Here is a 57,671-nt window from a genome sequence, read left to right as displayed (position 1 = left end):
GCAATCCGATGAGGTAGGCCACAATGACCAGCGGAGCGATCACCAGGGCAATCTTCAGACTTCGTACCTGTAGGCCTGCCGAATACAGCAGCCACGCAAGGGGATTGATAATGCCGAATACCAAGATAGTCGGCGTCAACAAGCGGAAAATGACCACTGTATCTCTCCACTTCGGCCCGAGTATCACCTCGACGATGTCATCCACGAATACCGCACAGAAGACCGTAATGGGCAGCGTCATCGACAGGACGATGGTATAGCCCTTCAGGAAGTAACTTTTCAGTCGAGGCAAATCGTTCTGGATCCGCGATAATCCCGAAAACGCGACGCCTCCAATCGCTGCGTTGAGCTCTGCCGTCGGCAGGTTGACAAGCCGATATCCTCGTTCGTAGATTCCAAGAGCATCGGCTCCCCAGTACCGGCCAAGAAGCAACTTCTCGAAGTTGTAGGCAACGTACACCACGAGAGAATTCAGGGTAACCATCCCACCAAAGCGCAACATGCCGCGGACTCCGGCGGTCCGGCGTGGTGGGCCAGGACTCCACCCCGTGGCTACCCATACGCACACGGTGTAAACTACGGTCGAAGTCAGCGTCATTCCCAGGATGGCCCAATATGCCAAGCCGCCGAAGGCCATGACGACTCCGGCAGCAAGGCTCACCATCTGTGAGAGCACCTCAATGACCGTCAACGTCGTATACCGCAGCTGACGCTGAAGCAGCGCTGAATGCTGCACCGCTAACGCGCTCAGGAAAAATCCCAAGCCTGCTACGACGGTCAGCCAGAACAGTCGAGGCTCATGGTAGAACGCCACGAGAGCAGGCGCGGTTGCCGCGCAAAGGAGCGCAAGCGTCACTCCGATCGCTACATTGACCCAGAACAATGTCGACATCTGCTCGTTGGTGACGGTCTCTTGCTGAACTGTGGCCGACGACAGTCCTGCCGCTGTGAAGAGTTGAAAAACTCCGCTGACGGCGGTTGTCATCGCAACCAATCCGAAATCCTCCGGGTCCAGTAGACGCGCGAGTGCGGCCATGACACTAAGCCGAAGAGCGAAATTCGCCGCCTGGCCGCCAAGCCGCACCACGCCGCCGCGAATTATCATCCCCTTGAGATTGTCCATTCCAATCCCCGTAGAAGAGAATTCGGCATCGGCTTGCTTCCGGGTACGCATCCTCCAACGGCTTGTCATGACAGTGCGAGTTTATTCGCCAGAAACGCTTCAGCGTATTTTTCCGGCGCCCGACATTCCATGCCCCGCAGCCGCGCCAAACCGCGGAAGACTTCCGGATCGAACCATTGCTTGGAGCGCTGACTTCCAAAATGCGACATCAGCAGGTCGATCTTTCGCTGCAATGCCTGAGCTGAAACGGCCGAATATAGATTTGGTCGACCGACGTCTCCGTCCCACTTGGGAATCTCGTATTCCAGAATCAGATTATCTCTGAATGTATTCCACGTTAGACGTGACACCTGACGATGATCCTGATGGGCATCATCTCCGCGATGCGTCAAGATCAGATCCGGCTCGACGCGCCGCTTCAACGACTCGAACCACTTCTTGATCTCGTCACCCTGTTCTGGAAAGAAGCCGTCTCGAAAGGACATCGCTTCGATTTGAGAACGAGCCGCGTCGGACACGAATTCGGCCGCCGACGCCCTCGCCTCGCTCTCGCGTTCACCCGACGCGCTGAGTACACACCAATGCACGTCGAGCCGGACGCCACGCGCAATCAGATTCAGAATCGTCGCACCAACACCTATTTCGATGTCATCCGAGTGCGCACCGAGACAAAGGATCGAGAGCCGCTCTCCGGACGCGGCGAGTTGAAACGCCTTCATGAAGCCGCCTGCGTGCGCGCTTCGGGAACAACCTTCCAAGGCATCTCGCCCCGTTCAATCATCTCCTCGAGAACCTGCCGGTCCCGCAACGTATCCATCGCGCGCCAGAAACCCTCGTACTTGTAAGCCATGAGCTTTCCAGCTTCGATCAGGCGATTGAACGGCTCCAGTACGAGTTCCTCGCCCTCACGTATGTAATCGAAGATCTCCTTCCGGAAAATAAAGTAGCCCCCATTGATCCAGATCTCGGACTGCTGACTGGAGCGTAGGCGCTTGACGGCGTCTCCGCCGTTGAATTCAGCAAGGTGAAAATTGAACGGCGGATGCACGGCAACGAAGCATCCGACCATCTTGCTCCTCTTGAACCGCTCGATTATTTCGGGCAACGGCGCGTCCGTCAGACCATCACTGTAGTTCGCGAGAAAGATATCCTCGTTCTCGACGAGCGGGCGCACCGCCATCAAACGCTGACCGATGTTTCGCCAAATGCCGGTGTCGACCAGCGCCACCTGCCAGTCCGGCGGCTGCTCGCCGATGACCTCGACCTTCCTGCCGAAGTTGGAAACGACGCAATCGCTGTGAGCCCAGAGATCCGAGTTCAGGAAATACTCCTTGATCGCATTGGCCTTGTACCCGAGACACAGTACGAAATCTCGATGACCATACTGACTGTAATATTGCATGACATGCCACAGCATCGGGTGTTGGCCGACGGGCACCATGGGCTTCGGAATGCTTTCAGAATATTCCCGGATGCGGGTTCCGAGTCCCCCACAGAACAAGACAACCTTCATGGCCAGCGCTTCCCATCTTTCCGGCCGACCGTTTCGGTCGCCACAGATCGCCTAAAGCAGCTACTACAAGTCTCGCGGTTTAAATACATAAATCAAAATATTCAATAGCGCGCATTTTATATCGCGGGTATTATTTATCAATGATTTTTTGAAAACCGTTTTGAATTTATTCTCTTGCACGCTATCATTGCTGATATTGCAGCATATTCGAACGCCGGCGGCACGATTATGGAGGAACCCGGGTGATTATAACCGAAACCAGGCTTAAAGGAGCCTACATTATCGATATTGAACGCCGGGAGGATTCGCGCGGCTTTTTTGCGCGAGCTTTTTGCCAGCGAGAGTTCAGGGCCCTCGGCCTCAATCCAGTCATTGCGCAGGCGAATATCGCGTCAAATGTCCGGCACGGAACCCTGCGCGGCATGCACTTTCAGTTTCCGCCGGCCGCGGAGACGAAGCTGGTTCGTTGCACGCGGGGCGCGATCGTCGACATCATCGTCGACCTGCGACCGGAAAGCCCGACCTACCTGCAACATGTCGCCGTCGAACTGAACGAGACCAATCAGCGGGCACTCTACGTGCCGGAACGTTTTGCTCACGGTTATCAGACTCTCGTCGACAACACCGATACCAGCTACCAGGTGGGTGAGTTCTATGCTCCCGAGGCGGAGAGCGGGCTGATGTACAATGATCCCAGGCTTGGCCTGACCTGGCCGCTTCCGGTTTCCGTGATTTCGGAGAAGGATCAGCACTTCCGCTTGCTCAACGAGGTCGAACCCGAACTGAAAGGGCGGATGGAGCTCGCCGGCATCGAAGGTTGACGCCGACAGCGCGCTGCTCGCAGCCGTTTACCGATCCCCTCCAGTTGAAAGACGCCACGATGATACTTGTCGATCACGCACTGCAAGCCCGTCATGCAGCCGGAAGGCCGATCCGTGTCGGCCTGCTCGGCTCGGGCTTCATGGCTCAAGGGCTCACCAATCAGATCAACAACAGTGTTCCAGGAATGCGGGTGGTGGCTATCTACAGCCGAAAGCCTCGGCGCGGACATGACGTGTTCGGCTATTCCGGCCAGACCGGCGTGGTTGACGCGGACAGCCAGGGGCGGCTCGACAGAGCTATTGCCGCCGGCGCTCCGGCGGTCACCGAGGACGCGTTTCTGATCGCCAGATCGGATCTGATCGACGTGATCGTCGACGTAACCGGATCGGTTGAGCTCGGGGCCCGGGTCGCGCTGGAGGCCTTCAAGCACCAGAAAACCGTCGTACTCATGAACGCGGAGATCGACGCTACGATCGGACCGATCCTGCAGGTCTATGCAAAGAAGTACGGCGGCTCCCTGTCCGCATGCGATGGCGACGAGCCCGGCGTGCAGATGAACCTGGTTCGATGGGTCAAGGGGCTCGGCCTGATCCCGCGCGTTGTCGGCAACATCAAGGGACTGCAGGATCCGTATCGTAACCCCACCACGCAGAAAGGATTTGCCGAGCAATGGGGACAGAACCCGGCCATGGTGACCAGTTTCGCCGACGGATCCAAGATCAGCTTCGAGCAGACGATCGTGGCCAATGCCACTGGCTTCAAGGTGAGATCACGCGGCATGTCGCGCGGGCGGGAGTATCGCGGCGACATCATGAAGATCGGCACACTCTACGACATAGACGAGGTCCGCGCCCTGGGCGGAATCATCGACTATCTCGTCGGTACACCGCTGACCAAGGTCTACGTGCTGGCCGAGCACACCGATCCAAAGCAACAGAAGTATTTGAACCTGTACAAAATGGGCGAAGGCCCCCTGTATTCGTTCTTCACACCATATCACCTGGTTCATTTCGAAGTGCCGAACTCGATTGCCCGTGCGTTCCTGTTCAAGGATTTGGTCGCCCCTCCGATCGCCGGTCCGGTTGTCGAGGTCTGTGCAGTCGCCAAACGTGATTTGGAGGCGGGCGAGGTGCTCGATGACTATGGAATGTACATGACCTATGGCGAAGCCGTGAACTCCGAGGAAATGAGCCAAATGCAATACCTGCCTGAAGGTCTCGTGGAGGGTTGCAGGTTGCGGCACGCCATCAAGAAGGATGCAGTCCTCACCTACGCGGATGTGGATCTGCCGCCAGGCCGCGTGGCCGACAAGCTGCGTGCAGAACAATACAAGCACTTCAACGGACACACGTGGCTTGAGCAACGGATCACCCGGGACGCCTCGCTCGCTCTCACGGCGTGAAGAGCTGGATGACGACCACGTTCGTCGAGCCGTGCCACGCGGGAACTGCGTACGCACCGCGAGGAGATCCGCTCGCCCGCCCTAAGCGTTGATCCCGAGCGACCGGGTCTCTCCACTAATGTTCATTGCGCTCCCCTCACCTGACGCGATCGGCGGCTGCATCCAGGCCATTGCGCGTCTTCCCAGCTTGATCCCAGGCAGTTCAATGTGCCGAGCAGGTATGCTCAGGCATGAAAGCGGCAACATCTCTGGAGCAGCTCTGAAGATCGAGCAGGCGCGCGACCGCGAAATATTGGCACCAGGGGATTTGTGAGCGCGCGTCGGTCAGTCGGCCCACAATTCCTGCCATGAAGTAGCCCGTTGCAAGCCGCAGAACTCCGAGGCCCGCCGCGCTTGCCGAAGCTCGGCCCGAATCCGGCCAGCCAGCGCGGCGCCTGCCTCAGCGAAACGCAGAGCTCAACCGCAGCATGAGCGCGACGATTTCCCGCTCACCGGCTTTTCGCCGCCAGGGAGCCGGCCGCTCACGACACCGCTGCAAGCTGCAGTCTCGATTGGCGCAGGTCGCCACCGAGAATTCTCTCCGCCAGCAGCTTCCGAATATGGCCGATCCGTTGATATCGCGGCCCTTCGAACTCCTCCAATGTCAGCTTTGACGAACGATAGACCCTGTAGAGCTGCTCGGCGCCCATTCGCGCGTCCCAGCGCGGCTGGAATCCCGGCAACTTGCGCCGGATCTTTTCGAAGCTCACTCGGTAGGATCGCTCATCTGGACTCGCGTCCTTCGCAAACTCCACCGCGGAATTCGGCACCACACTCGCGACGATCTCGGCAAGATCCCGAATTCGATAATTGTGAGCAGTCTGGCCGACATTGAATGCCTCATTGAAAACGGATTCGGCTGGCGCCTCCAGTGCGGCAATGAAAGCTCGAGAAATGTCCTCGATGTGGACGATCGGCCGCCAGGGCGAGCCATCCGATTTGAGGTGAATTCGTCCTGTCGTGAACGCCCATGCGACCAGGTTGTTCAGGACAATGTCGAAGCGCAGCCGCGGCGAGACTCCGTATGCCGTCGCCGGCCTCAGATACACCGGGCAAAACCCGCCGTCGGCCAACGCCGAAATATCGCGTTCGGAGGCAACCTTGGATTCTCCGTAGGCCGTCACCGGATTGAGCGGGGCTGTCTCATCGATCATTTCCTCGCCGGCTTTTCCATAGTTGCTGCAGGACGAGGCAAACACGAAGCGACCCACGCCAGCGTGTTTCGCAATCGAGGCCATCCGAACGCTTGCGCGATGATTGATCTCATCCGTCAGTTCCGGCCTCAGATTGCCGAGCGGATCGTTGGAGAGCGCGGCGAGATGCAGCACTGCGTCGAAGCCAACGAGATCCGCAACCTCCGCGTCTCTGACGTCCTTCCGGATGGTCGGGACCTCGAGAATGCTACCGCCGGCGGCGTATGTGCACCGCGAGTAGATATCGCTGTCCATTCCAGTCACCTCGTGACCGGCATTCACCAGCATCGGCGTCAAGACCGTGCCGATGTAGCCAAGATGACCTGTTACAAGAACTCGCATTGCCATTCTCCATCGCACTCAGTTTCACGGACGAAACATTGCCCGGCTTCCGTGTTTCGGTAGCGTTCTCTCGATTCCGGCGCCTCGCCCTATCGAAGGACGGCCTCGAGCACGCAAAGTACGGTGCCGGGATGGCTGCCCGTACAGCTTCGGCTTCTTCGCGGGAGCTTGCGGCCCAGAAAGGGACGTCATGAAGCCAGAGCCTGTCGTTGCCGCGTGCTCGCAAGTCCTCGTTCGGAGCGCCACCATTTCACGAACTCCGTCAGTCCGAGCTCGAGCGGCACTGTGGCTTGGAAACCCAGCAGACGTTCCGCTTTGCCTGTCGACGCCACTCGGCGCGGGACAGGGTTGATCGAGTGCTCGGGCGCGATGTGCGGGAGCACGCCGTTGTGACCCATCACTGAAGCCAGGGCCGAAGCGAGCTGCACAAGGCTTGTTTCGATGCCGCTCCCCACGTTGAACACCTCGTCGCTGACCTTTGCCCTCGCAGCAAGGATGGTTGCGCGTGCCGCGTCGCGGACATGAACCAAGTCCAAGGTCTGCTGGTCATGCGCAACTATCACCGGCGGCGTTCCAGCCTCTACTTCCTCCATCCAGCGGATCAACATCTCCGCATATCGATCGTGTACGTCCATTCGGCTGCCATACACGTCAAAGTATCTCAAAGCGATATAATCGAGCCCGTGCATATCGTTATAGGCGCGGAGCAAGCCTTCATTGCAGAGCTTCGCCGTTCCACAGACCGTACGGTTTCCATAGGGGCTCTGATGCTCCGTTGTCGGAAACTCCTCCGCCGCGCCGTAAACCGAAGCCGAAGACGCGGCGACGAACTTCTCGATGTCATACTTCACGCAAAGTTCGAGCAGTTCGAAGGTGCCGTTCACCATGACTTCCATGGCAAGACGCGGTTCGGCCAAACAATGGTCACTGCACGGTGCGGCGTGGTGAAAGATGATGTTGGCTCCCTTCACCAGAGCTTCCACCAACTTGGTGTCGCGCAAGTCGCCGCGGACCAATCGTACCGGTCCTCGGTTAAGCGACTTCCTGAGGTTCTCCGGTCTGCCGGTCATCATATTGTCGAGCGCGACGATCTCGATGCAGCCTTCGTCGCACAACAGGTCAACGATATGCGAACCGATGAATCCGGCACCCCCGGTAACGAGAACGCGCTTGCCCTTGAGATCCATCATGACCGCTCTCCTGGTTCTAGGCTAATCGGCCATGTCGAGCCATCACATCCTGAAATGTCGCGATCGCAAAGCGTTGCTCGAAAGCGCCCGCGTCGGGCCCCGATGCAGGCTGCTCGTCTCGAATCGCACGCGCGGTCGCAACGTCGACTTGCGATCCCACCGTCTGGGCTTTCACCTTCAAGTCCAGGAAAGGTATCAAATCGGCAACCTCGCTTCTGGAGGGTCGGCAGCTTCACGTCCGCGCAGGCATATCTTGCCATATACCCCGAGTGTCGATGACGTCGAGATGACGGCGTTCGGCCAGCGGAACCATCTTGAATTCGTCGTGATCGACCAGGAGAAGGGCGATCTCGCACGTGCGCAGCGCTTCGTCTATGTTCAAGAAGCCGGGCCGGTAGTCGGCAAGTTCCGGCGGCAACCGCCGCAGATTCGGCTCGACGAACTTGATACGCTCCCCGTACTTCTTCGCGAGGTGCAGTGCGATCTCCATCGCAGGGCTTTCACGCAGATCGTCGACATTCGCCTTGAATGTCAGCCCGCAGCAAGCCACGCTGGCGTAAGGATGATCGTCGATCAGGGCCTCGGCGCGTTCAATAATGCTTTCCGTCTTTGCAATGTTGACCTCGCGGCTCGCCCGCATGAGGCGCGCCAGATCCGGCGCCGAGTCGATAATGAACCACGGATCGACGGCGATGCAATGACCGCCCACACCTGGTCCCGGCCGCAACACGGTCACGCGCGGATGACGGTTGGCGATATCGATGACCTCCCAGACATTGATGTCGAACCTGTCGCAGATCAATGAGAGCTCATTGGCAAATGCAATGTTGGTGTCCCGGAACGCGTTCTCCGTGAGCTTAACCAACTCGGCCGTGCGCGCGGTGGTTGCAACGCAAGCACCCCGAACGAACATCTTGTAGAAGCGCTGAGCCCGCCGGGTGCAGGCAGGAGTCACTCCCCCGATGCATCGGTCATTGTTGATGAGTTCACTCAAGATCCGCCCGGGCAATACGCGCTCCGGACAATAAGCGACGTAGACGGCACCATCCTCATGACCGTTGACGCCAATTCTCAGATCGGGCCTGTGTTCGCTGATCCGCCTGGCGATTCCTTCAGTGGTTCCGATGGGCGAGGTCGATTCGAGAATGACGAGGTTACCCGGTTGAAGCAGATTCAATATGGTCTCGACCGCGGCATTCACGTTCGACAGATCCGGACGATTGCTTTCGTCAATCGGTGTGGGCACCGCGATGATGAAGACGTCGGCGGGTTGCGGTTCACTTGATGTCGTCAACGCCCCGCTCGACACCACTTTGGAAACGAGACCATCGAGGTCTGGCTCTGAGATGTGAATGGCTCCCGAGCCGACTGTCCTGACCACATAGTCCTTTGTGTCTACCCCGACCACCTGGAGGCCGCGGCTGGCTATCAGCGCGGCCGTCGGCAAACCGATATAGCCAAGTCCGACGACGGTAACTTTCTGGAACTCAGGCATCAAGAAGCACCTTCACGATCCGCTCGCTCGCCCGCCCGTCACCGAAGGGATTGTGGGAGCGAGCCATAGCCGAATAAGTCTCATCGTCGTCAAGAAGACGAAATGTTTCGTGGACGATCCTGTCGTAGTTCGCCCCGACCAGTCGTGCGGTCCCGGCTTCGACGCCCTCTGGACGCTCCGTCGTCTCGCGCATCACGAGGACAGGCTTTCCGAACGTCGGCGCCTCCTCTTGCACACCTCCCGAGTCGGTTAGCACCAGATATGATAGCGACAGAAGGCTGACGAAATCGGTGTACTCCTGGGGAGAAATGAGTGCGACGCGCGGATGATCGGCGAGCCGGCTCGCAAACACGTCGCGAACGTTCGGGTTCGGATGAACCGGAAGTACGACAGCAACGTCCTCCCTGCTCAAGATCGTGTCCAGTGCATTGACGACGTTGAAAACTCCCCCGCCGAAGTTCTCGCGGCGATGGCAAGTGACCAGGATGATGCGGCGGTTGCCGTGGCGCTTCTTGATTCCGTCCCATCGGGACGAGAGCTGCGGATCGGCCTCGACCATGGCCTTCGCGAGGATCAGCGCGTCGACGACAGTATTTCCAGTAACATGAATGCGATCCTTGGAGACGTTCTCCGCCCGCAGCGCTCTCGCCGCCCGCTCGGTCGGCGCGAAATGCTGATCAGCGATCGAGCCGACAATCTTGCGGTTCACTTCCTCCGGCCAGGGCGCGAAGATATCTCCACTTCGCAGTCCCGCCTCGACGTGCGAGACCGGGATACGGTGATAGTACGACGCCAGCGCACCTGCCATGGCCGTCGCAGTGTCACCCTGGACAATCACTCTGGTGGGCTTCACCCTCTCCAGAACCTCTCCGATCTGCGCCAATAGCCGGCCGGTCAGACTATCGAGCGTCTGATTCACCGTCATGACGTCGAGATCGAAATCCGGGACCACCTTGGCCACCTTGAGAACCTGGTCGAGCAGCTCCCTATGCTGCGCTGTCGCGCAGACCGTGAGGGCGATGTCCTTGTTCGCTTCCGCCTTGAGCCGATTGATCACCGGAAACAGCTTGATCGCTTCAGGCCTGGTTCCCAACAGGATGAGAAAATGCTTTCGCACGTCTCACCCTCCGATCCGGCCTGCCCCGGGGGGCAGCACACTGTACATGCCGGGCGCCCGTCGAAACGCCTGCCGCGCGAAGGCTTGCGTCAAGATTCCCGCAAATAGCGTGTTCGTCCTGACATACCGCCACCACATCCGTCTGGGCTCCTGATAGATGCGATACAGCCATTCGAGGCCGAATTGCTGCATGTGAATGGGAGCTCGCAGCACCGAGCCCGCGAGAACGTCAAACCCGCCACCCACGCCCATGATGAATGGGACGCCGAGCTCGTCGCGGTGAGCCGCAAGAAAGCGCTCCTTCCGCGGCGTGGGCATGCCGATGAACAGGCAATCGGCGCCACTGGACCGAATATCGCGGACGACCTCGGTCTCCTGCTCGCTGGAAAAATACCCGTGCTTGATCCCGGCAAAGACAAGCGAGGGGTGCTCGTCCCGGACACGCTGCGCCGCCTGTTGCACGACGGCAGGTGTGGCTCCGAGAAAATACGGTCGGAGACCGTCTTGCGCGCACACCTTGAGCAACTCGGTGAGCAGATCCACGCCGGTCACTCGCGACGTTGCCGGGAGACCGAGCGCTCGCGCTCCCCAAAGGATACCCATGCCGTCGATTCCGACGATGTCGCTGCTGGCGACATCGGCGGCAAGCGCCGGATCGGAGCGCATGTTGACGAGCTTCGCGACGTTGAGGGCCACATGCTGCAGACGTTGACGGTTTCGCATGGCCTTGCGCGCGAGGTCGACGGTTTCTGCCATGGTCAAGATATCGATGGGGCACCCTAGAAAGTAGGCACGCATGGGTTCCTCCCCGGCCGAAATTCGCCTTCAGCGAAATATAGCCTTCCAATTGAACTTAAATAATATCTCGATAATAATGCCCACGATTTTATTTGCAAGTTATATTGATATTATATTTTAGCTTAAATACAGGGCAGACGGCGCGCGTCGACCGCCGAGGCGCAGCCACCGACGACGGAGAGAATTAAATGACGATTAAACACAGACGGATCTCGGTCGTTGTTCCACATTTAAATCAGCCCGGCGCCCTGAAGACTTGCCTGGCGAGTCTCGATGCGCAGAGCATTCCCCGGGATTGGTTCGAGGTCGTCGTCGTTGACAACGGCTCCGTAACCTTGCCGACCGACGTCGTCGCTCAATATCCGGGCGTACGACTGTTGTGCGAGGCGCGGCCCGGGCCAGGCCCGGCGCGCAACACCGGAGTTGCTGCCGGGAGCGGCGAGGTGCTCGCCTTCATCGACGCCGATTGCAGGGCACATCCGGATTGGCTGAGCAGCGTATGGCGCTCACTGCATTCGCTCCCGCTAGGGACAGTGCTCGGTGGAGACGTCCGCATCTGGCGGGACGCAAAGCCACACCTGGACGCCATCGCGGCCTACGAGAGCGTCTTCGCCTATCGCTTCAAGCTCTATATCGAGCGCGACGGCTATTGCGGCACCGGCAACATGGCGATGTTTCGTCGGGATTTCCATTCCGTCGGCCCGTTCGCAGGGATCGACGTGGCGGAGGACATGGAGTGGGGACAACGCGCGCAGCGTGCCGGGCTTCGATTTCGGTACATCCCGGAAATGATCGTCTTCCACCCGGCAAGGAGCTCTCTCCGGGAGCTATATGTCAAGTGGGACCGGCAGCTCCTGCACTACCGCAACATGGCCGACGGCAAGCCGGCATGGAGAGTGCGCTGGATTGCGCAGGCCATACTTGTCCTGGCCTCGCCCGCTCCGGGCATCATCACCATCCTGGCCAGCGACCGGCTCTCCGGCATCGGAGCCCGGACCAAGGCTATCGCAGTCATGTGCGCCGTAAGAATGCATCGGGCTATCACGATGCTGTCCTTGCTGCGCAATCGGCGAGCCGTCGCCTGGAATCGCTAGCACAACATTCGTGGCGCGGCGTCAGGCCGGTACGGGCATCTTGCCAAAGGCCGCGTTGTGGGTCAGTTCGAGCAGGTCAGCTCGCTGGCCAAACGACCACAATATCCAACCCAGTTCGTAGCTACGGCATTCCAGCCGAAGTCCAACACCGGAACTTTCCATTAGCACGGCGTCGCGTCCGGAGTAGGCATTCTTGATTGCACGCAACATCCTCGGCACTCTCGTCGTCAGCTCTTGCTTTCGAATCTGAGAGCGGATGGACAGCCCGAGATCGGGCACCAGCATCGAGCGACGAAGCTGGTTCTTGCCCAGGACCCAATTAAATCCCTTGATCAAGGCATTCCGCGCCCCTGGAACTCGATAGCGCTCCGCCCACTCCAGCAGCGCCGGAGCCATGCCATACTGGTGCACCGAGTAGACTTCATAGAAATCAAGCACGCGGCCCGCGGCCGCATCGAAAAACCAAGGCCACTCGCCGTCGGGTCCTTGAAGCGCAATCAATTTGCGTACGCAGGCATCCGCGTTGGCGAGCGCGGATGCCTCGCCTGCGAATTCGCCATAGTGATAGCACGCAATTGAGAGATAGATTTGCGTGGCGAACGAAGCGAAGCGCCGCCGAAATCCCGATGCTGCGTCGAAGAACAGCCCTGATCCGCTGTAGAATCGCCCCTCGAGAAAGCGATACAGCGGAGCGACGAAACGCCCCCACTCCTTGTCGCCGGCCCTGGCCCGAGCCACCACGCCCGTCAACAGCATACCCAAATCCTGGGCCCGAAACGACTCCCATTCAGACTGATCGCTCAAGAGCGCCTTCACTTCGCGCCTCACCTGCTCGGGTAGCTCGAACTCGAGTTCTGCGGAAGCCCAAAGTGCCATTCCCAGTGCATATTTTGGTACCGAAAGGGCCGTGAGCTCGACCGCATTCCGATAGAATGTTTCCGATAGATTGATGCCCTCGGGAACGTCCCTGATCCTCGACATTCCGAGCAGAACGTTAAGCGTGTAGAACACATCGCTGCGACGCAAGGACTCGTTTGGCGAAGCCCGTCCGTCCAGATGGTAGATATGCGACCAGCAGCCGTGTTCAGGTAGCCAGCACCGCTCCAATCCTCTGAGCGCATAGCGCACCAGCGGGGAATTCTGCGAAAAATCGGGCATCAAAGTCCCGCTCTTGATAGGGCTGATGTTCATCGAAGAACCATGAGTTAACTCGTTTCGACGGCTGCGGACGATTCAGCCCGGTCCTCAAGTCACGAGAGACCCGATCTCGCGCAAATACTGACCGTAGCCACTCTTCTCCAACGGCCGCGCCAACTCTTCGAGCTGGTCGCGGTCGATGAAGCCCTGCCTCAACGCAATTTCCTCGAGACAAGCAACCTTCATCCCCTGACGCTTCTCGAGCGTCTGCACGAACATCGCCGCATCGATGAGCGACTCCACTGTCCCCGTATCCAGCCAGGCGAAACCCCGCCCCATCCGCTCGACATGAAGCGCCTTGGCCGAAAGATACCGCATCTGCAGATCGGTGATCTCGAGTTCGCCGCGCGGCGACGGCTCGATGCGCCGCGCATAACGTACGACGTTGTTGTCGAAGAAGTAGAGGCCTGTGATCGCCCAGTTCGAGCTCGGCTGCCTCGGCTTTTCCTCGATTCGCAGTGGGCTATCGCCCTCGTCGAACGTCACGACTCCGTATCTCTCCGGGTCTCGTACATGGTAGGCGAAGACGGTTGCACCTTCCTCACGCTCGGCGGCCCTTGTGAGTAGCTCGCTCAGGCCGTCGCCAAAGAAGATGTTGTCTCCAAGCACCATCGCAACGCGATCGTTCCCGATAAAGTCGGCGCCAACAATGAACGCATCCGCAAGACCCGCGGGTCGGGGCTGCTCCGCATAGCTGAGCCTGACCCCCCATTGACTCCCGTCCCCCAGCAAGCGCTCGAACTGACACCGATCTGAAGGCGTGGTTATGATCAGAATCTCGCGCACGCCTGCCAACATCAGCGTTGACAACGGATAGTAGATCATCGGCTTGTCATAGATCGGCAGTAGCTGCTTGCTGACCGCTCTCGTGATTGGATACAGTCGAGTTCCGCTGCCGCCAGCCAGCACTATTCCTTTCAGCATCGATTCCACCTTCCACGAGTTGGTCGAGACAGGTTTCGAGAGAGCAACGCCATGACGGTAATCGAATGCCCAGGACGCGTTCGGCCCTGGACGAATCGAGGCGCGAATTCCGCGGCCGTCGCGCGGCCGTCTGGTACTGCTCGCTCGTGATGGCCTCGAGCTGCGGCACCCGAACTCCTCGATGAGCGAGCAAGTCGAAAATCGCTTCGGCGAAGCCATGCCAGGTCGTCTCACCTTGTCCAGCAAGATGAAAAATGCCGGCCATGGCTCTACGATCGTGGGTCAGCAGCCGTCCCGAGAGCTGAAGGATCGCCGAGGCAAGGTCGAGCGCGGATGTTGGATTTCCGTATTGATCATGGACGACTCTGACGATCGGCTGCGCTTCACGGAGCCGCAGCATCGTCCGAACGAAGTTGTTGCCATAGGGACTATATACCCAGGACGTGCGAATTACAGTTGCGAGCGGGTGAGCAGCCAGAACGGCAGCCTCGCCGGCCAACTTCGACGCGCCGTACACATTCAATGGCGCAGGAACGTCGCTCTCCTCGTAGGCCTCCGACTTTGTGCCGTCGAAGACATAGTCGGTTGAGATGTGGATGAACGGGATATTCATTTGCCATGCAACATCCGCCAACGCAGCCGCTGCGTCGCGATTGATGTTGAACGCTCTTGCTACTTCCGATTCTGCCAGGTCCACCGCCGTGTAGGCGGCCGCGTTGATGATCACGGACGGTGCGAGCGGATCGATCGTTTGGCGGAGCTCCCCATGAGCCTCCAGATTGAATTCGGCGCGTCCAAGAGCGACCACGGGCATGCTGTGCAGCACCGCGAGGTCATGAAGACACCTTGCCAACTGACCATTGCGACCAGCAATCAAAACGGGCCTTTCGGTCATTTGCAGCCTCAATGTTGTGTAGCAAGGAGCCCCAGACGCGAGCCGTCATAGATCCCGCTGCGGGCATGCTCCCACCACGAGCGGCTCTTGAGATACCATGCGACGGTTTCGGCCAGCCCCTGCTCGAACGTCCTCGTGGGCTGCCAGCCAAGCTCACGACGAGCCTTCGATGCGTCAATCGCGTAGCGGATGTCGTGTCCCGGACGATCTGGCACGAAAGTAATCATCGATCGTCTCGTTGCCGGACCGGGATACAGCCTGTCGACGACGTCGCAGATCTGGGTGACGACGTCGAGGTTGGAGCGTTCGCTATCGCCGCCGAAATTGTACTTTTCGCCGGGCTTGCCTTCCAACAGAAGCGTGATCAGACCTGCCGCATGATCTTCAACATGCAGCCAGTCGCGTACGTTTCGACCGTCGCCGTACACCGGCAGCGGCCTGCGCTCGATCGCATTGAGGATCGTCAAAGGGATGAGTTTTTCCGGAAACTGAAACGGCCCGTAGTTGTTCGAGCAATTCGATACCATTACCGGCAGACCATAGGTCTTGAACCACGCAAGCGCGAGATGATCTGAGGCTGCCTTGCTTGCCGAGTAGGGCGAGCTCGGCCGGTAGGGCGTTTCCTCCCGGAAGTAGTCGGCGGGCCCGAGTGAACCGTAGACCTCGTCCGTCGAGACGTGAATGAAGCGAAACCGCTTTTGTCGCGGCGGCGAGAGGCCCTCATAGTATTTCCTGACTGCTTCCAACAGCGTGTAGGTGCCCACGATGTTCGTCGCAATGAAAGCCGCCGGACCGGTGATCGAGCGGTCGACGTGACTCTCGGCTGCGAGGTGAACGACCGCGTCAGGCTGGTAGGTGCTGAACACGAAATCCATGGCTTCGCGATCGCAGATATCCTGCTGCTCGAACAAATAGGACTTTAGCCCCTCGATGGGCGCCAACGAGGCCGGGTTGGCCGCATAGGTCAGCTTATCGACATTGATCACTGTAGCGCCCTTCTGCAGCACCAGGCTGCGGCACACTGCAGAGCCGATAAATCCCGCTCCCCCGGTCACCAGAACGCGCATCCGACCGCTCTCCGTCACTCAAAAACGGCTGCAAGCTGATCCAACCCGGGCAGCGACCTGTCCTTTGGCGACACCTGAGCTTCAACTGTCGTTACCGGCCACTCGATCTCGAGCGCCGGATCGGCCCAATAGAGCCCCGCGTCGTGGCTTGGAGCGTAGACTTGGTCGACCTTGTAGAACACGACGGTCTCGGGTTGCAGCGTGCAGAAACCGTGCGCAAAGCCTTTCGGGACAAGCAGTTGCTCACCCGTTTGGCTGTCCAGCTTGACGGCTACATGCTTTCCGAAGGTCGCCGACGAACGCCGAAGATCGACCACGACATCGAGAATCGCGCCGCTCAGCACGCGTATGAGCTTGGCCTGGGCGAACGGCGGTCGCTGGAAGTGCAAGCCCCGGACTGTCCCGGCCTTGTCCGAGCTGGATTGATTGTCCTGAACGAAATCGACGAGAATCCCTTTTTCTGCGAACGCGGATCGCCGAAACGTCTCACAGAAATATCCCCTGGCGTCGGAATGTCGATCCGTATGAATCATTTTAATATCCGGGATCTCTAAACACCGTACTTCCAGCATGAAAATGTCCTCCGGTACCACCCAAGCGCTCATCCGTCGTTGAATGATCGGATAGGTCCGGAGCGCTTTTCACATTCACCATGAGCGTCGACGGACCACGCATTAATCAAGCAATTCAGACCCACTTTAACTACATCCGGCGGACGCCTTCCGGCGCAGGAACCGCGCCGGCAAGGCTGGCAAAATCACCTTCCCGCAACGATCGCCAAATTAATACTCGAATAACATTTAATTTGGCAATCAGATTTTTTTCAGATATATTCAATTAATAAACCGTGAACCAAACGCTCGCGCACGCGGGCGACCGATTCGGCGCGCCCCCCGACCAGACAGGTACCCGATGCTTCAGAGCAATCTACAGACCGACAGAACACGTTTGACTCTGGGCGGCCAGGCCCAGTCGAACCAACTCAACGGCGGTGGAATCGGGGATCTCGTCAAGTTCGTGATCGTCTTCTTGAGGCGCCGATATCTCATGATCATCGTCACCGCGGCTCTCGTATTCGCTGCTGCACTGCTCTACCTGCGGTTCGCGCCCCCCACCTACACCGCTCAGGTACAAATCCTGCTGTCGAATCCCCGGGCTCAATTCGTTCAGCAACAGTCACTTCTTCCGGAGCCCGTCGTAGACGCGGCCCAAATCGAAACGCAGCTGCAAATGATAAGGTCGCCCGGAATTGCAGCGTCAGTCATAACGCAGCTGGATCTCGCCAACGATCCAGATCTCACCGGTTCGCGGTGGTCGTTCAGCTCGCTGCTGCAGCGCATTCGAAACCGTGGCCAGCAGCCAGAGCACGATTCGAAGGCTGACACGCCCAACGAAGGCGCGATTGCCGCGCTGGTGAATCGGCTCACCGCGTACCGGGTCGGATATAGCAAGATCATCGAGGTCAGCTACAGTTCGAGCAATGCGGGTCGCGCGGCGGAGGTCGCCAATGCCGTTGCCAATGCGTACATCAACGACCAGATGAATGCCAAATTCGAGGCGACGCGAACGGCAGCCAGTTGGTTGCAGGAACGTCTCCAGAACCTCAATGAGCAAGCACTGACGGCCGAACGCGCCGTGAGCGCGTATAAGTCCCAGAACAACATCGTATCGACCGGCGGAAAATCGATTGACGAACAGCCCGTCAACGATCTCAACGCCCGATTGGTAGCCGCCCGAACCCAGACCTCCGATGCGCAGGTCAAGTTCAACCGCTACGACGCGATTCTGCGCGCCAACGCAGCCGGCTCATCCACCATCAGCGCTCCTGACGCGGCGAGCGCCGATGTGCTCCAGAGCTCGATCATCACTACGCTGCGCCAGCAGTATCTCGAATTGTCACGTCGCGAGGCCGATTGGTCGACCCGGTTCGGCCGGGATCATTTGGCGGTTGTCAACCTGCGGGCTCGGATCCGTGACATTCGCACATCCATCCTCGAAGAGGTCAGGAGGCTCGCCGAAGCCAGCAAGAACGAATTGGAAGCTGCTCGACAGCGGCAGCAGGAACTCGAGAAGCAGCTTGCCCGGGCCGTCTCACAATCACGTCTGACGAACTCCGCAGAACTGACCATCCGGGACCTGGAAAGCCGAGCGAAGAGTCTGCGCGCCATGCATGAGGCGTTTCTGCAGCACTCGATGGGAGCGACTCAGCAGGAGACATTTCCGATTGCGGAAGCACGGGTGATCTTTCCCGCCTCCCCGCCAGAGCGCAAGAGCAAACCCAAGACAAACCTGGTGCTGGGCTTCGGCCTGGCCGCGGGACTTGCACTCGGGATTGGCCTGGCCCTTCTGAGAGACGTTATGGACAGAGTTTTTCGCACCTCTTCACAGGTGGAAACCGCACTGGAGCTGCCGTGCCTGTCGCTCGTCCCCTTGCTGTCGCCGCCCAAGGCGCAGAAGTCGACAGTCCGGTCCCAGCAATCGGAGGAAGATCTGCGATCACGCACGATTTCAAACGTGCCGACTCTTCATAGAGCTGTCGTCGGGATGCCGCTCTCCCGCTTCACGGAAGCCATCCGTTCGATCAAGCTTGCTATTGACCACACCCCCGCGAAGGCCTCCAACCAGGTGATCGGAATCACGTCGGCACTGCCAAATGAGGGCAAGACAACGGTTGCAGCCTCTCTCGCTCACCTCATCGGACATAGCGGAAAACGCGCTATTGTAGTCGATTGCGACCTTAGAAACCCTTCACTTTCCGCAGCTATGGCTCCGAAAGCTACATTCGGATTGCTCGAGGTGGCAAACGGAAAGCGCTCCCTCGAAGAGGCGCTGTGGCACGATCCCAGAACCAATCTCGCATTCTTGCCAGCCGTTCGGCGTGGACCCCTGCTTCACACGAGCGAGATCCTTTCCGCCCAGAACATAAGCAAGCTGTTCGACAGCTTGCGTCAGACCTATGATTACGTCATCGTGGATTTCCCCCCACTTTCTCCTCTGGTGGATGTGCGCGTTACTGCGCCGCTCATCGACTGCTACGTTCTTGTCGTGGAATGGGGACATACGAAAATCGATGTGGTCCAACATGCATTGCATACCGCGCCGACCATCTCCGATTCATTGATCGGCGTCGTCCTCAACAAGACTGATATGAGGTCGATGGCGAGGTACGACGCTCACCGAAGTGATTACTACGATGACAGCCACTACATCAGATATGGCTCGCCGGACTCTTAGGATGACTTTCTCTGGCAAACGTCGGGCCTAACGATGGAGTCGGCGCCTTCTGCAACATGCTCTCCGTTTTTGGGCGGCCCAAAGTCAGAGATGGTTTGAAATGGTCATCCAGTCCACAATGCTCGCTGTTCCTGCGGCGATTGCTGCGGCTTTCGCTGCGATCGAGAACCTACCGGGTCCAGCGGTGCTATCGGGCGTCCTAGCGGCCGCTATACTGGCCGTCGGGCTCTTTTCCACGTCGTCAACCCTCGCCAGATTCGCCAAGCTTCTACGGCCCCTGTTCATCCTGGCTCTCGCCGCACCGGTGCTTTGGATCGCCTTGCAAGTTGTTCCGGTCCCGCTCCGCGGTTTAGGAAATCAGATCTGGGCGACAGCCTCGGCGGCCCTGGAGCAACCTCTTGCAGAGAGGTTCTCGGTTGACGTACGCGAGACGATACTGGCGCTTTCACATTACAACGTTGTCCTCGCTGCCGCTCTTGTCACCGCAGTCGTTGCTCTGGACAAGCAGCGCGCCGCGCAGGTCCTCTACATCCTCGTATCGATCACCGCCACGATCGGCATCTTTTCGATATGGAGAAATGGCGACCAGAGCGGTTCCCCGCCAGCCGAATACATCTGGACAGGCTCGACCGTGGCGGCACTTGGTGTCCTTCTCTCCACTGCAATGGCTATCCGTGCGGTCGACCAGTTATGGCAGCCCAAACGCCCCCCTCGCCTGCCAACGCGGCCGCTCGCCATTCTTACCTGCGCAATTCTATCGTTGATAGTCTCCCTTGCGGCAATCGCGCTTTGTAGCGGCTCGACCGCGCTGATTGCCGTTCTGCTCGGAGCGACGGCCATCCTCACGGTGGTCGCTATTCGCAGATGGTTCTTTGGCTTTTGGGGCAGAGCCGGCGTTTTCGCGACCGCCGCCATGTTGTACGTCGCCAGCTTCGCGTTCATTCCGATCAATCGGAATACCGACCTGACGATGGCCTTGTCGACGCAAGCTGGGGCAGCAACAGAGCGGATGCTGCACGACACTCACCCGATCGGGACCGGTGCAGGTACGTTTGTTGCGCTGCTGCCGATTTATGGGGACGTTGGCATGCACGCAATGCGCGAACGGCCGACCGCCGCCGCGGAGATCGCGGTCGAAATGGGACGCACGTTCCTCTGCGGCCTATTGATAGTCGCCATGATCAGCGCCTGCATCCTGTTCAGGCGCGCCTTATCTCGCAAACACGCTTACCTATACCCAGCCCTTGGCGCAGGCGCTTTCGTTTCGTTGACAATACTCGCCTTTGCCGAAAACGACCTTTTCGATCTGTACGCTTCGCTGCTGATCGCGGCGGTTTACGGCCTTGCTTTTGCTCAAAGCCTGCCCGGTACAGCGCGCGATGCGGAGTCCATGGAGTTGCGGCAGCTTACGCAAGCAGCCGGCGACCGAGCCACGGCAGCGCAACGAATTCCTTCGACTAGGATCGCTTCGCCATGGGCTCTGCCCCGCGTCGCTCTGACAATGATTGGATTGCTGTTAGCCGCGCAAGCGGCTTGGATGGTCTCGCAAAGCTGGCCTTTTGGTGATCGCCTCTCAATTACGCCGGTTGCCGCTTCGAACGAAGCCTGGACCTCATCGCTCGGATCCAAGCGCGAGACTGTCAAGACGACCTCCGGACTCACTGCAACTAAGTCTGACAAGGCCACAGACCTGCAGACCATGGGCGGGTCCACGGACTTGGGTGCTCTTGCTGCAGTGCTGAAATACTCCCCCCTTCGAGGCGACGTTTGGCTCGTACTTGCAGCATTGTCGAAACAGCACAGGGCGACCTATGACACGACAAGCTTACTCAAGATGTCCTACTATACTGCACCAAACGCGCTGAATCTCATTCCGATGCGGCTTTCCGTCGCTCTCGGCACAGATACTGCGATCAAGGAACCTGAGCTTCAAGATCTTATCCGGCACGACCTTAAAGTTGCCATTAACAGCCGGATCGCGCTCCGGCCAGCCATTGCCGCCGCATACCAGGCGGCATCGGCAGACGGCAGGGCGTTTGCAGAGAGCTCAATTTCGGAGCTCGACCCCGGGTACGTACAGAAATTGCGCTCACGAGTCCCGTAGCATTTTTCGGCAGTACGCCTCCGGCGGCGGTCGCATCCTGATCGACCCGAACTGATTTCGCGGCCACTTTAATATTTTCTTATTAAACACTGATTTCAACGAATTAATTTGATTAACACGCCTTGGTTTATAGTATATTAATTTAAAGGAGTTCTTCGTGGGTTAGCCATGAATTTTATCAATCGGCATATCGGGGACCATGGCAGTGATCTGGCTGCCTTCAACTCACCCTCATCCACTGCGGATGAGGGCAGATGGCCCGTCCGGTACGAATCGATCGAATTTGTAGCGATCTGCGCCGATATCGCGACCATTCTATTCGCCGGCTTCCTTTCCACACTTCTTTTTTCACCCGCCGGCCGGGCACCGGCCGGCCTGGCCCAGGCATGTGTCTACGCGGCAGTAACATCAGTACCCTTCGTCTACATTCTGAAAGGCAGGGGACTATATCGACCAACCGAACTGCTCGTACTCCGAAGCCAGTTTCGCGCCATTTGCCTCACATGGGTTCTTTTGCACGTCCTGGCCGTCGCTGTGGAGATGCTGGACGACAATTCACACTTCTTCCAAGGGGCCGGCCTCCTGTTTGCCGCACTCGGCTTGGCATCCTTGATTGCGCAACGGTGCGTCACCAGAATTCTGCTGATAAGATGCTTCAGTGGCAGGAGGTTCGCTCGGACGAATCTCGTCCTGATCACCGATCAGCCGCCTTCTACTCATGCTGGTCTGTCGGAGACTCTCTCGGTGCTCGGCTATTGCGTTAAGAGCCGCTTTGGCTTGCCTGCGATCGGCTCGGACCCCGACTCCAGAAAACGGCTCAGCTCCCGTGTCATCGAGCACATTCGTAATTCCGAGGTCGACAAAATCGTGCTGGAGGCCAAGCCGGAACGATGGGCCGAGCTTCGTGCCTTTATCTCCGACCTGAGAGTGTTACCATTCCCGATCGTGTTTGTCCCAGTTGGCGCTGCATCCGAACTGCTTCGACATCCGACACGGAGCTTGGGAAGTGCAGCTTGCGTTGAGATCCAGCCCGGCTCCCTCACCGCAATCGAGCGCGCGAGCAAGCGAACACTCGACATAGTCGGTGCAGGACTTACCCTGACGATCTGTGCACCATTGCTCGCGATAGCTGCAGTCGCAATCAGATTGGATTCTGCCGGCCCAATCCTTTTCAAGCAACAGCGATGCGGCTTCAATGGCCGCATATTTTCCATCCGAAAGTTTCGGACGATGCATGTGCTCGAGAATGGACCTGTGGTCGTTCAGGCAACGCCTCTCGACCCCCGCATCACCAGGGTCGGCAGATGGTTGCGCCGAACGAGCCTCGACGAGCTACCGCAGTTGTTGAATGTCCTAGACGGCAGCATGTCGCTGGTAGGCCCACGCCCCCATGCCGTGGCTCACGACGGACAGTTCGACAAGCTCGTCCGGAAGTACGCCTTCCGACGCCGAGTGAAGCCGGGATTGACCGGATGGGCCCAAATTCATGGCTGCCGCGGACCGACGCCTACACCGACTATGGTTGAGAGGCGCGTGGAGTACGATCTCTGGTACATCGACAATTGGAGTCTTCGGCTCGATCTTGAGATCCTGCTCCGGACTCCTCTTGAGGTTTTGCGGGGCCGCAATGCCTGTTGAGTTGCATTTCTACTGGCGGCTCTCCCGCCAATCACTTTTCAGCCGCGCGGAACTGAATCGTGTGATCGGATCAAATCACGCTCGCTGCCGTATCCTCGAATTTGCTTCGCCCAAACGGAACTCCTCGATTTTGCGGCCCGACTTTATAGCTACAACAAGCCAACGTGGCCGTTTTCCACGACCCGACCAGGTTTCGGACGTCTGGGGATTGCGGTATTTCGGGAGCACTCGTGGATATTTGCGTCTGGGCTTTCCGGTAGACGAAATTGCCGGTCCCATCGACGTATTGGCAAAGGCCCCCATACCGACCCCGAGCACCGCCAGCCGTTTCTCAAGTTCTTGCTTTTCAGCCTTGATCCGGGCTGATAAAATCCCGTTAATTTCCTCATGAAGCGACCAAAGATCGTCGAGGGACATCGCTTCTAGTTCAAGCTTCTTAGTCGTCATGCTGGCATCCCGTAGTTGCGCCCATATGATACTTCCCCGGTTGATTAATCAAGAACCGAGTGTCAGTTTTCCAAAAGAATGTATGGAACCAAAGCGGAATTCGCGCTCCACTTAACTAAATAATGCGCGCTAATCAAGGCGGAACATAAGCTATCCGCAGAATCTAATTGCGGGAAAGCGAACATTGCACCCATGCGCGTCGCCGCTACCGCAAATATACAATTCTAACTCGATTCTAAATAATGCAGGAATGAATTAAGCGGGCCGCAAGGCCAATCTGCCACGCCCCGCTCTCATTGAGTGTGCGCGGCGGGCCAGTCGGGCTTCCCGCCTTCTGGGGAAGCTTCTTGTGATGCGCCCCTCCGTTCGTCGCAACTGGAGGCGAATAGCCTCAATATCGCTGAGCGCACGCCGCCGAAGCTCAATTTGCTCTTTCAGAGCCTGAACGTCCGTTAATGCAGCCGAGGGAACGATAAACCGCCTGATCGAACTCTCGAGACGACTGAGAGGGTAATCGACAATATCCATTTTGCCCTTGTGCCTACCGTCACTTTTGCTCAATTGCCGAGCCAATTAATAAAATAATCCTCGCAATAATTATTAAACAATATACTATTTATTTTGGTATCGCGTCAATTGAAAGCGCTGGCTTTGGTCCATCGTTTCTCATTCACCGCTCGAACAAAGATACTCCAAAAGGTGAGGATGATGCGTCAGGGGTCAGGCAAACGGTGACGAGAATGCTGCATCGGCAAGATCTCGAAGCCATGGACTTTGAAGAACTCTGGCTCCTCCACGAGGAGCTAACAAAGATACTTGCCGAGAAGATCACGGCCGAGAAGCGGGAACTCGAAAAACGCCTTGCGCAGCTCAACCAGCCGGAGCAGTTCGCCGAATCTGAAAGCGGCGCCGCCGCGACGGGATTGGTCCAGCCGCCGCGCCGCAAGTACCCGAAGGTCGTACCGAAATACTTCAACCCACTCAAGCCCACGGAGACTTGGTCTGGACGCGGTAAACAGCCTCGCTGGCTGGTTGCGGCGCTCCAATCGGGGCACACGCTCGAAGAGTTCAGGATTCGCGAGAACGGCGGATCGTCCGATCGGAATGCTGGTGGTCAAGGGCATTCCTAGCTCTGCTCGCCTGCACAGATTTAGGCCGTCCGAAACGTTTTAGCCTTACGGATTCCAGAGCGATATGCCGACTTGGCTGGGTTCCGGACCGCAAACGTGCATGAGATCTGTCGCCAACTCCTCCAAACCTCTCGTCTGACCGTCACTGGATTTAGACCTTTCCTGCACGAACTGCGGTGGCTGCCCTCAACAAGAACTGTAAGGTGTCCGCTCTTGGCATGGATCGCAATCCGGGCCGCACACCCTGGTTTGCGTGTAGCTGGTGATCGCCTCTCCCCGTGATTTCTGAGGTCCAGAACATTCATCGCCAAGAGTGGCACGCGCGTAGCCGGAAAGCGAGATTGCATCAACTGTCGCATGAACTGCAGGCGGGGAATCAGCCGGCAACGTAACGCATGCGGAATCTCGACGCCGAGCAATTCAGCGAGAGCGACCAGCTGGCTTTCAACAGCGTTCTTCATCAATTCGCCCGAGACTAGAGAGGTAAGCTCCCTCCAATCGAGGCCCTCGGCAGAATCGTTTAGATCGCGTAGCTCTACAAGATGTCTCAGGTCGAGATCACCGAGCCTTACCCATAGTCTTGAAACTGATCATGGGTGATCAATATGAGCGCACGGTAAGTAGGGGTGGGGATATATACGCGTGCCGGCGCCAACGACGCAGAGACACAATGGTTCAGCGCATGCCCGAAAGTTCTGGTAGAGGTGCGCAGGACCTGGAGCTGCCTGCTGCAGGTCGATGGACCCGACATCCTGCGAGCGATTTAGGTCGACATGGCCATCTTCGGCTTGCGAAGGTGGTCCGGTCATGAATATCGTAACCAATTCCACATGGCGCGGCAACTGCCACTCTGGCCTCATCTGGCATGACCATAATATCCAGATCAAACATTCGCCGGCGGCGTGCTGGTCCGAAGTACAAAATGGCGAAAGTAACCGCCCCAAAAGGTCCCCGTTTTCGCCCGGACATTTATTCTTTGCCGACCTAGATTCGAGAAGGCGCAATCGATCGTCATTCGCCAATCGACTTCGAGCAACGCTCGATCGATCCAGACGTTGACGAGCTACCGCGCGAGCTGGCGCGCCGTGTGCTCCTCAATCCCTAGCTCCGCAAGCCCCTGATCGATGGATTCCAGAGAGGCGCCTTGCGCCAACTTGCACCAAATAAATCCCTCTACTCGGTCGAGTTCAAAGATCTTCTGCCCTGCTTCGCTGAACAGTATCGATCGACCGTGCAGCAGCGCGAACACCGCATCCGGCGCCGGCTTCAACACCATCTTTGCCGATGTTCTTTCCAGCACGCCTTCAAACCAATATTGAACAAATCCGCCTCGCTCTTTACCTGAGGCGGCGACAGCGGCTGCGATGCAATTGTCGCGCTTGTAATTATCGCCCTAGCCGACAAGCGGACAGCCGCCGCCTACGCCATTCAGTCCAGCCAGGCCCTGGGCGCCGCGTTCCCGTTCAGCCGCCCCCTGGTCCGGCTCCTTTCGAAATGACAATCTGGCAGGTCATGCCGCGAGCTGACCGTCCTTGCTCCTTCCTTGCGGAGAAATGTTCAAGACCTGCTCTCCGAGCAAGCTCGCTCTCGTCATCAATCGATGAGCATCCAATAGGTACCGATAAGCTTCGCGATCCGCACTCCGTTCTCTCAGAATGCGCTCTTTCTCGCCTATGCTTACCAATTCCGCGCGCATTTGAGCCAACTGCGGTGTCTCCGGGACGGGCTTGTACTCGCTGAGATTTAATTCCCACATCATCTCCTCCAATCGGGAAGCTTAGACGAATTTAGCTTACGTGATTGGCAGAAATTAACAACGACATTTATATATATAGCTTACAATCAAAATTTGTCTCACATTTGAAGCTCGCGCACCGAACCGATATCAGTAATGGAATTACCGCACCGACATCCAAGATTTTCGTTTGCACATTAAATGGAACAAGGAATATTAATGGTGTAGGCTGGAAGTGAAACAGTGGTCCAGTTTGGCCGATCTGTCCTTCAAGATGACATTAATGGTTTATCGCAAGCGGAAGATTTCGCACCAAGTCGCAGCACTTTGAATATGACCGTCGTTAGAGGCCTCCCAGAAGCTTTGGGTTGAGGTCGGAGCCTCGTTCAGGTTTCCGCGCGAAGCCGGATTCCGAAGAATTCGCCAAGCAGGAATCCGGTCGGATGGAAACGCGTCGTGGCGAGCAAACTGCCCTTTGCTCGAACAACGACCCAAGCACGATGCCCCCAAGTCACCCGGACTGATGAGAGCGCACTCCAGCGGGCCGGCGCCCTTTTAGTTGACTATGCTTTTCAGGGAGGTGCCTATGGGTATGATCAAGTGTCCACAAACTGGTCACGCGATTCCTACCGGGATCAAATCCGATCCTGAGAACTTCCCGCGGAGCATCGTATTTTTCGGCAATACTCGTTGTCCGCTCTGTCGGGCTAATCACAACTGGTTCGCCCGCGAGGCCTGGGTCGAAGAGCCAGTTGTCCGGACGAAGGTCGATCTCGGCGAGGTCATTGTCGTCGGCCAGCCGACCCCGACCGTATTCCCACATCCTGCATCGGAGCCACCTTCGTTCAAGGCACATCGCGGCTCGGACGAGCCGCGATGTGAGGGTTAAGGCCGAAACGGCGGCGTGAGAAGCTGGGCCAGCCTCCTTCTGATATCGACAGTGTTGATGGGACCTATCGAGCCCGCGGCTCTCCCTAAGGCGCGGCGCGCTTCGTACCTCACGGTAACCGCAGCCCGGGCAACCAGGCCGCCTAAGCGGCGGCCCAGTGGAGAACATTTTGATGACGCAAGCGGCCAAGACCTATCAAGTCGGCGAAGCATCCATCTCGTGGATCGACGAGTTGCGGCCTGCCACATTCAAGTTCGACGCGCTCTATCCGCATGGTGAGGTGCAGGCGCTGGAGCGCTATCGCGAACGCCTGGAGGCGGGATCATTCGATCCTGGGGCCGGCACCTTCATTCAAAGCATTCACAGCTGGCTGGTCAGGACGCCGCACCACACCATCTTGATCGACACGGCAACCGGCAATGACAAGAACCGGCCGGAGATCCCACCGCTTCGCCGGCTCAACGAGCCGTTCCTGGCGCGGCCGGCGGCAATGCCTGTCACGCCGGAGCAGGTCGATTACGTGCTGTCACCCACGTGCATGTCGATCACTTCGGCTGAAGCCCGCCGCGTCGACGATCGCTGGACCTAAGCCTCCCGAATGCAACCTATGTCTTCTCCGCGACCGAGCAGGCCTATGGCGAGAGTCTCGCGACAGGCACAGAGCCGATCGGACCGGCCCGCCCTGCCTCGGCGCCGCGCCGCACAAGCCGGCCGACCGTGTCTCTAACGACAGCGTCCGGCCGGTGATCGAAGCCGGACTTACCGGGCTCATCGTGGTGGACGGGGGCGAGGTCCTCGAGGGCATCTCGTTCATTCCGACACCCGGCCACGGCGTCGATCACGCCTCCATCCGGCTCGTCTCGGGTGGCGAGGAGGCGCTTTTCGCCGGAGACGTGATGCACCATCCGTTCCAGGTGTGTGAGCCCTTGCTCAAGTCTTGCTTCTGCGAATTCCCGGAATCCCCTTTACGCTCGCGTGCCGTCGTGCTGGAGGACGCAGCCGAGCTGGGCGCAACGATCTTCACCACCCATTTCGCACAGTCTTCGGTCGGCCGCGTCAGCCGGACCGGAGGACGCTTTACCTGGCAATTCGTCTGAAACGAGAGCGATCATGAACCAGCACACCAGCGCGCGCAGACAGGCCTGAGATCGCGGTCGAGGACCTCATGATTCAGAGCGACGCGGCCAGAATTTCGCTTCGCTTGCACAACAAGTGATCCGCGGCGCTCAAGACCTTCTCCACCGAGCGAACCGTCCTGATGATGCACGGCGCGACCTATTGATCGGAAAGCCTTTCGACACACCCCTCGGCGGCCTCTCCTTGATGGATTATCTCGCCGCCCATGGGTACGACGACTTTGCGCCCGACGTGCGCGGCTACGGCCAATCGACCGTCCGCCCGAGATGGACGTGCCGCCGGAGCAGTCTAAACCGCTTGTGCGCACCGAGGTTGCCGTGCGTTGCCTCGCCAGCGCCGTCGAGCACATCCTAAAGCAACGCAACAGGCGGCTCAATCTGGTTGCTATGTCTTGGGGCAGCTCGGTGGCCGGTGCTTACACGGCGGACAACAACGACAAGGTTGTCAAGCTCGCGCTGGTCACGCCACTCTGGTTGCTGCAGGGTCCGGCTCCGATCGATGCAGGCGGGTGCCTCGGCGGCTATTGTAAGGTTCCGGTGCTGGACTTCCGGAAGCGCTGGCTTTCGGCTGCGCCGGAAGCGGCACGATCGAGCCTGCCGGCAAGAAGCTGTATAATGCCGGCGACATTCGCGTCCCTGTGCTCCTGGTCCATGCGGAATGGGATCAGGATGTCCCATCACCTGGGGCAGGACTTCTTCCTCTCGCTGAGACATGCGCCATACCGGCGATGGGTGGGGATCGGCGAAGGCATGCACATGGTTCTGCTGGAGAAGAACCGTCTGCAGGCGCTCGACGCGATCAACCAGTTTCTCGCGGAAGATTATAGCTAGCGCGCTCCTCGCTGATCTGATTCAGGGAGAGCACGAGGCAGACTTCCACTTGGGACATTTTTTTGCGGCGCGCGCCCTGCTGCACTGCGAAATCACTCGCGCCGCAACATTCAAAAATGAGACTGCCAGTCAAGCCGAACGGGGCACCAATACGTGCACCGCATTCGACTTCGGCTAGCTTCCCTCTAAAGCCGCGGCCTTCGAGAGCCGCGGGCGTCGCGCGGTTCGGCGCGGCAACAAAGCGACGACACAGGGGAGGAGCACATGTCGAAATGCAGCATGGGACTGCTCGCGTTGAGCAGCCTGTTTCTTTCGGGCGCGGCGATCGCCCAGGAGAAGATCAAGGTGGGCGTAACCGCAACCCTCGAGGGCACTTATACGGTGCTCGGGGAAGACGGCATGCGCGGCCACCAGACCGCGCTAAACGTGCTGGGCAAAAAGGTCGGCGACAAGGAGCTCGAATTCATCGTCGCCTCGACCGACGCGACACCGGACTCGGCCGTGCGCGCCGTGCGCAAGCTGATCGAGCAGGACAAGGTGCAGATCCTGCTGTCGCCGCTCTCCGGCGACGAGGGTATTGCGGTGAAGAATTTCGCAAAGACCCATCCCGAGCTGACCTTCATCAACGCGGCCTCCGGCGCGCAGGAAACGACCTATGTCGACCCTGCCCCGAACTTCTTCCGCTACAACATGGACGGCGCGCAATGGCAGGTGGGCCTCGGCAAATACGCTTATGAGGAAAAGAAATATCGCAAGATCGCAACCGTCGGCGAAGACTATTCCTTCATCTACACCCAGGTGTTCGGCCTCGTGCTCGAGTTCTGCGGCGCCGGCGGGCAGGTCACCAACCGGCAATGGGTGCCGCTCGGCACCAAGGATTTCGCCTCGGTGATCGCCGCGCTGCCCGACGACGTCGATGCCATCTATCTCGGCCTCGGCGGCGCCGACGCCGTCAACTTCCTCAACCAGTATCAGCAGGCCGGCGGCAAGGCGCATCTGATGGGCGGTTCGATCATGATCGACCAGACCATCCTGTCATCCAAAGGCAACGCCAAGAACGCCCTGATCGGCACCATCGCGGCGAGCGGCCAGGCCGACACCTGGGAGGATCCGGGTTGGCAGAAATTCGTGAAGGCCTATCAGGACGCCTTCCCGCCCAACAAGCGCTTCCCGAGCCCTTCGCTGCTGGCCACCAACTATTACGGCTCGACCATGGCGCTGATCCTCGCGCTGCGCCAGGTCAATGGCGATCTCTCCAACAACCAGGCGAAGTTCAAGGATGCCCTGGCGAAAATCGAGATTGATGCGCCGAATGGCAAGATCAAGCTCGACTCCAACCGCCAGGCGATCGGGACCAACTTCGTCACCGAGGTCGTCGACGACGGCAAGGGCGCGCTGTTCAGCAAGGTCGTGAAGGTGATCCCGAACGTCAACCAGACGCTGGGCTACGATCCGGCCGTGTTCTCCAAGATCGGTTTGCCGAGCCGCACCGTCCCGGAATGTAAGAAATACTGACGCATCACGGCTGACGACACGCAACCCCGGGGAGCGACTTGCTGACGCGGTCGCTCTCCGCTCTTGCAATCTCGGCGGCGTTGTTGAACGCTGACCGAAAAGACAAGAACATTCGGGAGGGGAAGGCATGAGCCGTGCGCTCGCCGTCTTCCACGGCCGGTTCGGTCGGGCGACGGTTTATCAGTTGAACCGCCCTTTCAATATCCACGCCCATCGTGAAGGTCATTTGATCTTCCATGTCGGCGGCATGCCGGCGTGCATCGACGTGTCCGACGGGCATTACGACCTGAGCGACACCTCCGTCGTCGCGGTCAATCCCTGGGAGCCGCACAATTTCCTGCCCACCGATCTCGACGGAGGCGCGATCTTCTTCGTGCTCTACGTCAACGCCGAATGGTTTGCGCCGGACGCCTCCGGTAACGAACGGATGCGGTTCGGCCGCACGCATTTCAAGCGGACGCCGGCGCTCGACAAGCATATCAGGCGGACCGCCGCGCTCGTTTGCGGCGCACCATCGCTCTCGAGTCTGGATTCCGAGCTGCGACGGCTGATCGACATCTGCTACGACGAAAGCTGGCAGCAGGCCGAGATCGCCCGCGATCCACGCGCAAGTGGCTCCGTCACCGATTTCCGCGTGCGCAAATGCATCAAGATGATGTCGGAGAGCCCCGGCGCCGAGATCGAGCTCGACGCGATCGCGCGGGAATCCGGCCTGTCGCGGCCGCACTTTTACCGGCTATTCCGCGTCCAGACCGGGGTTACGCCGAACCTCTATCTCAACACGCTGATCATGGAACAGGCGCTCGAGGCGTTGGTCGCCAGCGAGACGCCGATCGCCGATATCGGCTTCGATCTCGGCTTCTCCTCGCAAAGCGGTTTCACCCGCTTCTTCGCCGCCAATGTCGGGATGGCCCCGACCGATTATCGCCGCGCAGCCAAGATCTTGCGCGCCTGATCGCGCCACGAAAAGATACTCACGATCAAATGTCGCCCTCGCCGCCCGGCTAGGATGCGGACAATGCGATCCCGAAAGAGGATCGCGAGTCCAGGGAGGACGTGCGTCCATGGCAGGGCCAGCAGCAGCCGGCAACGGCTTGCATGCCCCCTCGCCCCGCTTGCAGGGAGAGGGTTGGGCTGAACCCGCGCCTTTGGCGCGACCTCTCTCTGCGCGCGCGTGCGCAATCGCACGCGATCTCTTGGAACGGCCTGAGCAAGCGCCTCGTCCTTCGAGACGACCGCTCCGCGGTCTCCTCAGGATGAGGCTAATCAGTATCAGCACCGCTGAAATTGCCGCCGCACACCCTGCCCTCATCCTGAGGAGCCCGCCAAAGCGGGCGTCTCGAAGGATGGGCTGCGGAAAATCCGCTTCCGATGTGCGATGCCCCCGCCGCAAGCGAGACGAGGCGCGAGCATGAGCCGCTTCGTCGAACGCCATCCGGCCTGGGCGTTGATCGTGATCATCGCCATTGCCGTCGCGCTCTGGCTGATCTTCGCGGTTTGGCCGCCGGGTCTCGAAGAGGCGATCGGCCGCAAGCGCGTCTTCCTCAACGCCGTCTTCAACGGCATCACGCTCGGAGGACTTTACTTCCTCGTCGCCAGCGGCTTCACGCTGATCTTCGGCCTGATGCGCAACGTCAACCTCGCGCACGGCTCGCTCTATCTGTTCGGCGGCTATATCGGCTACGCCATCAGCTCGGCGACCGGCTCCTGGGTGCTCAGCTTCATCGTCGCCTTCATCCTCACCGCCATGGTCGGCGTGCTGCTCCAGGTCATCGTGTTCCGCCGGATGGAGGGACAGGATCTCAGGCAGACCATGGTGACGATCGGGCTGTCGATCGTGTTTGCCGATCTGATGCTGTGGGCCTGCGGCGGCGACTTCTACCAGATCCAGACGCCGAACTGGCTGATCGGCCCCGTCGAGCTGCCGCTGGTCACGGCGATCAAGTCCTCGGGCGAGCCGGTCTATCTCAGATATCCCATGGTGCGGCTCGTGATCTTCGCGGCGTCCGTGATCATCGGCGTCGCGATGTGGCTCGCGCTCAACCGCACCCGGATCGGCATGATCATCCGCGCCGGCGTCGACGACCGCGATATCCTCGCCGCGACCGGCGTGCGGATCCAGCTCGTATTCGTCGCTGTGTTCGCCTTCGGCGCAGGGCTTGCGGGTATCGCCGGCGTCGTCGGCGGCACCTTCCAGTCCTTGTCGCCCGGCGAGGACATCCGCTTCCTGTTGGCCTCCCTCGTCGTCGTGATCGTCGGCGGCATGGGCTCAATCCCCGGCGCGGCGCTCGGCGCGCTGATCATCGGGCTCGCCGAGCAGCTCGGCTCGGTCTACATCCCGACCTACGCCATCGTCGTGACCTTCCTGATCATGGTGCTGGTGCTGGCGATCCGGCCGCAGGGCCTGTTGGCGAGGCGCTGACATGTCGCTCGCCCACGATGCCCGCGTTTCCGTTCGTCCCGTCAGCGTTGCGCAGCGCCCAGCGCGGACATGGCCCGAGATCAACAATCCCGCCGCCTGGATCGTGGCCGTCATTCTCCTGATCATGCCGCTGATCGCGAGCGGCTTCTTCCTGATCGAGATCTTCGCGACCACGCTGATCCTCGGTACCATGGCGCTCAGCCTGATGTTCCTCGCCGGCTATGGCGGCATGGTCAGCCTGATGCAGCTCACTATCGCGGGCTTCTCGGCCTACATGGTCGCGGTGCTCGGCGTCAGCAGCAACGCCAATATCAGCCTGGGCTGGCCGTGGTGGCTCGCGGTGCCGATGGCGCTGGCGCTGGCGACCGCCTTCGGCACGCTTGGGGGCGCGCTCGCGGTGCGCACCGAGGGCATCTACACCATCATGATCACGCTCGCGATCGGCGCTGCCTTCTATTATTTCACCAACCAGAACTGGGCGATCTTCAACGGCCATACCGGCATCAACACCGTGGCCACGCCGCACTTCTGGGGCGTGAACTGGCGCGCCGACATCCCCTTCTACTACATCGTGCTCGCGGTTGCCGCGCTCTGCTATTTCGCCGTCGAGTACCTCTCGCGCGCGCCCTTCGGCCTGGCGCTCCAGGGCGTGCGTGACAATCCCAGGCGCATGGCGGCGCTCGGCTTCAACGTCAATGCGCACCGCGTCGCGGCTTACGCCTTCGCCTCCTTCGTCGCCGCGCTGGCCGGCGTGCTCCAGGTCTGGAACTACCGCCAGATCTCGCCGGGTTCGGTAAGCGTCGGGGCCTGCATCGACGTGCTGATCATCGCCGTCGTCGGCGGCATCACGCGCCCGATCGGCCCCTTCATCGGCGCGCTGATCTTCGTGCTGCTGCGCACCTTTGCGCTCGACTTCTTGGTCCGGCTCGGGCTCGACGGCAACCGCTTCCGCTGCTTGATCGGGCTCGGCTTCCTCGCCATCGTGTTCTGGTCATCGGACGGCGTAATCGGCCTGTGGCAGCGCTGGCGGCAGCGCCGCGGCGCTGACCGTTTCAGCGGAGGGCGCAGCCATGGATAGCGTCGCCCGGCGCCTCTCTGCCGTCGGCGCCGGCGCGGCGCTGGAGCTGCGCGGCGTGACGCGCATGTTCGGCGCGCTGGCGGCGCTGACCGACGTCACCATCACCGTGCGGCCCGGCGAGCGGCGCGCCGTGCTCGGCTCCAACGGTGCCGGCAAGACCACGCTGTTCAATTGCATCGCCGGCGACTTCCCGCCATCCTCCGGCACCATCCGCTTCTTCGGCGAGGACGTCACGCATTTCCCGCCCTATGAGCGCATCCGGCGCGGGCTGCGCCGGACCTACCAGATCTCGGCACTGTTCCCGGGCCTCACCGTACAGGACAACGTCTATCTCGCCTGCCGCGGCGTCTCGCGCGGGCGCTTCTCGTTCCTGCGTCCGGGACAGAACGATGCGCTGATGCATGCGGCCGACAATCTGGTGCAGGCGGTGCATCTCTCCGCCGTCAGGGATCAGCGCGTCGCCGAGCTCGCCCACGGCCAGCAGCGCCAGCTCGAGATCGCGCTGGCGCTCGCCGGCGCGCCGCGCTTCGTCCTGTTCGACGAGCCGGCCGCAGGACTGTCGCCGACCGAACGCGCCGAGCTGATCGAGATCCTGACCTCGCTGCCGGCGCATATCGGCTACATCATCATCGAGCACGACATGGACGTGGCGCTGCGCGTCGTCGAGAGCGTCACGATGATGCACAACGGCCGCGTCTTCAAGGAGGGCCTGCCGCAGGAGATCCAGTCCGACCCTGAAGTGCAGGAGCTCTATCTCGGAGGCGGCCATGAGTGAGGCCCGCCGCTCCAGCGCCGCGCTCGAGGTCCGCGGCCTCGATGTCTACTATGGCCACTCGCACGCGCTACAGGGTGTCGACCTCACGCTCGAGAGCGGCGTGTTCTCCGTCGTCGGGCGCAACGGCATGGGCAAGACCACGCTGTGTAAGGCGATCATGGGGCTGGTCGGCGTCAGCGGCGGCTCGATCCGGGTCCGCGGCGAGGACATCACCCGGCGGCCGCCGGCCCAGATCGCGCGGCTCGGCGTCGGCTATGTGCCGCAGGGCCGCCGCCTCTGGCGCTCGCTCAGCGTCGACGAGCATTTGCGGCTCGCCGGCGGGCTGCGTTCGGGCGCCTGGACCGTCGAGCGCATCTACGACACCTTTCCTCGACTCGCCGAGCGTCGGGATCACGGTGGCGGCCAGCTCTCCGGCGGCGAACAGCAGATGTTGGCGATCTCGCGCGCGCTGCTCACCAATCCGCATTTGATCATCATGGACGAGCCGACCGAAGGCCTCGCGCCCGTCATCGTCGCGCAGGTCGAGGAGATGCTGCTGCGGCTGGGCGAAGACGGCGACATGTCCGTGCTCGTGATCGAGCAGAACATCGGCGTCGCCACCGCGATCTCGCGCAACGTCGCGATCATGGTCAACGGGCGCATCAACCGCATCATCGACTCCGCGCGCCTAGCCGCGGACCGCGAGCTCCAGCAGCGCCTGCTCGGCGTCGGGCTTCATGCGGAGCTCGAACCGGAGATTGACACCTCCGCACCCGGCGTCGAAGCGAAACCGACGCCGGCGCCACGGCGCGACGGGCCGGTGCGCATCTACGTCTCCAACCCGACGCTGCCGACGCGATGGTCGCAGCCGGTGCCGATCGCCCGCATCGAGGCGGCGGCGCGAACCCTCTCGACTCAGGTTGCGCGGCTCGACGAGGCGTCGCGGCGCAAGCGCGAGCCGGCGGCGGCGCAGGCCTCCGGTCCGCCAGTGGTTCTGGTGGTCGGCACGCTCGACACCAAGGGCCAGGAGCTGCGCTTCATTCGCGACATCATCGCTGAAAGCGGCCTGCGCACGCGGCTGGTCGACGTCTCGACCAGCGGCAAGCATTCATCCTGCGACGTCTCGGCGCAGGAGATCGCCTTGAACCACGGCCGCGGCGGATCCGCCGTGTTCGGCACCGACCGTGGTGCCGCCGTGACCGCGATGGCGGATGCGTTTGCCAATTGGCTGCGGCGCCAGGGCAATGTGGGCGGCGTGATCTCGGCCGGCGGCTCGGGCGCGGCGTCGCTGGTTGCCCCAGGCATGCGCGCGCTACCCATCGGCGTGCCCAAGCTGATCATCTCCTCCGTCGCGTCCGGCGATGTCGGCCCCTATGTCGGACCGGCCGACATCACGATGATGCACTCGGTCACCGACGTGCAGGGGCTGAACTCGATCTCGCGCGCGGTGCTGGCCAACGGCGCCAGTGCGCTTGCCGGCATGGTCAAGGCACGCCTCGAAGGGCGCGAGACCAAGGAGCGAGCCGCCGGCGTCGGCCTGCCCACCGTCGGCATCACCATGTTCGGCGTCACCACGCCGGCCGTGCAGAAGATCGCGGCCGAGCTGCGCGATGATTTCGAATGCCTGGTATTCCACGCCACCGGTGTCGGCGGCCGCTCCATGGAGAAGCTCGTCGAATCCGGCCAGCTCGCGGGGGTCATCGACCTCACCACGACCGAGATCTGCGACCTCATGATGGGCGGTGTGTTTCCTGCGACCGAGGACCGCCTTGGCGCGATCATCCGCAGCCGCCTGCCCTATGTCGGCTCGGTCGGCGCGCTCGATATGGTCAATTTCGGCGCGCCCGAGACCATTCCTGAGCGCTACCGGGGCCGCAAGTTCCACGTCCACAATCCGCAGGTGACGTTGATGCGGACGACTCTGGAAGAGAACGAGCGCATGGGCCGCTGGATCGGCGAGCGGCTGAACCAGATGGATGGCCCGGTGCGTTTCTTCCTGCCCGAGGGCGGCGTCTCCGCCCTCGACGCACGAGGCCAGCCGTTCTGGGATCCGGATGCCGACGCCGCGCTGTTCCGTACGCTGGAGCGGACCGTGCGGCAGACCGGCAACCGCCAACTCATTCGCATCCCTAAGAACATCAACGATCCCGATTTCGCCGCCGTCATCGTCAGTGCGTTCCGAACCCTGTTCGGGCGCACCGGGGTGCGGCGGAGACTCGCGAGGTGACCGATGGCCAGGTTTGAACGCGCGGCGCTGCTGAAGAGGTTTCGCGACATGGCAAGGCGCGGCGAGCCGATCGTCGGCGGCGGGGCCGGCACCGGGCTCTCAGCCAAATGCGAGGAAGCCGGCGGCGTCGACCTCATCGTCATCTATAATTCCGGCCGCTACCGCATGGCCGGCCGTGGCTCGCTCGCGGGCCTGATGGCATATGGCGATGCCAACGCCATCGTGCTGGAAATGGCAAACGAAGTGCTCCCCGTGGTCGACCAGACCCCGGTGCTGGCGGGCGTCAACGGCACCGATCCCTTCCGCGACATGGACGTCTTTCTCGACCAGCTGAAGGCACTTGGCTTCGCAGGCGTCCAGAACTTTCCGACCGTCGGCCTGATCGACGGTACCTTCCGCGCCAATCTCGAAGAGACCGGCATGTCCTATGCGCTCGAGATCGACATGATCGCCAAGGCGCACGACAAGGACATGCTGACCACGCCCTACGTGTTCAGCGAGAAGGAAGCCGCTGCGATGGCGATCGCCGGAGCCGACATCATCGTCTGCCACATGGGCCTGACCACCGGCGGCACGATCGGTGCGCAGACCGCGCCGAAGCTCAAGGACTGCCCTGCACGGATCGACACCTGGGCCACCGCCGCGCTCAGCGTCAATCCGGACATCCTGGTGCTGGCGCATGGCGGCCCGATCGCCGATCCCGCCGACGCCGATTTCATCATGAAGAACACCCGTCATTGCCACGGCTTCTACGGGGCATCCTCGATGGAGCGGCTGCCGGTGGAGCGGGCGCTGACGGAACAGGTGCGGCAATTCAAGGCGATCGGCGCGCGATAACGCCGAAGGGACGAGGGAGGGAAGGATGTCGGGCAATCTGGTCGGTGAATTGATCCTCTGGCTGATCGTCGCGATCATCGTGATCGTGGTCGGCGTCTATATCGTGAACTGGCTCTACCACCGCTCCTCCAAGGAGACCTCGTTCGTCCGCACCGGCTTCCTCGGCGAACGCGTGGTGATCAATGGCGGCGCCTTCGTGCTGCCGTTCATCCACGACTACACGCCCGTCAACATGAACGTGCTGCCGATGGGCATCGTGCGTTCGAAGCAGGATGCCGTGATCACCCGCGACCGCATGCGCGTCGACATCGAGGCCGACTTCTACGTCCGGGTGCAACCGACCCGCGAGGCCGTCTCGATCGCCGCGGCAACGCTCGGACGTCGCACCATGGAGCCGGGGCAACTCCATGCGCTGCTGGCCGGCAAGTTCATCTCCGCGATCCGCTCGGTCGCCTCCGAGATGACCATGGAAGAAATGCACGAACAGCGCGGCGATTATGTCGCGCGGGTCAAGACGAATGCCGCCGAGGCCCTCGCCCAGAATGGCCTCGAGCTGGAATCCGTCGCCATCACCGATCTCGACCAGACCGATCTAGAATTCTTCAATCCCTCGAACCGGTTCGACGCCGAAGGCCTGACCCAGCTGATGCAGGACATCGAGGCCAAGCGGAAGCTGCGCAACGACATCGAGCAGGACTCGATGATCAAGATCCGCGCCCGCAATCTGGAGGCCGAGCGGCAGGCGCTGGAGATCGAGCGGGAGAGCGAGACCGCGCGCCTGGAGCAGGAGCGCGACATCGAGATGCGCCGCGCGCTCCAGCGCACCGAAGTCGCCCGCGAACGGGCCCTGCGCGAGACCGAGGCCGAACAAGCCCAGATCTCGGCCCGCGAGGCCATCGAGCGCGCCCGCATCGCCAATGACCAGGCGATTGCGGAAGCCCGCATCGCCTCGGAGCGCGAGACCCGCCAGAGGGAGATCGAGCGGACCCGCACCATCGAGGAAAAGGAGCTGCTGGCCCGCGAGGAGATCGAGAAGACCCGGATCGCCAACCAGCGCTCTATCGACACCACCCGCATCACGTCGGAAAGCGAGGTTCGCCAGCGCGAGATCGAGCGGATGCGCACCGTCGAGGAAGCCGAGATCGCCGCACGCGAGGCCATCGAGAAGGCCCGTATCCAGCAGGACCGGGTCGTCACCGACGCTCGTATCGCCAACGAGGAAGAGACAAGGCGCCGCGAGATCGAGCGCACGCGTGCCGTCGACGAGGCCGAGATCGCCGCGCGCCAGGCGACCGAGAAGGCCCGCATCGCCCAGACCATGACCGTCAATGTCGAGCGCATCTCCTCGGATGAACGCACGCGCGCGCTTGAGATCCAGCAGGTCCGGACCATCCAGGAGGCCGAGATCGAGGCGCAGCGCGCGGTCGAGGCCGCCCGCATTGCGCGGGAGCGGACGCTCGCCGCCGAGCGCATCGCCGCCGAGCAGAACACGCGGCAGCTGGAGATCGAGCGCAATCAGGCCCTTGATGTCGCCGGCATCGCCGCGCGCGAGACCACGGAAGCCTCGCGCATCGCCCAGGAGGAGCGCGTGCGCTCGCTGGAGATCGCCCGCAACCGCGCCGTCGAGGAAGCCGACATCGCTTCCCGCGAGGCGATCGAGGCGGCGCGCATCGCCCAGGAGAAGGCAGTTGCGGCCGAGCGCATCCAGGCCGAACGCGAAACCCGCGCGCTCGAAATCGAGCGGACCGGCGTCCTCGAAGCCGCCGAGCTGAAGCGGCGCGATGCCATCGAGCGCCAGCGCATCACCGTCGATCTGGCACTCGAAGCCGAGCGCATCAACTCCTCCAAGAAGCGCGAGGTGCTCAACATCGAGCAGAAGAAGGCGATCGAGATCGCGGACGAGGATCGTGTCATCGCCCTCTCCACCAAGCGCTCCGAACGGATCGATGCCGACCGGCAGGTCAAGCAGGCCGAGATCGTCGCCCGCAAGGAGGTCGAGACCACCGACGTCTCGCGCGAGCAGGCGCTGGAAGCTGCCCGGATCGAGCGGCGGCGCGCGATCGAGCAGCTGGAGGTCGCCCGCGTCCAGTCGCTCCAGGAAGCCGAGATCGCCTCCCGCGAGGAGGTCGAGCGCGCCCGCATCGCGTCCGATCGCGGCCTTGACGAGGCTCGCATCGGACGTGAACGCGAGCTGCGCAAGCTCGAAGTCAACCGCGAGAAGGACGTCGAGACGGCGCTGATGGAGAAGGCTATCGCCATCCACACCAAATCCCTGGAAGAGTCCGCAGCCAAGGCCTCTGCCGAGGAAGCCCGGATGCGCGCGACCGAGGCGGCCGAGCGCGTCGTCACCGCCCGCGAGAGCGAGATCGCCAGGCGGCGCAAGACAGTGGAGGTCCTGCTGGCGGAAAAGCAGGCGGAGGAGACCCGCATCGCCGCCGAAGCCGAGCGCGTGCGCGCCGCGGTCGAAGCCGAAGCGCAGCGCATGCTGAACGAGGCCGAGAACGTGCTGACCGACCAGGCGCGCTACTCGCTGTTCCGCAGAAAGCTGCTCGACCGTATCGAGGGCATCGTGCGCGAGAGCGTCAAGCCGATGGAGAAGATCGAGGGCATCCGCATCCTCCAGGTCGACGGCCTCAACGGCAACGGTCACGGCAACGGCAACGGCGGCCGCAGCGCCACCGACGAGGTGATCGACTCGGCGCTACGCTACCGCGTCCAGGCGCCGCTGATCGATTCCATCCTGTCGGACATCGGCGTCGAGGGCGGCAGCCTGGCAAAGATGCCGGGGCTGATCCGCGAGGCCCGCGACATGCAGGGCATCAAGGATGCCGCACGCAAGAGCGGCGGAGGTGCTGGCGGTGGCGGTGAGAAGCCGGCGGCCGCTCCGCCTGCGAGCGAGGGCGGCGAGCCGCCGGTCGAGGGCGGGCCGCGGAAGAAGAGCTGAGGTTTGAGCGATGGCCCGCGTCTACGTCTCCACCGTCGTCAATGCCCGCAACGACCGCGTCTGGGCGCGAGTGCGTGATTTCAATGGCCTGCCGAACTGGCATCCGGCCATCGCCGAAAGCCGAATCGAGGGCGGTGAGCCCTCGGACAAGATCGGCTGTGTCAGGGATTTCCGCCTGCGCAACGGAGACCGCATCCGCGAGAAGCTGCTCGGCCTCTCCGACTACGACATGTTCTGCACCTACTCGATCCTGGAATCGCCGATGGGCGTCGAGAACTACGTCGCCACCCTGCGCCTGACGCCCGTCACCGACGGCGACCAGACCTTTGTGGAATGGACCGCGGAATTCGACTGCGCGCCGGAACGGGAGACCGAGCTCGTCAGCAACATCGGCGGCGGTGTGTTCCAGGGCGGCTTCGACGCGCTGAAGCGTGTGTTCGGAGGTTAGCCGTGCCGCATATCGTCAAGAGCACGATCCTGGACGCACCGACCGACGCGGTGTGGGACGTGCTGCGCGATTTCAACGGGCACGACCGCTGGCACCCGGCGGTTGCGACCTCCTCGATCGAACGCGCGCAATCCGCCGACAAGATCGGCTGCGTCAGACGTTTCAAGCTCAAGGACGGCTCGGAGCTGCGTGAGCAGCTGCTGGCGCTGTCCGACCTCGAGCAGACCTTCAGCTATTGCCTGCTCGATACGCCGATCCCGATGTTCAACTATGTCGCCCATGTCCGTTTGCTCCCGGTCACCGACGGCGACCGCACTTTCTGGCATTGGGAGTCGCGATTCACCACCAGGCCCGAGGACAAAGACCGCATCACCCATATGGTCGCCGAAGACATCTATCAGGCAGGATTCGAGGCGATCCGCCGACATCTGAAGGAGGCCGCATAGCATGGCCGTAACAGTAAAGACCTTTGCGAATGCGAGCGAGGCAACCGGAGCGCTGGCCTCGGACCGCGCTGCGCGCTATCTCGGCGGCGGCACGCTGGTGATGCGGGCCCTGAACGAAGGCGACGTCTCGATCTCGACGATCGTCCGCGCGCGGGACCAGGCGCTGACACGGATCGATGTGTCGGGTCCACGGGTGACGCTGGGCGCCGGTGTCACTTTCGCGCGCGTTCTCGCCGAACGCGACCTCGCCTTTCTGCACGCTCCCGCCCGCTCGATCGGCGGTCCCGCCGTCCGCAACATGGGCACGGTCGGCGGCAATCTGTTCGCGACGAACCCTTACGGCGATTTCACCGTGGCACTGCTGGCGCTGGATGCCACTATTGCGGTGCAAGGCGGCTTCGGCTCGCGCGATATTCCGATCGAGGAATTCTTGCAGGGGCGCGAGCGCCAGGCCGGAACTTTGGTGCTGTCGGTGTCCTGTACGCGGCCGGCCAGCAGCGAGGCTTTCCGATATCGCAAGATCGCGCGCATCAAGCCGAAGGGCGGCTCGGTGATCACGCTCGCCGCGCATCTGCCGGTCAGCGGCGGGCGGATCGCGGGTGCGCGAATTGCGCTGGGCTCGATGGCGCCGACCCCGATCCGCGCCCGAGCGGCCGAGCGCACGCTGGAGGGACGCTCGCTGGACGCGGCGACCATCGCTGCCGCGGCCTCCGCCGCTACGGAAGGAACATCGCCATCCGACAACGCGCTCGGCAGCGCCTGGTATCGCCGCGAGATCGTCGGCGTGTATTTGCGGCGCCTGCTAGCGGAACAGGAATAACTGGCCATGACAAAAATCCCCTTGCAATTTCGCCACAACGGCCGCGACGTCGCGATCTTCGTCGACGGCGGCACCAATTTGCTCGTCGCCCTGCGCGAGCTGATCGGCGATATGACTCCGAAGTTCGGCTGCGGCCAGGGGGGCTGCGGCACGTGCAGCGTGCTGATCGACGGCGAGCTTCACCTCTCCTGCCTGACGCTCGCCGAGACCGTCGCGGGCCGCTCGGTCGAGACGCTCGACGGCATGAAGCAGGGCCCGAACCTGCATCCGCTGCAACGCGCCTTCGCCGAAAATTTCGCCGCCCAATGCGGCTATTGCACGCCGGGCATGCTGATGGCCGCGAAGGCGCTGCTCGACCGCAATTCCGCCCCGAGCCGGGCCGACGTCATCGAGGCGATCTCCGGCAACATCTGCCGTTGCACCGGCTACGAGCCGATCATCAATGCCATCCTCGCCGCCGCAGGCGGCCGGGCCAGCGCCTGAGGTCAGACCATGCTGGAACTGCGCAAGGACATCTTCGCCGACGAACGTGACGATAACCTGAAGGAAATCGGCAAGGGCACGCAGCGGCAGGACATGCTCGGCCACATCACGGGCACGTCCAGCTATTTTGGCGATCACAAGCTCCAAGGCATGCTGCATCTGAAGGTCGTTCGTTCGACCCAGGCCCATGCAAGGCTGCGCCGCATCGATACCACCGAGGCCGAGCGCTCGGCCGGCGTCCGCCGGATCATCCGCGGCGCGGACGTGCCGCGCAACCTCAACACGCTGCTCAGCCTGATCAACTTCGGCAAGGACGACGAGCCGTCACTCGCCGTCGACAAGGTCCGCTACAAGGGTGAGCCGATCCTCGCCATCGTCGCCGACAGCGAACGCGAGGCGTTCGAGGCGATCGCGAAGGTCAGGATTGACTACGAGCCGCTGCCGACCGTGTTCGACGTCGAGGATGCGCTAAAGCCGGGTGCGCCTGTCGTCAACGAGACCTACCCGAAGAACGCCTTTATCTATCATGACGTCTACGATCACCAGCGCCTGCGCTTTGGCGATGCTGATGCCGCGCTCGCAACCGCCGATCACGTGCTCGAACAGCGCTACCAGATGTCGCCGATCGAGCACGCGCCGACCGAGACCAATGGCGCCATCGCCGCGCCCGATACCAACGGCCGCTACGTCGTCTACACCTCGACGCAGGCGCTGTTCTTCTCGGTCGACACCTGCGCCAAGATCCTCGACGTGCCCTCCAACACCTTCCACTTCATCGGCGGCACCGTCGGCGGCGGCTTTGGCGGCAAGGTCGACACCTTGACCGAGCCGCTCGCGATCCTCGGCGCCATGTTGACGGGGCGCCCCGTCCGCTACGTGTTCGGCCGCGAGGAGGAGATGCAATACGGCCCGCCGCGCGGCGCCGAGCGCATCTACATCAAGGACGGCGTGATGCGCGACGGCCGTATCGTCGCGCGCAAGATCCGCGCTTTTTTCGACAGCGGCGCCTATACGCGGCTGTCGAGCTACGCCGCGGTGAAATGCGCCGCGCACCTGCCGGGTCCCTACACCATCCCGAACGTCTATGGCGACGTCTATTGCGTCTTCACCAACCGGACGCCGGCGACCGCGATGCGCGGCTTCGGCGTCACCGCGATGGACTTTGCCATCGAATGCCAGATGGACAAGCTGGCAAACCTCGTCGGCATGGACCCGATGGAGTTCCGGATTCTCAACGCCTATCGCGACGGCGACATGAAGGCGCACCGGCGCGAGGCTAAGAACACGGCGCTGATCGAGTGCGTGCAGGTAGCGGCCGAGAAGGCCAAATGGCCGATCCGCGACGAGTTCAGGCGCGCATCCTCGCGCAAGGACGGCGGCGGCAGCCGCGCCGTGATCCCGCCGACGCCGACGGAGTCCCGGGCGCGGCCGGCCGCGCCTGCGCAGCAGCGCACGAGCTATGATCGCGCGCCGATGACCGCAACGCGGGAGCCGCCGCGCGAGCCACCGCCGCCGGCGCCGCTACCTCCCCCGCCGCGCCCGGCCGCGCCATCGCATGGCGCGACCCGTTTCTCATCCGTGTTCGGCACCAGGAGGCGCTAGATGACCCGGCATCGCGGACGCGGCACGGCGTCGATCAATTATCCCATCGGCATGAATCTCGGCGGCGATCCGAGCCAGGCGCTGGTGCATTCCAACCCCAGCGGCAAGTTCACCGTGGCGCTGTCGTCGATCGACCTCGGCCAGGGCATGAAGTCGGTGACGCGGCAGATCTGCGCGGAGACGCTGGGCGTGCCGGTCGAGGACGTCTATGTCGACACGGCAGACTCCGACACCGGCCCGCACTGCATGGGCTCGTTCGCCTCGCGCGGCACCCATCGCGTCGGCAACGCCGTGATGGCCGCCGCCCGCGAGGCGCGCGGCGTGATGATGGAGGCGGCGGCCGAGGAGCTCGAAGTCAACGCCGCCGATCTCGAGACCGATGGGCGCGGCAACATCCACGTCAAGGGCGCGCCGCATCGTTCGATCTCGACCAAGGACGTCGCCATCGCCGCGCAGTTCAAGCAGGGCAAGACCATCTCCGGCCGCGGCATCTTCCTCGTGCCGCTGTCGGACGTCGATCCTGAGACCGGCGAGATGTCGCCGGCGACCTGCTATGCCCATGCCTGCCTCGTCGCCGAGGTCGAGGTCGATGACGAGACCGGCGAGGTCGCGATGGTCCGAATGGACTCCGCCTACGAGCTCGGCCGCGCGCTCAATCCACGACTGGTCGAGCAGCAGCTCGTCGGCGGCGCCTGGATGGGCGTCAGCCACGCGCTCTACGAGACGCCGGAGCCATACTATCCCGATCCCGTCCACGGCCCGCGCGATTTCGTCGAATATCTGATGCCCGGTCCCGGCGACATCTGCCCCCACGATATCGCCGTGCTGGAGCGTCCCGCCCCTGACGGTCCGTTCGGAGGAAAAGGCCCCGGCGAGATGTGCGCCAACCCGGTGCTGCCGGCGGTAGCGAACGCGATCTTCAACGCCGTCGGCGTGCGCATCGACGACCTGCCGATCACGCCGGAAAAGGTGCTGCGCGCGATCAAGGCCCAGGGCGGCGCGCGGCCGCAGGCGCGGCGCTAGAGGATATACCCGTGGCGGTTCGCAGCAACATCGTCGGCATCGACAGTCCCGAGGCGCTGGAGAAGGCGCTTCGGGCAGCCTATTACCTCGCCGACGAGGGCCTTGCGACCGCCGCCTATCTCGGCCTCGCCCTCGGCAAGCCGCTGCTGCTGGAAGGCGCGCCCGGCGTCGGCAAGACGGAGGCGGCAAAGGCAATAGCCGCCGTGCTCGGCCGTCGCCTGATCCGCCTGCAATGCTATGAGGGCATCGACGCGTCTGCCGCGCTCTATGAGTGGAACTATCCGCGCCAGATGCTGGCGATCCGTCAGGCCGGCGATGAGAGCATCGACATCTATGGCGAGACGTTCCTGATCGAGCGGCCGATGCTGGCCGCGCTGCGCGCGCCCGATTCCACCGTGCTGCTGATCGACGAAATCGACCGCGCCGACCAGGAGTTCGAGGCCTTCCTGCTCGAATTCCTCTCCGATTTCCAGATCTCCATTCCCGAGCGCGGCACGGTCCGCGCCGCCGAGCGGCCGGTCGTCGTGCTCACCTCGAACCGGACCCGCGATCTGCACGAAGCCTTGCGTCGTCGCTGCGTCTATCACTGGATCGACTATCCCAGCGCCGAGCGGGAGGCGCGCATTATCATGATGCGTGCATCCAGCGTCGCCGAAGCCACGGCCCACGCCGTCGTCGCGGCCGTCGAGAAATTGCGGCGCGAACCGCTGAGCAAGGCGCCCGGCATCGCCGAAGCCATCGACTGGGCGGAGGCCGCGACCCTCCTCAACAAGGGCGGCGCCCGCTGGCCTGATGCCTTCAAACGTTCGATCGGCGTGGCGCTGAAGGACGAAGAGGATCTGCACTTCATCGCGCCCCGGCTCGATGCCATGCTGGCGGAGGCCACCTCATGAGCACCGAGCTACAGCTCCCGCGCGCTGTTCGCATCTTCGTTTCCTTCGTCGCGCTGCTGCGCGCCAACCGCTTCGCCGTGGCGCCGGAGCAGACGACCGCATTCCTTACCGCGATCGCCTTGCTGGGGCCACGCATGCTCGAGGACATCAAGCAATCTGCGCTCGCCACCCTTGCCCCGCCGCCCGATCGCCGCGCCACCTTCGATCGGCTGTTCGACCTTCATTTCCGCGGCAGCGAGGCGATCGCGCACGCCGAAGACGGCGAGGACGACGAGACCGTCCGGCTCCAGGAGGAAGGCCGCGGCGAGGAGGAGCCCCTGCTCTCCGACGAGGCCAACGAGTCCGGCCTCATCGCGGCGCGCACCGAGGCGCTGGTCGAGCGCCGGTTCGCGCAGCTCTCCACGACGGACGCGCTCTGGCGCCTGGCGCGCGAGGCGCCGCGTCGCCTGCCGCGACGGCGTGGCCACCGGCGCATGCGGGCGCGCCGCGGCCCGTTCGCCGATCTCCGCCGCACCTTGCGCGACAGCGTCCGCAGCGACGGCGAGATCCTGCGGCTCGGCCACATGAAGCGGCGACAGCGCCCGCGCAAAGTCTTGCTGCTGATCGACGTCTCCGGCTCGATGAAAAGCCGCACCGAAGAGAATATGAAGTTTGCGCATGCGCTGGTGCAGGCCGCGCCCAATGTCGAGGTCTTCACCTTCGGCACGCGGCTGACCCGGGTCACCCGCGCGCTGCGCCTGAAGCGCCGCGAGCAGGCGCTGAACGCCGCGGCACATCTGGTCAGCGACTGGGACGGCGGCACCCGCATCGGCGACGCGCTGCAAGCCTTCCTGGCTGTCCCACGCTTCGGCGGCTACGCCCGGGGCGCCGCCGTGATCATCGTGTCCGACGGGCTCGAGCGCGGCGCGACGGACGCCCTTCGCGACGCCGTCGCGAAACTGTCGCGGCGGGCCTGGCGCCTCAGCTGGCTGACGCCGCTCGCGACAGGCCCCGGCTTCCGTCCGCAGACCGAAGCGCTGGTCGCGATCGAACGCTTCGTCGACGATCTCGTGGACGGCGGATCGAGCGCCTCGATCGTCGCCCACGTCCTGGCACTGGGAAGGAGAGCTGCGTGAACGGTATTGTCGACGGCCATCATCACATCTGGCGGCAGGCCGACCTGCCCTGGCTGACCGGCCCCATGCAGCCCCGCATCTTCGGCCCCTACGAGCCGATCCGGCGCGACTATCCGATCCAGGAATATCTCGACGACCTCAAGGGCAGCGGCGTCACCCGCTCCGTCTATGTGCAGACCAACTGGGCGCCAGAACATTTCGAGGAGGAGGCGGCCTGGGTGCAACGAACTGCGGACGAACACGGCTGGCCGCACGCCATCATCGCCTACGCCAATTTCGCGGCCGACGACGTCCGCCCGCAGCTCGACCGCCTCAAGCGCTATCCGTTGCTGCGCGGCGTGCGCATGCAGTTGCATTGGCACGAGAACCCGCTCTATCGCTTCGCGGCGCGTCCGGATCTCTGCGCCGATCCCGTGATCCGTCGCAACGTGGCACGCTTGACCGACTACGGCTGGAGCTTCGACCTGCAGGTCTTCACGCCGCAGATGCCGGATGCCGCGCAGCTCGCTGACTCCTGTCCCGGCGTAGCGTTCATCCTCCAGCACGCCGGCATGCTCGAAGACCCGTCGCCGGCGGGGCGCGCGGCCTGGCGCGCCGGGATGGCCCGGCTCGCGGCCTGCCCGAACGTGGTCTCCAAGCTGTCCGGGCTCGGCACGTTCATCCATCGCAACGATCCCGTGCACGTCGCCGCCGTGCTCACCGACACCGTCGCGATCTTCGGCGCCGAGCGCTGCCTGTTCGGCTCGAATTTCCCGATCGAGAAATTGTGGACCAGCTATCGCGAGCTGATCGATGCGTTCCGCGCGGCTGCGGCGTCGCTGAGTTCCGCGCAACAAACCGCGATCTTCAGCGCCACTGCGGCGCGCGTCTACCGGCTTTGACGGACAAGAATCGAGACAGGAGGAAACCGAATGGCGCTGGAGATCAAGATCCTGGACTACGGCGATATCGAGCTTGAATCGAGCTTCCTGGTGCTCGGCCGCGACTGCGGCCGCACCCGCCGCGTCCTCACCCTCGGCTTTTTGATCCTCGGCGGCAAATATCCCGTCGTGGTCGACACCGGCTATCGCTCCAACCAGATCATGGAGACCCTGGGCATGCGAGGGCTTCAGTACCATGAGAACATGATCGAGAACCAACTCGCGCGCCACGGCGTTCGCATGGGCGACGTCCGCTTCGTCTGCCACACGCATTTGCACATCGACCATGCCGGCAAGGACGACCTGTTCCCGATGAACACGACCGTCGTGCTCAACCGCAAGGAGCTCGAATATTCCGTCTCCGGCCTGATGCACCCGCAATACCCGGCCCCCGACATCAAGCACCTGATCGACCGCCTGCACACCAAAAGCGCGCTGCGCTTCCTCGACCTCGAGATCACCGGCCCGATCGAGCTGATGCCCGGCGTCTATTGCGACGCCGCCAACGCCCACACCGAGGGCTCGATGAACATCATCGTCGAGACGGCCGATGGCATCGCCACCATCTGCGGCGACGTGATCTACGACTTCAACGACCAGATCGTCACGCCCTTCCACGAAATCCACGATTGGGAGCCGCGCACGACTGGCAATCATGGCACCACCAAGCGTGCGGAAAAGGCCGCGATCAAGAAGCTTCTCAGCAATTCGCGCTACCTGCTCCCGGTCCACGACCGTCCCGCCAAGATCGAAGGCGGCAATGTCGTGGGACGTCTGCACGATCAGGTCCCGGGCCCGGTCGTGCAGTCGCTGCCCGAGCGCAACTGGTTCCCGGCTTGATGTGTCGAGGTTTGGCCAATGACGCATGTGACGTTGCGAAGCGAATTCGAGAGCCTGATCGACCCTTATGCGCCGGTCGCACAGATCGGCACCGGCTTCGACTTCACGGAAGGGCCGATCTGGCATCCGGTCGATCATTATCTGCTGTTCTCGGACATGCCGGCCGACGTGCGGCGGCGCTGGGATGCGCGGCGCGGCGTCGTCGAGGTCAAGCGCCCCGCGAACAAATGCAACGGGATGACCTATGACGCCGAACTCAATTTGATTGTCTGCGAGCACGCGACGTCGTCTCTGGTGCGCGAACGCTCCGACGGACGGCGCGAGGTGCTCGCCTCGCATGTCGGCGGCCAGGAGCTCAACAGCCCCAACGACGTCTGCGTGCATTCGTCCGGCGCGATCTATTTCTCCGATCCCTGGTATGGCCGCATGCCGGTTTATGGTGTCGAGCGGCCGCGCCAGCTCGGCTTTCAAGGCGTCTATCGCGTGGTGCCCGGCGGCGAGCCGAAGCTCTTGGTAGACCGTCACCTCTTCGATCAGCCGAACGGCTTGTGCTTCTCGCCGGACGAGAGGCTGCTCTATGTCAACGACACCGTGCAGGCCCTGATCCGCGTCTTCGACGTCAACGCAGACGGTTCGCTGGCCAATGCGCGGGTGTTTGCGAGCGGCATCAAGTCCGAGCTCGAAGGCGGCCTGCCCGACGGCATGAAGTGCGATCAGCACGGCAATGTCTGGGTGACCGCCCCCGGCGGCGTCTGGGTCTATTCGCCGCGTGGCGAACTGCTGGGCAAGCTGCGCGTGCCGGAGCTGGTCGCCAACCTCGCCTGGGGCGGGCCGGATTTCCGCACGCTCTATCTGACCGCGACGCATTCGGTCTATGCGATCCCGACCAAGGTCGGTCCGCGGCACGAGCCATATATGAGCGGCCGGCGAAGCGGCGCCGGCGTAAAGTCGAGCTCCGCGCCGGCCGCGCCCATTCTCGCCGAGGGCGAGATGCGGCTCGATCCGCAGCGCTGCGCCATGATCATCCAGGATCTCCAGAACGACGTCATCATGGACGGAGGCGCTTTCGCCGAGTCGGGCGCGCCGGGCCACGCCAAGCAACAGCATGTCGTGGAGAATGTGCGGCGCCTGGCGGAAGCCGCACGCGCGCGCGGCGTCGCCGTCATCCACGTCTGGTTCGTCGTCGAGCCCGGCGCGCCGGGCGTTACGCTGAATGCGCCCTTGTTCGAGGGGCTCGTCGACAGCAAGGCGATGGTGCGTGGAAGCTGGGGCGCGGCGCCCGTCTCCGGTCTCGAGCCACGGCCCGGCGACTTCGTCGTCGAGAAGATGCGGATGAGCGCCTGGGAAGGCACGCGGCTGGAAACGATCCTGAAGGCCACCGGCCGCGACATGATCATCAATACCGGCGCGTGGACCAACATGTCGGTCGAGCACACCGCGCGCACCGGTGCAGACAAGGGCTATTACATGATCGTGCCGGAGGATTGCTGCTCGACCATGAATGCCGACTGGCACTATGCCTCGATCAACTTTGCGATGCAGAACGTCGCGGTGGTGACCAGGGCCGACGCCGTCATCAAGGCGCTGGGATGAGCGGTGGCAAAGCTCCTGCACCTGTCCTGCTCGCCACGCGCCGAGTCCGAATCGACTGCCGGCGCGCGGGTCTTTCTCGCTGGCTTTCGCCAGGCCCGGCCGGATTGGGACATCGATGTCGTGGACATCTGGCGTGAGCGGATGCCGGAGTTCGCCGGTCCGATCGTCGAGGCCAAATACGCGCGCATGAAGGCTCAGGGCTTCACCGATGCACAGCGCGACAGCTTTGCCGAGGCCGAGCGAATGGCGCTGCGCTTCTCACTTGCCGATCGCGTGCTGATCTCGACGCCGATGTGGAACTTCGGCCTTCCCTACAAGCTCAAGCAGTGGTTCGACATCATCGTTCAGCCCGGTCTCACCTTTCGATTCGATCCGTCGCAGGGGTATCTGCCGCTGCTGCAGGACCGGCCGACGCTGGTCATCATCGCCAGCGGCAGCGATTTTGCCACCGGCATGAACCGCGGCCGCATCGACATGGCAACGCCCTACTTGCGTGAAATCCTGCGCTTCATCGGAATCAGCGATGTCCGTTTCGTGCCGATCGGTCCAACCACCGGACCGCAAGCGCCGATCGATGCTGCCCGCGAAAGGGCCTATCTACGGCTCGCTGCAATGGCCGCGATCTTTTGAGGCGCGTTGGATCAGATCAGGCTCGACTTGCCCCGGCTCAGCACCTGGCCTGCACCCTTAACGCCGACGATCCGGCCGTGGCTGCAGACCACCTCTCCCCTCGCGATCGTCGTCACCGGCCATCCCGTGACCTCGAAACCTTCCCAGGGCGTATAGTCCGAGCCGTGATGCAGATCCGCTTGCCGGATCGGCTTCTTCAACTTGGGATCCCAGAGAACGATGTCGGCATCGAAACCGACGCCGATCGAGCCCTTGCGCGGATAAAGGCCGTAGATGCGGGCGTGATTGGTCGCCGTCAGCTCGACGAACTTTTGCAACGTGATGCGCCCCTTCGAGACGCCCTCGGAGAACAGGATCGGCAGCCGCGTCTCAACGCCGGGGATGCCGTTCGGCACCCAGCGGAACGAGGTGCGGGCGCTCGGCGTCAGCTTGCCCTTGGGATCGTCGTAGCGGAACGGGCAGTGATCGGACGAGAAGGTCTGGAACACGCCCGACGTGATGCCCTCCCAGATCGCCTCCTGGCTCTCGACGTCGCGCGGCGGCGGCGAGCAGACATATTTCGCGCCCGTGATGTCCATGTTGAGGCCTTTCATGTCGTCGGCCGTCAACGTGATGTATTGCGGGCAGGTTTCCGCATGCACCGGCAAGCCGCGCTGCTGGGCCCAGCGTACCTGCTCCATCGCCTCGCGTCCGGAGACGTGCACGATCATGATGGGAACGCCGATCACCTCGGCATGGCTGATGGCACGGTGCGTCGCCTCGCGCTCGACCGCCTGCGGCCGTGAGGTGCCGTGATAGTACGGCGCGATATGACCTTCGCGCTCCAGCTTGCTGGTCAGGAAACGGATGGCGTCGTAGCCCTCGCAATGAACCATGACCAGCGCCTCCTCGCGGTGCGCGACGTCGAACACTTCGAGCAGCTGCTTGTCGCTGAGCACGAGATCGTCATAGGTCATGAACACCTTGAACGAGGTGTAGCCGTCCTTGACCAGCGCCGGCAGCTCCTGCCCGAGCACCACGGCAGTCGGATCGGAGATGATGAGATGGAAGGCCGTGTCGATGTAGCACTCACCTTCGGCGAGCTTGCGATAGTTCTCGACACAGCTGCGCAGCGAGGTGCCTTTCTCCTGCAGCGCGAAGGGCAGCACCATGGTGTTGCCACCGGCCGCCGCCGCGCGCGTCGCAGAGGCAAAGTCGTCGGCCATCACCACGTCGGGGCCCGACGGTTGGGAGATGTGGACGTGGCTGTCGATGCCGCCCGGCAGCGCAAGCAATCCCGTCGCATCGATCTCTCGTGCCGCGCCCTCGATGCTGTCGGCAATGCTGACGATACGGCCGTCGCGAATGCCGATATCGGCGCGGAATTCGTCGCTGGCCGTCACGATGGTGCCGCCGCGAATGGCGAGATCAAGCTGCGTCACATGACTCTCCGTCAGTTGATGACCGGCACTGTCTGGAAGATCCGGCCCCATCGCTCAAGGACCGTGTTGTCACCGCCGGCGAGGCCGAGGATCCGCCACAACGTGACCGCCACCGAATCCAGCACGGCGATGTTCAATTCACGTTCGAGCGAGAGGGCCAGCCCGGCTCCGTCAAGATTGGTGCAGAGGATGACGACGGCATCGGCACCGTCAGCCACGACCGAGCGGATCATGTCGGCGATCGTCGCCGGCTCAACCTCACCGAAGGAGAAATTGTCGCGCAGGCCGAGATGCCGCTCCGCGTGCGGAACGATACCCTCTCCAGCCCAGACACCGGCGATCCGTCGCTGCACGTCATCGGTATAGGGCGAGACCAGTCCGACACGTTTGGCGCCGAGCGCACGGGCGGCGTCGATGCAGGCGAGCGTGGACGTTGTCGCCGGGACACCCGTGCGCGCCGTGATTGCCTCACACAGGCTTCTGTCGCGGTTGATCCCGAGCCAGCTCGCGGAAGTGCCGTTCCAGGCGATGGCGTCAACCTTGGCATCCGCCAGCAAATCCGCTGCCGAAGCATCACCGATGCATCGAACTGGTTCAGTGCGGCGGCGTCGAGGGCAATCTCCGTGACGCGGAAACGCGAGAAATGCGCAGTGACACCAGGAGCGTCGGCCAGCATGGCGCTGGTGACGGGCTCCAGCACCGAGTTGGAGGACGGAGTGATCATGCCGAGGCGTTTGCGCATGGCGATACCTTACGACGCCTGCGCAAGCCGCGTCGACTCCTCCCGGATCAGGGACAGGATGTGGCGCTTGGCGTCGTTGAACTCCGGGCTGGTGATGTCGCGCGGGCGCGGCAGGTCGAAGTTGACAGCCTCGCGGATCCGGCCCGGCCGCCTGGTCATCACTACGATCTTGTTGCCGAGCACCAGCGCCTCGTCGACACTGTGGGTGACGAACACGATGGTGCAGCGGCGCTTCTGCCAGATCGCGACCAGCTCCTCCTGCATTTCGAGCTTGGTCTGGGCGTCCAGCGCCGCGAACGGCTCGTCCATCAGGATCACGCTCGGGTTCATCAACAGTGCGCGGGCGATGCCGACGCGCTGATTCATGCCGCCCGACATTTCGGCGGGATGATGATGCTCGAAACCGCGCAGGCCGACGAGATCGATGAACTCCATGGCACGGTGGTGCCGCTCGGATTTGGCGACGCCCTTGAGCTTGAGGTGGAAGGCGATGTTGTCGATGGCGGTCAGCCACGGCATCAGCGTCGGCTGCTGGAACACCACGCCGCGGTCCGAACCGGGCCGCTCTACTTGCTTGCCATCCACCTGCGTGCGGCCGGAGGTCGCCTGCTCGAAGCCGGCGATGATGTTGAGGAGGGTCGACTTGCCGCAGCCCGACGGGCCGAGCAGGCAGACGAAATCATTGGCCTCAATGTCGAGGTTGATGTTGTCGAGCGTCAGCAGGTCGCGGCCGCGCCGCTTGTCGGAGAATACCTTGACGATGTTGCGAAGCTCGATTGCCGCCATCAGCCCGCCCTGCCCTGAACGGTGGTTGTCTGCTGCCAACGTAGCGTGCGCGCCATGATCGCCTTGAGGCCGAGGTCGGAGAGATAGCCGAGCAGCCCGATTGATATCATCGCCGCGAGCACGATGTCGTAGCGCAGGAAGTAGTAGGAATCCCAGAGCACGTAGCCGAGGCCGCTCTTCACCGCGACCATCTCGGCCGTGACCGTCAGCATCCAGGCCGATCCGACCGCAATGCGCAGACCAGCGAAGATCGAGGGCAGCGCCGCCGGCAGCACGATGTCTGTCAGCATCTGCCGTCCGTTCGCGCCCATCATCGCGCCGGCCCGCACGAGATTGTGGTCCACAGTCTTGACGCCATGGATGCTGTTCATCAGCACCGGAAAGAATGCGCCGAGGAAGACAAGGAAGATGGCCGGTTTGTCGGCGATCCCGAACCAGATGATCGCGAGGGGAATCCAGGACACCGGCGGGATCGGGCGCAACATCTGCAGTGTCGGCTCCAGCGTCTTCTCGAACAGCCGGGACCAGCCGATCGCGACCCCGGCAAGGATGCCGAGCAGGCTTGCCAATGCAAAGCCGCCAAAGACGCGAAGATCGCTGGCGAGCGCATCGCGCAGCCAATGGCCGGAGTAGGTCTGCGTGGTCTCGTCGAAGCCGAACACCCAGTCGCCGAGCGCATGCAGCACCGCACTCGGCGCTGGCAGCAGCGCGGGCGGAAGCATGCCACTGCGGGCAAACGCCTCCCAACCCGCGATCAGCAGCGCGGGGACGACGAGGCGTTCGAGTCCCTGGAACGCTCGCGTCAGCCGAAACGCCGGCATTGCGGGCGAGACGTCAGTAACCGAGGTCATTCTTGGCCTTTCCGGTGGCCTGCTCCAGGAACGAATAGTCCATGTTCTTCTGCGCTTCTGCGGAGACGTCTTTCGAGATGTATTTGAGGTCGCGCATCATCGCTGCGATCGCCAGCGTCTGCGAACGATGGATCGCAGGATCGGGCGAGGCATTTCTCAGCGCCTCCGTCGCGACCGTCTTGTCGAGACCGGTGAGCTTGTTGATGACGTCGACCCACGGCGCCTTGTCGGCGATCAGCTTGTTGTCGAGTTCGACCACGGCGCTGACAACGCTCTGGACGCCGGCGCGCTGGCCCGCGATCACGTCGGAGCGGGTGACGATCAAATTGGTCAAATTGCCTGCGGCCTGTTCATACGGCAACACGAAGTGCTTGCCGGCACCGGCGAGCCGGATCTGCGATGCAAACGGCTCGACCGAACAGATCATGTCGACCTCGCCGCGCTGGAGTGCTGCGAGATGATCGGAGGGATTGGGAATGTTGATGAACTGAACGTCCTTGTTGGGATCAACGCCCTGCTTGAGGAACGCCCCGCGCATGTGGATGTCCTGCGCGTTGCCGCGGGAGGCCGCAACCTTCAGCGGCTGGCCGTCGCTCTTCGCCTTCGCAACGGTCGCCTTGAACGTGGCCCAGTCCTCGGGCGGCAGGCTCAGCTTCACGGAGGACAGGCATTCCGAGCCGCCATTGATCTGTCCGGACACGGCGACGACATCAAAGCCTTTGTCGAGCGCGGTGATGTAATGGAGATATGTGACCTGCGCGACGTCGATACTCTTCGATATCAAGGCGGTGAGAACGTCATTCCCCGAGTTGAAGCCGGTGGCCTCGACCTCGACGCCCTTGGCCATGCCTGGGATCAGCGACATCGGCAGGCAGTGCGCGCATTTGGCGTAGCCGAGCTTGATCTTCGCCGTCTGCGCCGAGGCGAGATCGCTTCCGCCCAGCATTGCCGCCATTGCCACCAGACCCAGTCGCAAACTCGTCCGCATCGCTTACTCCGCTTCGAAGGCGCGATATTCGCGCGTTCGCACGATCATCCGCCGCGCTTCGCCGCAACGCAATCCACTTTCTGCATGCTGCATACAATTTGCGCGCTATGCCATTGTTTTCAGCGAGATACGTCGATAATTTGGGCAAGCAAAGGAGCCGGAAACGGCTAAGATCAACGTGATAAGCGAGGCACGCGTGCAGCCAAAACCGGAAGCGCCGAAGGGACGAAAGTCGCCCAAACTCAAGCGGATGGGCCTGCACGAGCGTGCCGCGGCGCGGATGCGGACGATGATCATTCGCGGCGAACTGCCGCCGGGTTCGCAGACCCAGGAGACTTGGCTGTCGAAGGAGCTCGGCGTGTCGCGCACCCCCTTGCGTGAGGCCATGAAAGTGCTTGCCGCGGAGGGCTTGATCGAGCTTCGCCCCAACCGCAGCCCGCGCATTGCCGATATCGCGGCGGAGGACATCTCGGAATTGTTCGAGGCGCTCGCCGGTATCGAGCGGCTCGCCGCCGAGCTCGCTGCGGAGCGCGCGACCGAGCGCGACCTCGCCCGCCTGCGCACGCTTCAGGCCCGCATGGAGGGTCATCACCGCAGCGGCAAGCTGGACGACTATTTCGCCATCAACGGCGAGATCCACAACACCATCGTCCGCATGGCCCGCAACACGCCACTGCGGGAAGCCCACGAAACGCTGATCTCCCGGGCCGAGCGCGCGCGATATCTCGCCCTCGGCGCCGATCGCCGCTGGAGCAATTCCGTCGAGGAGCACGCCGACATCCTGGCCGCCCTCGAAGCGCGCGACGGCGAAGCGGCCGGCCGCCTGCTCGGCGCGCATGTCGCGCGCACCGGCACGGCCCTGCTCGAGGTCCTCGCCGCCTCCCAAACCAAGCGGACGGCGGCCTGAACCATGAAGCTGCTGTTACTCAACCCGAACA

52 protein-coding genes and 1 pseudogene (2 of these 53 cut by a window edge) are annotated in these 57,671 nt (G+C 62.1%); 33 read left to right on the top strand and 20 right to left on the bottom strand.

Annotation, left to right across the window (positions count from 1 at the left end; all coding sequences use genetic code 11):
- The 3 genes from EHH60_RS06200 to EHH60_RS06190 form a co-directional block, all read right to left on the bottom strand.
- Nucleotides 1-1,123: the 5' portion of a lipopolysaccharide biosynthesis protein gene (locus EHH60_RS06200; RefSeq protein ID WP_124158585.1), read on the bottom strand. 341 nt of this gene lie to the left of the window's left edge; the window shows 1,123 of its 1,464 coding nt (coding positions 1-1,123); the start codon lies at nucleotides 1,121-1,123; its stop codon lies off the left edge, out of view.
- Between the two features lie 65 nt (nucleotides 1,124-1,188).
- On the bottom strand, nucleotides 1,189-1,842 hold the full coding sequence (locus EHH60_RS06195; protein ID WP_124158584.1) for a PIG-L deacetylase family protein: 654 nt from the start codon (nucleotides 1,840-1,842) through the stop codon (nucleotides 1,189-1,191).
- A complete protein-coding gene (locus EHH60_RS06190) occupies nucleotides 1,839-2,636 on the bottom strand; it encodes a sugar phosphate nucleotidyltransferase (RefSeq protein ID WP_124158583.1) in 798 nt (265 codons plus the stop codon). Before EHH60_RS06190 ends, EHH60_RS06195 begins: the two co-directional genes overlap by 4 nt.
- Nucleotides 2,637-2,878: 242 nt before the next feature.
- On the opposite strand from EHH60_RS06190, the gene rfbC (EHH60_RS06185) reads away from it, so the two are divergent.
- Entirely contained in the window at nucleotides 2,879-3,457 is a 579-nt protein-coding gene (rfbC, locus tag EHH60_RS06185) for a dTDP-4-dehydrorhamnose 3,5-epimerase (RefSeq protein WP_124158582.1), read from the top strand.
- Nucleotides 3,454-4,860: an NAD(P)H-dependent oxidoreductase gene (locus tag EHH60_RS06180; RefSeq protein WP_199751324.1), complete on the top strand. Its 1,407-nt coding sequence runs from the start codon at nucleotides 3,454-3,456 to the stop codon at nucleotides 4,858-4,860. Before rfbC (EHH60_RS06185) ends, EHH60_RS06180 begins: the two co-directional genes overlap by 4 nt.
- Nucleotides 4,861-5,381: 521 nt before the next feature.
- On the opposite strand, the gene EHH60_RS06175 is transcribed toward EHH60_RS06180, so the two are convergent.
- The 5 genes from EHH60_RS06175 to EHH60_RS06155 all read right to left on the bottom strand — a co-directional run bounded on the left by EHH60_RS06175 (nucleotide 5,382) and on the right by EHH60_RS06155 (nucleotide 11,034).
- A complete protein-coding gene (locus tag EHH60_RS06175; RefSeq protein ID WP_124158580.1) occupies nucleotides 5,382-6,434 on the bottom strand; it encodes an NAD-dependent epimerase/dehydratase family protein in 1,053 nt (350 codons plus the stop codon).
- 188 nt (nucleotides 6,435-6,622) lie between these two features.
- Nucleotides 6,623-7,624 (bottom strand): NAD-dependent epimerase/dehydratase family protein, encoded by a 1,002-nt coding sequence (locus EHH60_RS06170; RefSeq protein ID WP_124158579.1) that lies wholly within the window; start codon nucleotides 7,622-7,624, stop codon nucleotides 6,623-6,625.
- 232 nt (nucleotides 7,625-7,856) lie between these two features.
- Nucleotides 7,857-9,119, bottom strand: coding sequence for a UDP-N-acetyl-D-mannosamine dehydrogenase (gene wecC / locus EHH60_RS06165; RefSeq protein ID WP_035711047.1), 1,263 nt, complete (start codon nucleotides 9,117-9,119; stop codon nucleotides 7,857-7,859).
- Entirely contained in the window at nucleotides 9,112-10,236 is a 1,125-nt protein-coding gene (wecB, locus tag EHH60_RS06160) for a non-hydrolyzing UDP-N-acetylglucosamine 2-epimerase (RefSeq protein ID WP_124158578.1), read from the bottom strand. The genes wecC and wecB overlap by 8 nt, the downstream gene beginning before the upstream one ends.
- Nucleotides 10,237-10,239: 3 nt before the next feature.
- Nucleotides 10,240-11,034, bottom strand: a complete 795-nt coding sequence (locus EHH60_RS06155) for a WecB/TagA/CpsF family glycosyltransferase (protein ID WP_124158577.1) — start codon at nucleotides 11,032-11,034, stop codon at nucleotides 10,240-10,242.
- A 188-nt stretch (nucleotides 11,035-11,222) separates the two neighbouring features.
- Between EHH60_RS06155 and EHH60_RS06150 the strand changes: the two genes are divergently transcribed.
- The gene (locus tag EHH60_RS06150; protein ID WP_124158576.1) at nucleotides 11,223-12,128 is read left to right on the top strand and encodes a glycosyltransferase family 2 protein; all 906 of its coding nucleotides are present in this window, start codon (nucleotides 11,223-11,225) and stop codon (nucleotides 12,126-12,128) included.
- A 21-nt stretch (nucleotides 12,129-12,149) separates the two neighbouring features.
- Here the strand turns inward: EHH60_RS06150 and EHH60_RS06145 are convergent, their stop codons facing one another.
- From EHH60_RS06145 to rfbC (EHH60_RS06125), 5 genes are read right to left on the bottom strand one after another with little or no spacing between them, the layout of a single operon-like run.
- Nucleotides 12,150-13,319: a hypothetical protein gene (locus tag EHH60_RS06145; RefSeq protein WP_245454414.1), complete on the bottom strand. Its 1,170-nt coding sequence runs from the start codon at nucleotides 13,317-13,319 to the stop codon at nucleotides 12,150-12,152.
- A 54-nt stretch (nucleotides 13,320-13,373) separates the two neighbouring features.
- Nucleotides 13,374-14,249, bottom strand: coding sequence for a glucose-1-phosphate thymidylyltransferase RfbA (gene rfbA / locus EHH60_RS06140; protein WP_124158575.1), 876 nt, complete (start codon nucleotides 14,247-14,249; stop codon nucleotides 13,374-13,376).
- Nucleotides 14,158-15,144, bottom strand: coding sequence for a dTDP-4-dehydrorhamnose reductase (gene rfbD, locus EHH60_RS06135; RefSeq protein ID WP_124158574.1), 987 nt, complete (start codon nucleotides 15,142-15,144; stop codon nucleotides 14,158-14,160). The genes rfbA and rfbD overlap by 92 nt, the downstream gene beginning before the upstream one ends.
- Nucleotides 15,145-15,152: 8 nt before the next feature.
- Nucleotides 15,153-16,211: a dTDP-glucose 4,6-dehydratase gene (rfbB, locus tag EHH60_RS06130; RefSeq protein WP_124158573.1), complete on the bottom strand. Its 1,059-nt coding sequence runs from the start codon at nucleotides 16,209-16,211 to the stop codon at nucleotides 15,153-15,155.
- A 14-nt stretch (nucleotides 16,212-16,225) separates the two neighbouring features.
- Nucleotides 16,226-16,783, bottom strand: a complete 558-nt coding sequence (rfbC, locus tag EHH60_RS06125; protein WP_124158572.1) for a dTDP-4-dehydrorhamnose 3,5-epimerase — start codon at nucleotides 16,781-16,783, stop codon at nucleotides 16,226-16,228.
- 475 nt (nucleotides 16,784-17,258) lie between these two features.
- Between rfbC (EHH60_RS06125) and EHH60_RS06120 the strand changes: the two genes are divergently transcribed.
- The 3 genes from EHH60_RS06120 (at nucleotide 17,259) to EHH60_RS06110 (ending at nucleotide 23,187) form a co-directional block, all read left to right on the top strand.
- Complete coding sequence (locus EHH60_RS06120; RefSeq protein WP_245454413.1) at nucleotides 17,259-19,445, top strand: AAA family ATPase; 2,187 nt, start codon at nucleotides 17,259-17,261, stop codon at nucleotides 19,443-19,445.
- A gap of 100 nt (nucleotides 19,446-19,545) precedes the next feature.
- Nucleotides 19,546-21,549: a hypothetical protein gene (locus EHH60_RS06115; RefSeq protein WP_124158570.1), complete on the top strand. Its 2,004-nt coding sequence runs from the start codon at nucleotides 19,546-19,548 to the stop codon at nucleotides 21,547-21,549.
- Between the two features lie 168 nt (nucleotides 21,550-21,717).
- Entirely contained in the window at nucleotides 21,718-23,187 is a 1,470-nt protein-coding gene (locus EHH60_RS06110) for an exopolysaccharide biosynthesis polyprenyl glycosylphosphotransferase (protein ID WP_124158569.1), read from the top strand.
- Between the two features lie 75 nt (nucleotides 23,188-23,262).
- Here EHH60_RS06110 and EHH60_RS06105 read toward each other — a convergent pair whose 3' ends face one another.
- A complete protein-coding gene (locus EHH60_RS06105; RefSeq protein ID WP_124158568.1) occupies nucleotides 23,263-23,634 on the bottom strand; it encodes an H-NS histone family protein in 372 nt (123 codons plus the stop codon).
- Between the two features lie 740 nt (nucleotides 23,635-24,374).
- On the opposite strand from EHH60_RS06105, the gene EHH60_RS06100 reads away from it, so the two are divergent.
- A complete protein-coding gene (locus EHH60_RS06100; RefSeq protein WP_502697395.1) occupies nucleotides 24,375-24,764 on the top strand; it encodes an H-NS histone family protein in 390 nt (129 codons plus the stop codon).
- A gap of 1,063 nt (nucleotides 24,765-25,827) precedes the next feature.
- Here EHH60_RS06100 and EHH60_RS06090 read toward each other — a convergent pair.
- Entirely contained in the window at nucleotides 25,828-26,064 is a 237-nt protein-coding gene (locus EHH60_RS06090) for a hypothetical protein (protein WP_124158567.1), read from the bottom strand.
- Between the two features lie 1,021 nt (nucleotides 26,065-27,085).
- Here EHH60_RS06090 and EHH60_RS37435 point away from each other — a divergent pair.
- The 24 genes from EHH60_RS37435 to EHH60_RS05970 all read left to right on the top strand — a co-directional run bounded on the left by EHH60_RS37435 (nucleotide 27,086) and on the right by EHH60_RS05970 (nucleotide 51,945).
- Nucleotides 27,086-27,388 carry a hypothetical protein gene (locus EHH60_RS37435; protein ID WP_199751365.1) on the top strand — a complete coding sequence of 101 codons (303 nt, stop codon included), beginning with the start codon at nucleotides 27,086-27,088 and terminating at the stop codon, nucleotides 27,386-27,388.
- 172 nt (nucleotides 27,389-27,560) lie between these two features.
- On the top strand, nucleotides 27,561-27,977 hold the full coding sequence (locus EHH60_RS37955) for an MBL fold metallo-hydrolase (RefSeq protein ID WP_245454412.1): 417 nt from the start codon (nucleotides 27,561-27,563) through the stop codon (nucleotides 27,975-27,977).
- A 154-nt stretch (nucleotides 27,978-28,131) separates the two neighbouring features.
- Entirely contained in the window at nucleotides 28,132-28,485 is a 354-nt protein-coding gene (locus EHH60_RS37950; RefSeq protein ID WP_245454411.1) for an MBL fold metallo-hydrolase, read from the top strand.
- 306 nt (nucleotides 28,486-28,791) lie between these two features.
- Entirely contained in the window at nucleotides 28,792-29,355 is a 564-nt protein-coding gene (locus EHH60_RS06070; RefSeq protein ID WP_245454410.1) for a hypothetical protein, read from the top strand.
- A gap of 264 nt (nucleotides 29,356-29,619) precedes the next feature.
- Nucleotides 29,620-30,870, top strand: a complete 1,251-nt coding sequence (locus tag EHH60_RS06065) for an ABC transporter substrate-binding protein (RefSeq protein ID WP_124158564.1) — start codon at nucleotides 29,620-29,622, stop codon at nucleotides 30,868-30,870.
- Nucleotides 30,871-30,997: 127 nt separating this feature from the next.
- A complete protein-coding gene (locus EHH60_RS06060) occupies nucleotides 30,998-31,825 on the top strand; it encodes a helix-turn-helix transcriptional regulator (RefSeq protein ID WP_124158563.1) in 828 nt (275 codons plus the stop codon).
- Between the two features lie 456 nt (nucleotides 31,826-32,281).
- Nucleotides 32,282-33,292 (top strand): branched-chain amino acid ABC transporter permease, encoded by a 1,011-nt coding sequence (locus EHH60_RS06055; protein WP_124158562.1) that lies wholly within the window; start codon nucleotides 32,282-32,284, stop codon nucleotides 33,290-33,292.
- Between the two features lies 1 nt (nucleotide 33,293).
- The gene (locus EHH60_RS06050) at nucleotides 33,294-34,370 is read left to right on the top strand and encodes a branched-chain amino acid ABC transporter permease (protein WP_124158561.1); all 1,077 of its coding nucleotides are present in this window, start codon (nucleotides 33,294-33,296) and stop codon (nucleotides 34,368-34,370) included.
- The gene (locus tag EHH60_RS06045; RefSeq protein WP_124158560.1) at nucleotides 34,363-35,145 is read left to right on the top strand and encodes an ABC transporter ATP-binding protein; all 783 of its coding nucleotides are present in this window, start codon (nucleotides 34,363-34,365) and stop codon (nucleotides 35,143-35,145) included. Before EHH60_RS06050 ends, EHH60_RS06045 begins: the two co-directional genes overlap by 8 nt.
- Nucleotides 35,138-37,351, top strand: a complete 2,214-nt coding sequence (locus tag EHH60_RS06040) for an ABC transporter permease (protein ID WP_124158559.1) — start codon at nucleotides 35,138-35,140, stop codon at nucleotides 37,349-37,351. The genes EHH60_RS06045 and EHH60_RS06040 overlap by 8 nt, the downstream gene beginning before the upstream one ends.
- A gap of 3 nt (nucleotides 37,352-37,354) precedes the next feature.
- On the top strand, nucleotides 37,355-38,188 hold the full coding sequence (locus EHH60_RS06035; protein WP_124158558.1) for a phosphoenolpyruvate hydrolase family protein: 834 nt from the start codon (nucleotides 37,355-37,357) through the stop codon (nucleotides 38,186-38,188).
- Nucleotides 38,189-38,213: 25 nt separating this feature from the next.
- On the top strand, nucleotides 38,214-41,132 hold the full coding sequence (locus EHH60_RS06030) for a flotillin family protein (RefSeq protein WP_124158557.1): 2,919 nt from the start codon (nucleotides 38,214-38,216) through the stop codon (nucleotides 41,130-41,132).
- A 10-nt stretch (nucleotides 41,133-41,142) separates the two neighbouring features.
- Nucleotides 41,143-41,580, top strand: coding sequence for an SRPBCC family protein (locus tag EHH60_RS06025; RefSeq protein ID WP_061882131.1), 438 nt, complete (start codon nucleotides 41,143-41,145; stop codon nucleotides 41,578-41,580).
- 2 nt (nucleotides 41,581-41,582) lie between these two features.
- Nucleotides 41,583-42,026 carry an SRPBCC family protein gene (locus tag EHH60_RS06020; RefSeq protein WP_124158556.1) on the top strand — a complete coding sequence of 148 codons (444 nt, stop codon included), beginning with the start codon at nucleotides 41,583-41,585 and terminating at the stop codon, nucleotides 42,024-42,026.
- Between the two features lies 1 nt (nucleotide 42,027).
- Nucleotides 42,028-42,846: an FAD binding domain-containing protein gene (locus tag EHH60_RS06015; protein WP_124158555.1), complete on the top strand. Its 819-nt coding sequence runs from the start codon at nucleotides 42,028-42,030 to the stop codon at nucleotides 42,844-42,846.
- A gap of 6 nt (nucleotides 42,847-42,852) precedes the next feature.
- A complete protein-coding gene (locus tag EHH60_RS06010) occupies nucleotides 42,853-43,329 on the top strand; it encodes a (2Fe-2S)-binding protein (RefSeq protein ID WP_124158554.1) in 477 nt (158 codons plus the stop codon).
- A gap of 9 nt (nucleotides 43,330-43,338) precedes the next feature.
- On the top strand, nucleotides 43,339-44,931 hold the full coding sequence (locus tag EHH60_RS06005) for a xanthine dehydrogenase family protein molybdopterin-binding subunit (protein ID WP_124158553.1): 1,593 nt from the start codon (nucleotides 43,339-43,341) through the stop codon (nucleotides 44,929-44,931).
- Nucleotides 44,932-45,954: a xanthine dehydrogenase family protein molybdopterin-binding subunit gene (locus EHH60_RS06000; RefSeq protein WP_124158552.1), complete on the top strand. Its 1,023-nt coding sequence runs from the start codon at nucleotides 44,932-44,934 to the stop codon at nucleotides 45,952-45,954.
- Nucleotides 45,955-45,965: 11 nt separating this feature from the next.
- Nucleotides 45,966-46,847 carry an AAA family ATPase gene (locus tag EHH60_RS05995; protein WP_124158551.1) on the top strand — a complete coding sequence of 294 codons (882 nt, stop codon included), beginning with the start codon at nucleotides 45,966-45,968 and terminating at the stop codon, nucleotides 46,845-46,847.
- Nucleotides 46,844-47,962 carry a vWA domain-containing protein gene (locus EHH60_RS05990; protein ID WP_124158550.1) on the top strand — a complete coding sequence of 373 codons (1,119 nt, stop codon included), beginning with the start codon at nucleotides 46,844-46,846 and terminating at the stop codon, nucleotides 47,960-47,962. The genes EHH60_RS05995 and EHH60_RS05990 overlap by 4 nt, the downstream gene beginning before the upstream one ends.
- Nucleotides 47,959-48,843, top strand: coding sequence for an amidohydrolase family protein (locus tag EHH60_RS05985; protein ID WP_124158549.1), 885 nt, complete (start codon nucleotides 47,959-47,961; stop codon nucleotides 48,841-48,843). Before EHH60_RS05990 ends, EHH60_RS05985 begins: the two co-directional genes overlap by 4 nt.
- Before the next feature lie 30 nt (nucleotides 48,844-48,873).
- Nucleotides 48,874-49,722, top strand: coding sequence for an MBL fold metallo-hydrolase (locus EHH60_RS05980; RefSeq protein WP_124158548.1), 849 nt, complete (start codon nucleotides 48,874-48,876; stop codon nucleotides 49,720-49,722).
- An 18-nt stretch (nucleotides 49,723-49,740) separates the two neighbouring features.
- Nucleotides 49,741-51,315 carry an isochorismatase family protein gene (locus tag EHH60_RS05975; protein WP_124158547.1) on the top strand — a complete coding sequence of 525 codons (1,575 nt, stop codon included), beginning with the start codon at nucleotides 49,741-49,743 and terminating at the stop codon, nucleotides 51,313-51,315.
- A 3-nt stretch (nucleotides 51,316-51,318) separates the two neighbouring features.
- Nucleotides 51,319-51,945 carry an FMN-dependent NADH-azoreductase gene (locus tag EHH60_RS05970; RefSeq protein ID WP_124158546.1) on the top strand — a complete coding sequence of 209 codons (627 nt, stop codon included), beginning with the start codon at nucleotides 51,319-51,321 and terminating at the stop codon, nucleotides 51,943-51,945.
- Nucleotides 51,946-51,956: 11 nt separating this feature from the next.
- On the opposite strand, the gene hydA is transcribed toward EHH60_RS05970, so the two are convergent.
- The 5 genes and pseudogenes from hydA to EHH60_RS05945 form a co-directional block, all read right to left on the bottom strand.
- A complete protein-coding gene (gene hydA, locus EHH60_RS05965; protein ID WP_124158545.1) occupies nucleotides 51,957-53,417 on the bottom strand; it encodes a dihydropyrimidinase in 1,461 nt (486 codons plus the stop codon).
- A pseudogene (locus tag EHH60_RS05960) lies at nucleotides 53,378-54,108 on the bottom strand (maleate cis-trans isomerase family protein). Before EHH60_RS05960 ends, hydA begins: the two are co-directional and overlap by 40 nt.
- 9 nt (nucleotides 54,109-54,117) lie before the next feature.
- A complete protein-coding gene (locus EHH60_RS05955) occupies nucleotides 54,118-54,894 on the bottom strand; it encodes an ABC transporter ATP-binding protein (RefSeq protein ID WP_124158544.1) in 777 nt (258 codons plus the stop codon).
- On the bottom strand, nucleotides 54,894-55,745 hold the full coding sequence (locus EHH60_RS05950) for an ABC transporter permease (protein ID WP_124158543.1): 852 nt from the start codon (nucleotides 55,743-55,745) through the stop codon (nucleotides 54,894-54,896). The genes EHH60_RS05955 and EHH60_RS05950 overlap by 1 nt, the downstream gene beginning before the upstream one ends.
- Nucleotides 55,729-56,733, bottom strand: coding sequence for an ABC transporter substrate-binding protein (locus EHH60_RS05945; RefSeq protein ID WP_124158542.1), 1,005 nt, complete (start codon nucleotides 56,731-56,733; stop codon nucleotides 55,729-55,731). Before EHH60_RS05945 ends, EHH60_RS05950 begins: the two co-directional genes overlap by 17 nt.
- A gap of 196 nt (nucleotides 56,734-56,929) precedes the next feature.
- On the opposite strand from EHH60_RS05945, the gene EHH60_RS05940 reads away from it, so the two are divergent.
- Both EHH60_RS05940 and EHH60_RS05935 read left to right on the top strand, forming a co-directional pair.
- Entirely contained in the window at nucleotides 56,930-57,640 is a 711-nt protein-coding gene (locus EHH60_RS05940; protein WP_245454409.1) for a GntR family transcriptional regulator, read from the top strand.
- A 3-nt stretch (nucleotides 57,641-57,643) separates the two neighbouring features.
- Nucleotides 57,644-57,671: the 5' end (the start) of an aspartate/glutamate racemase family protein gene (locus EHH60_RS05935; RefSeq protein ID WP_124158540.1), read on the top strand. Its footprint extends 722 nt past the window's final position; the window shows 28 of its 750 coding nt (coding positions 1-28); the start codon lies at nucleotides 57,644-57,646; its stop codon lies off the right edge, out of view.

The organism is Bradyrhizobium sp. RP6 (assembly GCF_003837805.1).
Lineage (GTDB): Bacteria > Pseudomonadota > Alphaproteobacteria > Rhizobiales > Xanthobacteraceae > Bradyrhizobium.
This window is presented reverse-complemented; position numbering and strand designations above follow the sequence as displayed.

Bases quoted from the DNA above. Each gene is read 5' to 3' on its own strand.
- rfbD (WP_124158574.1), bottom strand. From the start codon at position 15,144: ATGACCGAAAGGCCCGTTTTGATTGCTGGTCGCAATGGTCAGTTGGCA.
- EHH60_RS06030 (WP_124158557.1), top strand. From the start codon at position 38,214: ATGTCGGGCAATCTGGTCGGTGAATTGATCCTCTGGCTGATCGTCGCG.
- EHH60_RS06035 (WP_124158558.1), top strand. From the start codon at position 37,355: ATGGCCAGGTTTGAACGCGCGGCGCTGCTGAAGAGGTTTCGCGACATG.
- EHH60_RS06025 (WP_061882131.1), top strand. From the start codon at position 41,143: ATGGCCCGCGTCTACGTCTCCACCGTCGTCAATGCCCGCAACGACCGC.
- EHH60_RS06110 (WP_124158569.1), top strand. From the start codon at position 21,718: ATGAATTTTATCAATCGGCATATCGGGGACCATGGCAGTGATCTGGCT.
- rfbC (WP_124158572.1), bottom strand. From the start codon at position 16,783: ATGCTGGAAGTACGGTGTTTAGAGATCCCGGATATTAAAATGATTCAT.
- EHH60_RS06155 (WP_124158577.1), bottom strand. From the start codon at position 11,034: ATGCGTGCCTACTTTCTAGGGTGCCCCATCGATATCTTGACCATGGCA.
- EHH60_RS06005 (WP_124158553.1), top strand. From the start codon at position 43,339: ATGCTGGAACTGCGCAAGGACATCTTCGCCGACGAACGTGACGATAAC.
- EHH60_RS06015 (WP_124158555.1), top strand. From the start codon at position 42,028: ATGGCCGTAACAGTAAAGACCTTTGCGAATGCGAGCGAGGCAACCGGA.
- EHH60_RS06115 (WP_124158570.1), top strand. From the start codon at position 19,546: ATGGTCATCCAGTCCACAATGCTCGCTGTTCCTGCGGCGATTGCTGCG.
- hydA (WP_124158545.1), bottom strand. From the start codon at position 53,417: ATGGGGCCGGATCTTCCAGACAGTGCCGGTCATCAACTGACGGAGAGT.
- EHH60_RS05990 (WP_124158550.1), top strand. From the start codon at position 46,844: ATGAGCACCGAGCTACAGCTCCCGCGCGCTGTTCGCATCTTCGTTTCC.
- EHH60_RS06040 (WP_124158559.1), top strand. From the start codon at position 35,138: ATGAGTGAGGCCCGCCGCTCCAGCGCCGCGCTCGAGGTCCGCGGCCTC.
- EHH60_RS06010 (WP_124158554.1), top strand. From the start codon at position 42,853: ATGACAAAAATCCCCTTGCAATTTCGCCACAACGGCCGCGACGTCGCG.
- EHH60_RS06150 (WP_124158576.1), top strand. From the start codon at position 11,223: ATGACGATTAAACACAGACGGATCTCGGTCGTTGTTCCACATTTAAAT.
- EHH60_RS06045 (WP_124158560.1), top strand. From the start codon at position 34,363: ATGGATAGCGTCGCCCGGCGCCTCTCTGCCGTCGGCGCCGGCGCGGCG.
- EHH60_RS05950 (WP_124158543.1), bottom strand. From the start codon at position 55,745: ATGACCTCGGTTACTGACGTCTCGCCCGCAATGCCGGCGTTTCGGCTG.
- EHH60_RS06175 (WP_124158580.1), bottom strand. From the start codon at position 6,434: ATGCGAGTTCTTGTAACAGGTCATCTTGGCTACATCGGCACGGTCTTG.
- EHH60_RS05955 (WP_124158544.1), bottom strand. From the start codon at position 54,894: ATGGCGGCAATCGAGCTTCGCAACATCGTCAAGGTATTCTCCGACAAG.
- EHH60_RS05975 (WP_124158547.1), top strand. From the start codon at position 49,741: ATGACGCATGTGACGTTGCGAAGCGAATTCGAGAGCCTGATCGACCCT.
- EHH60_RS06145 (WP_245454414.1), bottom strand. From the start codon at position 13,319: ATGAACATCAGCCCTATCAAGAGCGGGACTTTGATGCCCGATTTTTCG.
- EHH60_RS06060 (WP_124158563.1), top strand. From the start codon at position 30,998: ATGAGCCGTGCGCTCGCCGTCTTCCACGGCCGGTTCGGTCGGGCGACG.
- rfbB (WP_124158573.1), bottom strand. From the start codon at position 16,211: ATGCGCGTTCTGGTGACCGGGGGAGCGGGATTTATCGGCTCTGCAGTG.
- EHH60_RS06050 (WP_124158561.1), top strand. From the start codon at position 33,294: ATGTCGCTCGCCCACGATGCCCGCGTTTCCGTTCGTCCCGTCAGCGTT.
- EHH60_RS37435 (WP_199751365.1), top strand. From the start codon at position 27,086: ATGGGTATGATCAAGTGTCCACAAACTGGTCACGCGATTCCTACCGGG.
- EHH60_RS05945 (WP_124158542.1), bottom strand. From the start codon at position 56,733: ATGCGGACGAGTTTGCGACTGGGTCTGGTGGCAATGGCGGCAATGCTG.
- EHH60_RS06120 (WP_245454413.1), top strand. From the start codon at position 17,259: ATGATCATCGTCACCGCGGCTCTCGTATTCGCTGCTGCACTGCTCTAC.
- EHH60_RS06170 (WP_124158579.1), bottom strand. From the start codon at position 7,624: ATGATGGATCTCAAGGGCAAGCGCGTTCTCGTTACCGGGGGTGCCGGA.
- EHH60_RS06100 (WP_502697395.1), top strand. From the start codon at position 24,375: ATGCTGCATCGGCAAGATCTCGAAGCCATGGACTTTGAAGAACTCTGG.
- EHH60_RS06195 (WP_124158584.1), bottom strand. From the start codon at position 1,842: ATGAAGGCGTTTCAACTCGCCGCGTCCGGAGAGCGGCTCTCGATCCTT.
- EHH60_RS06070 (WP_245454410.1), top strand. From the start codon at position 28,792: ATGGACGTGCCGCCGGAGCAGTCTAAACCGCTTGTGCGCACCGAGGTT.
- EHH60_RS06105 (WP_124158568.1), bottom strand. From the start codon at position 23,634: ATGACGACTAAGAAGCTTGAACTAGAAGCGATGTCCCTCGACGATCTT.
- EHH60_RS06055 (WP_124158562.1), top strand. From the start codon at position 32,282: ATGAGCCGCTTCGTCGAACGCCATCCGGCCTGGGCGTTGATCGTGATC.
- EHH60_RS06190 (WP_124158583.1), bottom strand. From the start codon at position 2,636: ATGAAGGTTGTCTTGTTCTGTGGGGGACTCGGAACCCGCATCCGGGAA.
- EHH60_RS37955 (WP_245454412.1), top strand. From the start codon at position 27,561: ATGACGCAAGCGGCCAAGACCTATCAAGTCGGCGAAGCATCCATCTCG.
- EHH60_RS05980 (WP_124158548.1), top strand. From the start codon at position 48,874: ATGGCGCTGGAGATCAAGATCCTGGACTACGGCGATATCGAGCTTGAA.
- EHH60_RS06065 (WP_124158564.1), top strand. From the start codon at position 29,620: ATGTCGAAATGCAGCATGGGACTGCTCGCGTTGAGCAGCCTGTTTCTT.
- EHH60_RS06000 (WP_124158552.1), top strand. From the start codon at position 44,932: ATGACCCGGCATCGCGGACGCGGCACGGCGTCGATCAATTATCCCATC.
- rfbA (WP_124158575.1), bottom strand. From the start codon at position 14,249: ATGCTGAAAGGAATAGTGCTGGCTGGCGGCAGCGGAACTCGACTGTAT.
- wecC (WP_035711047.1), bottom strand. From the start codon at position 9,119: ATGCCTGAGTTCCAGAAAGTTACCGTCGTCGGACTTGGCTATATCGGT.